This is a genomic window from Rhizobium chutanense (genome assembly GCF_002531935.1).
GTDB lineage: Bacteria > Pseudomonadota > Alphaproteobacteria > Rhizobiales > Rhizobiaceae > Rhizobium > Rhizobium chutanense.
The window spans coordinates 1-56,925 of the sequence record NZ_NWSV01000034.1 but is presented as its reverse complement, the minus strand read 5'-3'; the positions used below and the strand labels follow the sequence as shown (position 1 = coordinate 56,925).

Here is a 56,925-nt window from a genome sequence, read left to right as displayed (position 1 = left end):
TCGGTGCCGGCGCCGACCGCCTCGGTGACGACGTCGCTCGCACTGTCGACCACATAGGTGTCGTTGCCGGCACCGCCTGTCAGCGTGTCGTTGCCGGCGCCGCCGTCCAGCGTGTCGTTGCCGGCACCGCCGGTGATCGTGTTGGCAAGGTCATTGCCTGTGCCCGTAAACGCGGCCATGCCGCTATAGACAAGGTTCTCGACATTGGCGCCAAGCGTATAGCTCGCCAGGGCCGTGCGAACCGTGTCGCTGCCCGCGTCGGTGTTCTCCGCGATGCTGTCGGCGGCGTTGTCGACGATATAGGTGTCGTCGCCCGCACCGCCGATCAAAATATCGGCGCCCGCACCGCCGTTCAGCGTATCGTTGCCGGCACCGCCGGTGATCGCGTTGGCGAGCGCATTGCCGGTGCCGGTGAAGCTGGAGGAACTCGTGTAGGTCAGGTTTTCGACATTATTGCCGAGCGTATAGCTCGCAAGCGCCGTGCGGATTTCGTCGGTGCCGTCGCTGAGACCCTCAGTGATCACGTCGCTCGCACTGTCGACCACATAGGTGTCGTTACCGGCACCGCCGATCAGCGTGTCGTTGCCGGCGCCGCCGTCCAGAAGATCGTTGCCGGTGCCGCCGGTGATCGTGTTGGCGAGCGCATTGCCGGTGCCGGTGAAGCTGGCCGATCCCGTATAGGTCAGCTTCTCGACATTGATGCCGAGCGTATAGCTTGAAAGCACCGTCTTGATCAGATCGGTTCCTGCATTCAGCCCTTCGGTGACCACGTCGGCAACGTCATCGACAATATAGGTGTCGTCGCCTGCTCCGCCGATCAAGCTGTCTGCTCCTGCCTTCCCGTCCAGGGTGTCGGCACCTGCCGCACCCCGGATCGTGTTGGCAAGCTCATTGCCTGTGCCCGCAAACGTTCCCATGCCGATGTAGGTGAGGTTCTCGACGTTGACCCCCAGCGTATAGGCGGCCAGATTCGTCTGCACCGTGTCGGTTCCCGCGGCGGCGTCCTCGGTGACGCTGTCGGCGGCATTGTCGACGATGTAGGTGTCGTCGCCCGCACCGCCGATCAAGCTATCGGCGCCTATCCCGCCATTCAGCACATCGTTGCCGGCGCCGCCGGTGATCGTGTTGGCGAGCGCATTGCCGGTGCCGGTGAAGCTGGCCGATCCCGTATAGGTCAGGTTCTCGACATTGTTGCCGAGCGTATAGCTCGCAAGCGCCGTGCGGACTTCGTCGGTGCCGGCGCTGACCATCTCGGTGATCACGTCGCTCGCACTGTCGACCACATAGGTGTCGTTGCCGGCACCGCCGATCAGCGTGTCGTTGCCGCTGCCGCCGTCAAGCGTGTCGTTGCCGGCTCCCCCGGTGATCGTATTGGCAAGGCTGTTTCCAGTCCCGCTAAAATCGCCGGCGCCGATGAACTTCAGGTTTTCGACGTTGGCAATATTCGTCAAAGCATAGGAAGAAAGTGCCGTATTGATCTGATCGGTGCCTGCGTTCAGCCCTTCGGTGACCACGTCGGCCAGAACATCGACAACATAGGTGTCGTTGCCCGCTCCGCCGATCAGCGTGTCTGATCCCGCCTTTCCGTCCAGGGTGTCAGCACCTGCCCCCCCGGTCAGGATGTTGTTCAACGCATTGCCTGTTCCGATAAAGGTTGCCGTGCCGATGTAGGTGAGGTTCTCGACATTGGCGCCAAGCGTATAGCTTGCCGATGTCGCGCGAACCATGTCGGTTCCCGCATCGGCGTTCTCGGTAATGCTGTCTGCGACACTGTCGACGATATAGGTGTCGCTGCCGGCACCGCCGATCAAGATGTCCGCACCTGCCCCGCCATCCAGCGTGTCGCTGCCGTCGCCGCCGGTGATCATATTAGCAAGCGCATTGCCGGTGCCGGTGAAACTGGAGGACCCCGTGTAGGTCAGGATCTCGACGTTGTTGCGGAGCGTATAGCTTGAAAGGGCCGTCTGGACTGCGTCCGTCCCCTGGTTCGCACTCTCGATCACAAAATCGAAGCTGTCGTCGACAACATAAAGGTCGTTGCCGGCCCCGCCCACCATCCAGTCGGAACCAACGCCTCCGATCAATGTGTCGTCACCGATACCGCCGTAAAGCGAATCATCTCCGGCATTGCCCCAAAGCGTATTGTTCGCCTCGTTGCCGACAATATTGTCGTTGCCGGAACCGGCCTGAACATTCTCGATCAAGGACGCAGTATTGCCTTCATAAAGAAGAGCGTTGAAAATGTTGCCGCGGGCATAGTCACCCCATAGATCGGCCAATTGGCTCTGGGAAAAGACCGAGTACCCCCCTGCTCGCAGGTCGATCTTGAGAGCGGTGGTATAAGCGCTCAAATCATAGGTATCGATGCCGCCGCCGTCCCAGATTGTCGCGAAGATGCGGTTCGCATCGGGCGTAATGGCGGCCACTCCGTCGACATAGGTGACGCCTTCGTTCGGATTCCACTTATAAACGGTATCGCCACTGTTCGTGGTGTAGTCCGCCCCATACATTTGCTGCAGGGCGGCGATGTCGAGCATCATGAAGGTTTGCGGCGCGCCGTCATGCTCATACTTGTACCCACTCAAACTGTCTCCGACATAGGTCCGATAGGTCATGACCGAATATTCGATCGAGTCGTAGGCACGCGGAACAACCGTAGGATTGAAAAAATCCGCTTCGTGGGCATGCTTCAATCCGAGAGCGTGACCCAGCTCATGGATCAAAGTATGGCCCGCATAATTGCCGAACTCCGGAAAGCGAAGGTCATCTTCTGTGCCGGCATATTCCGTCCCGAACCAGACATCGCCGCTGTAGGCGGCACTACCCGGATAATAGGTCCATGCGGTCGGAGGCATGGACGACTGAGCGAACCGCACGGTGGCCGTATCGGCGCTCCCGGCCGTAAAGTTGGCGTTCGTAAATCCCTCAACCGAAAAACCGTCATTTGCCGCGTTTCCATAGGATTGCTCCATAAAAAACAAAGCTTCAGACTGCTGTTGCGAGGAAATCGACGAGAAATCGGAATCTTTCTCGCCGCTATAGATATACGATGACGAGGTCGTGGGGAACGCATAGGTTATCGTGCCGTCCCAGGCAACGCCGCTGAGAAGACCGTCTATTTTCTGATCGCCTGTCAACAACACATTCTTCGTGGCGGTAATAATGCCTGTCATAAAATCCCCGCTTACCTATTCCGCTCTACTCACGCGTATTTCAGTCCGTTTTCCCGTGCCGAAGTCGCCGACCTTCATCTCTCACGAAGTGCTTCCTCCGCGACCTCGACCAAGGGCGAAAAGACATATTCCAGCATTCTGCGCTCACCCGTTCGTACTTCCGCAATTGCTGCCATGCCCGCACTTAACTCGACGTTACGGCCATCTGCTGAAATCTGATGGGTCTCCAGGCTCAATGTGACCGGAAAAACCAGGTTCTGCATTCTTTCGGCGCCGCCGAAGGTCGTCTCCGCCTGCCTTGCCGCAGGGTCGCCCTCACGGCGCACAGCGTCGGGTTCGGGGATCGCATCTGCCGCGATTTTCGTGACGTGAGCTGGGATCGTCCCGTAGCGGGTGAAGGGAAAGGCTTCGAGCTTGACGACAGCCTCCTGCCCGACTTTGATGAAGCCGATGTCCTTGTTCAAAACGTAAACTTCGAGCTCCAACGCGCTCCCCTCAGGCACGACACGCATCACATCCTGGCCGACGGTCACCACTTGACCGACACTGGTAATCGAAGACGCCTGCACCGTGCCGTCTATTGGACTGCGCAAGGTCATCTGCTCTCGAACATTCCTGGCCTTCGCCAGCCGCTGCTCCAGTTCTTCGACCCGGCGCTCCGCATCGCCGAGCCGTCCGAGTTGATCGCTCAAAAACGTTCGTGTCAGCTTGTCCTTCTCCCGCGCGAAGACCTCGATGCCGGCCACGGCGTCTGCGAGGTTGCCCTCCTGCACGGCTAGCTGGGTCGCCTGCTCTTTCAATGTTTGCGTGGCATCGATAACACTCGCCATCGTGCCGGCATCCTTCGAAGCCAGCGCATGACGCATCGCCACGCGATCTTTCAGGGTCTCAACCAGCGAGTTCTGCGCCGCAACCGTCACGACCAGGCGATCGCGCTCCACTTCCTTCTGGTGCTTCTGGGCATCGAGCGACGCAGCCGCGGCCTGGAATTGCTCGAGATCACCCCGCAGGATGCCTTCTTCACGACGACGCAATTCATCGGGCGCATCGACGTCCCAGGAGATCGTCGGCAGCGGCTGGTCGCTCTCCTGAGACCGAACGTAATCCACCGCGGCTTTTCGGCGCCGGACCTCTGATCTCACGGACGCCAGGCCTTTTATTGCGTCCGTCTCATCGGCAATGGCATCCGTCGGATCAAGTTCGAGCAAAATATCGCCGCTCTTGACGGGCGCGCCATTCGGCGGCGGAAGCGCCTTCACCTTGCCTGTCAACAATGGTTGAACAACTTTGACACGGCCGGTCGGCTGAATTTTGCCTTGGGCCGCCGCAATGATGTCGATGCGACCAATGTAAGACCAGATCAATGCCGTCGTGACGAAGGCGCAAATGATCAGGATCAGCGCCAGACGCACCGGCGAGGGCGGCGTCTCCAGAATTTCGAGCGCCGGCGCCAGAAACTCGTGGTCGGATCGTGCCACCGGACGCGGGGGAAGGCCGGCATATCGGACAGCTTTGGCGGCATGACCCTTCATGCGGCGCCTCTGTCGTTCTGCAAGGCCCAAAGCCGCGCATAGAGCCCGCCCGGGCGCTTGAGCAGATCGTCATGGCTGCCGATTTCGACGATACGTCCGTCAGCCATGCCGATGATCCGGTTGCAAGGCCGTACGGCGGCGAGCCGATGCGCGATGATGATAACCGTGCGGCCGGCGGCGATCCGGTGCATGTTGGTTTGCACCACGCGCTCGCTTTCATAGTCGAGAGCGCTTGTCGCTTCGTCGAAGATCAGGATCGGCGGAGCGGTGGCCAGCGCACGGGCAATCGCGATCCTCTGACGCTGGCCGCCGGACAGGTTTGCCCCGCGCTCTTCGATCATCGTGTCGTAGCCGTGCGGCAGCCGCAGAATGAATTCGTCCGCCCCGGCGAGCTGGGCGACCGCAATCACCTGCGCGCGCTGCATCGCCGGGTTCGAGAAGGCGATATTGTCGTGGATTGTCCGGTTGAACAGCAGGTTCTCCTGGAGAACCACGCCGATGTGGCTGCGAAGCCAGGCGGGATCGAGCTGGGAGAGATCCATGCCGTCAAGAAGGACCTGCCCCTCTTCGGGGATATAAAGACGCTGCACCAGTTTCGCGAGCGTCGATTTCCCCGAACCCGAGGTTCCGACGATGCCGATGACCTCTCCCGGTTTTATCTCGAGCGATATGTTTTTCAGGACCTCCGGCGAGCCGGGCCGATACCGGAAGGTAATGTTTCGAAAATCGATTTTTCCCTTCGGTGCAGGCAACGACAACCGCGCGGCTGGCTGACGCTCCATCGGCGTGTTGAGGATATCGCCGAGCCTGTCGACCGAGATCTGCACCTGCTGGAAATCCTGCCAGAGTTGGGAGAGCCTCAAGATCGGCTGGGTGACCTGGCCGGCAATCATGTTGAAGGCGACAAGTGAGCCGACGGAAAGCTCGCCTTCGATGACCGCCCGCGCACCGAAAAGAAGAAGGGCGGCTGTCGAAAGCTTGCTCACATATTGAATGGCATTTTGCCCGCCGACGCCAAGCAGTGTCGTATCGAAGGCCGTTCGCACGTAAGCTGCGAGCTTCTCCTCCCACTGCGCCTGCATGACCGGCTCCACCGCGGCCGACTTTACCGTGTGGATACCGACGATGGCTTCAACCAGGAACTGCTGGCTTGCCGCGCCCCGATTGAACTTCTCCTTGACGAATTCGCGCAGCGTCGGTCGCACCACGCTTCCGATCAGGATGTAGATCGGGATGGCGGCAATGACGATCAGCGTCAAGCTCCAGGAATACGCGAAAAGAACCGCGATGAAGACGAATGTGAAAACGACATCGAGGGCCGAAAACAATCCCTGGCCGGTCAGGAATGCGCGGATGGTTTCCAGTTCGCGGACGCGGGTGACGGTCTGGCCGGCAGAGCGCGTCTCGAAATAATCCAGCGGCAGCCGCAGCAGATGATGGAACAGGCGCTGGCCGAGTTCAACATCGATCCGGTTCGTCGTGTGAGCCAGTGCATAGGCCCGCAGGTATTGAAGCATGACATCGAAGAGGCCGATGATCGCGATGCCGGCAACAAGCACGAACAACGTCGAATAGCCTTTATGCGTCAAGACTTTATCGACTACGACCTGAAAGAACAAAGGCGTGATGAGCGCGAAGATCTGCACAAACAGCGATGCGAGCAAGACATGCGCGAGCGGCTTTCGATACCGCCAGATCGACGGCAGAAACCACTTGAAGCCGAATTCCCGCGGGTCCGACCCTTCCCCCCTGATCCGCCGCCCCACAAGAATGACGCGCGCGTCGATTTCGGCCAATATATCCGACGGAGCAATCTCGCGATCAGCGCGCGTTATTGGATCGACAAGACGGTATTTCCCAGAGGGATTCAACCCGCCGAGCACCTGAAAGACCCCGCTGCGAACCTGGACGATAGCGGGGACGGGCATGGTTCGAAGGCGTTGCTCCGTGACCTTCTCGACCATGCGGGCCTTCAGTCCGATGATTTTGGCTGCGCGCTGAATGTCGATGGGCTGGGACACGCGCCCCTTCAATGCCAAATCGTGCTGCAGCTGAACGGCATCCGCGGCGATCCGATAGAATGCAGCGATACCGCAGAGCGCACGAAGACCGGAGTCCAGCTGCTGCGAAACGACGCCATCCATATGCGGAACTTATCCCTCTAAGCCGCGGATTCTCCGCTTGCAACACCACTCGACCGACCGCATGCGGCGGTTCTCTGCTGACATGTAGCTCACTCAGAAATACCGCGCCACGGGGATATCGGGGCTCACCGCAATTCGGCTCGGTTGTGACGAAGAAGCAACACTGCACCGCCGGTAGCATGTTTAGTTTGACGCTCAGCAAGCGAAGCGAGCCAGATTACCCGTGCAAGAGGTTTTTATATCACTGAACCCTCTTTGCGCGAACAATTCCACAAGGTCATCCTGTTCGTGACGCACGATATCGACGTGGCGCTCCTCCTGGCGGCGCGGCCGACCCGGATTCATGAGGAGATCACAATCCCCTCCCGCGACCACGACCGAGCGACATCGTCGCGTCATCAGAATTTTAGCTGAAGCGTCACTGCCTCACACTGCTCCGCGCCGACACCCTTCCCGCCTGACGCCGCTTGGGTTGGGCAGAGCCGTCTGACCGCCCTGCCGGCGCCGGGGTGAAGGCGTTATTCTCAGGAAGCCAGCGACATTGACGGGCTGGCTGCCCTGCGGCCATCGGCGACGGCAGTCTGGAAGTGCGAGATTCTTTCGTTCAGGACCTCCACCTGGTGGCGGAGCCTGTGAATTTCCGCGGTGTTCTCCTCCACCATGGCGGCGTTGTGCTGGGTGATGTGCTCGACGTCGCGCACGGCGTTGTTCACCTCGTCGATGCCCTTGTACTGCGTCGTCGTCGCCGACGAGATGACCTGCACCAGCCCGTTGATCGAGGTGAAGTGCTCCATGATCGCCGAAAGCGCCTCACCGGTCTCCTCGACGAGTTTGACCCCCGTGCCGACTTGCGATGCGCTGTTGGAGATCAGTTCCTTGATCTCGCGGGCCGCCTTGGCGCAACGCTGCGCAAGCTCGCGAACCTCTTGTGCGACAACGGCAAAACCTCTGCCGGCCTCTCCGGCACGGGCGGCTTCCACGCCGGCATTGAGCGCGAGAAGATTGGTCTGGAAGGCGATCTCGTCGATCACGCCGATGATGCTGCTGACCTTTTCGGACGACCGGTTGATGGCGCCCATGGCGTCGACGGCCTTGGCGACGACGGCTGCGGAATGCTCGGCCTGGCGGTGCGCTTCGGCGACCGAACGCGACGTCTGGCTCGCATTTTCGGCCGTCGTCCGCACGCTGGCTGTGAGTTCGCCGAGCACGCGCGAACTGTCTTCGAGGGCCGCGGCCTGCTGCTCCGTGCGGCGAGCGAGATCGTCGGCGGCACCCGAAAGAGTGGTGCTGCCCTCGGCGATTTCGTAGGTCGTATTGCGAACCTCGGCGAGCGTCAGGCGCAACGCGTCGATGGCATGATTGTAGGTGCGGGCCATGGCGACATATTCAGCGGCCAGATCCTCGCTCATCTCCGCGGCGAGATTGCCGTTGGCAAGCTTGCCCAACATGTCCGACAGAGCGTTCAAAGCCTCGCTCTGTTCGGCTTCGATGCGCGCCTGCTCGGCTGCGCGACGGGCCTGCTCCCGTTCGTCCCGCGCCCTGTTTGCTTCGGCAAGCTCCTCCAGCCTGGTCTTCTCCAGCGCCTGATCGCGGAAGACCGTCACCGATCGGATCATGTCGCCGATCTCGTCGCCGCGCTTGCCGTCGCCGATGGAGATGTCGAGATCGCCGTCGGCAAGCCGCATCATCGTCTGGGTGATCCGCTTCAGCGGTCCGCGCAGGGTTTCGATCAGCATGAGACCGCCGATAATCGCCAGCACTGTGCCCGCAATCATTGCCGCAAGCGACATTGTCGCCGAGCGCTGGCTGATTTCCCTGCCGCTCTCCTGCGCCGTGCTGACGAACTGCTCGAGCGTGTGGCTTGCGTCGGCCACCAGCGCCGTCGCCGCCTCCTTGTTCGCCCGCCACCGGTCGGCGATCGATATCAGAAGCGAACTATCCTTTTCGATCGAGGCAAGCGACGGCTCGATCTTCTTGGCAAGATCCTGCAAGGCGGCGTTTTTCCCGCTCAAGGGTACGAGCTGCGCGGCGCTTTCGCGCAGTGCCTTGAGATCGGCGAGAACGGCATCCCGCGCCTCGGCATCGACCCGCCTGTTCAGCTCGCTTAAGTGCAGGCGCAGATCGTCGATCGATTTGAACGCGGTGTTGACGATCGCCACCATCGAGCGAAGCGTCGATATGCTTGCATCCATGCCGACAAAACGCTCGATCGCAGTATCGGCATTGCCTGAAGCAAGCTTTCCGAACTTCTCCTCGAAGCCCTGCAGCTCCTGGTCGACAGGAGCGTAGCTGTCAAGCGTAAGGTTGGCGCTGTCCTTGGCGATCGCGGCGAGCTTGTCCAACACCGGCTTCAGCGCGGCAAGCTGGCTTTGAGCCTTATCGGAGGCGAGTGCGGCGCTCCCGCCGACTTCCTTGACGAGCGGCGGCAGCAGGCTGCCGAGAGCGGCGGCGATATCGGCGGGGGCCGCTGCCTGCGCGGTCGCCTTGCGCAACTTTGCAATGCGCTGCGCGAGATTCTTGTAGACGGAGGCATCGAGGAGCAGCGCCCGGACGAAGGCTTCTTTTCCGTTCGCCTGATCCTGGAGGACGTCGAGCTGCTTGCGGGCCGTCTGGCTTTCCTTGAACAGCTGGGTCACAGCATCGTCGATCGCCTTTTCGGTATTGGCGCGCTCCTGCGACACGGCCCAAAGCGCATCGGCGCCGCTCTGCATCTTACCCCCGAGTTCGCGCACCACCGCGATCTGCTGCTTTTGGGCGGGTTCGATCAGCATCGCGTCGAGCGTTGCAGCACCCTTCTCCTGATCGGAGATGCTGGCAACCAGCCGATCGCGCGTGGCGGGCGCCGGAAGATCGGTAAAGGCCGTCAGCGAAGATCGCAGTTGCTGGAAACTGGAAAGGGCATCGATCGTCTGCCGCGTCAGCGTCATCTGGCCCTTGAGCGTACCGGCGGTGAAATAGCCGAAAAGGCCGATGCCGGCGATGAGGACGATGAGAGGCACCAAGAAGAACAGGACCTTCGTGACAATCCGCATCCGCTGCAACAGTCGATCAATCAACGCCATAAAAAAGCCCCACCCCAGGAAAATTGCCTGTGTCTCCAGCGCAATCACTCACATCGACATACAGCCACAGCGGCCATGCCGGAGTGACCACAATTGGCAGTCATCGCGCTAGGTTGCCACGATAGCCAGAACCCTTAAAAAAATGGTCAACGGTGTCGAGTTTTTGAGGTCGCTTGATCGAGGGCGCATTTGCGCGCCCTCGTCTTATTTCTCTTAGCCGATCGCCATCAGGCTCGCATTGCCGCCGGCTGCCGCGGTATTGATCGACGTCGACACCTCCTCCAGCAGCCAGTTCAGGCAATAGGCCTCGGGATCATCAGTCAATTCCTCGCTCGTCGCGGCCTGGACCAGCAGAAGCGGACCGGGCAGAGCGGCGATCTTCCGATTGACGAGCAGAACCCTGTCACGATCCCCTTCGACGAGTGCGCCCGAGAACGGCCCGTCCTTTTCCCAATCCGAAGTCCAGGAAACCCGGCTGGCAACAGCCGCCGGCAGATCCGACAAGGTCGATTTCGGCAGGGTGCCGGCGTCCACGACGATGTGGTTGCCCGTGGACAACGCTGCGGCGATCTGGCGATGGAGCCCGCTTTCGGTCTGCGGCACAGCAAGAATGCGGCCGCGGGGATGGAGCGCGTAGAGATTGCGCTCGCCGACCGGACCGGTGAGTTCCCGTTCGAGCCCGAGCGCCGAGCGGCTTGCATATCCGCGCGCCGCTTCCCCTTCGGCCGGCAAGCCCTTCTTGTCGAGCCAGACGATATAGTCGCGAAGGGCGAGGTCCGTATGAACGGAATCCTGCTGCGGCGGCACGGGAGCGCGCTGCACCAGCCGTCCGATATAGAGCGGACCGCCGGCCTTCGGACCGGTTCCCGACAGGCCGCGGCCGCCGAAGGGCTGCACGCCGACAACAGCGCCGATGATGTTGCGGTTGACGTAGAGGTTGCCTGCCTTGATGCGGCTCGTCACATGCGCGATCGTTTCGTCGAGCCGGGTGTGGAGCCCGAATGTCAGCCCGTAGCCCGATGCGTTGATGTCGTCGATCAGCCGGTCGAGCCCGTTTCGCTTGAAGCGGACGACATGCAGGACCGGCCCGAAGATCTCCCGCGTCAAATCCGACAGGGACTTGATCTCGATAATCGTCGGCGGAACGAAGGTTCCCGCCGCGGCACTTTCGGGCAGCGGCAATTGATCGACCTTGCGGCCGAGGCCGCGCATCTGCTCGATATGCTGGTCGATCTCGGCCTTGGCGCCATCGTTGATCACAGGCCCTACATCGATGCTCAGCCGATCGGTACGGCCGATCGTCAGCTCGCGGAAGGCGCCCTTCAGCATATTCAGGGTCCGGTCGGCGACATCGTCCTGAAGGCAGAGAACGCGGAGCGCCGAGCACCGCTGGCCGGCGCTGTCGAAAGCCGAGGCGATGACGTCGGCCACCACCTGCTCGGCCAAGGCCGAGGAGTCGACGATCATACCGTTCTGGCCGCCGGTTTCGGCAATCAGCGGGATCGGCTTGCCGGTCGAAGACAGCCGCTCGGCGAGCTGCGCCTGGATCATGCGGGCAACCTCGGTCGAGCCGGTAAACATGACGCCTGCCGTTTCGGCAGCGCCGACCATGCCGGCGCCGAGGCGACCGCTACCGGGCACGAACTGCAAGGCGCCCACAGGCACACCCGCCTCGTGGAGGATCTTGACGCTCTCCGAGGCGATGATCGGCGTGACGCCAGCCGGTTTGGCAAGCACGGGATTGCCGGCCACCAGTGCAGCGGCAACCTGGCCCGTGAAGATCGCCAGCGGGAAATTCCACGGGCTGATGCAGACGATCGGCCCGAGCGGCAGATGCGACGGTCCGAGCGTCTTGCGGGCCTGATCGGCGTAATAACGCAGAAAGTCGATCGCCTCACGCACTTCGCCGACCGCGTTGGTAGCGGATTTGCCGGCCTCACGCATGATGATGCCCATCAGCACCTTGATGCGGGCCTGCATGATGTCGGCTGCCCGATCGAGGCAGGCGGCGCGCTCAGCCGGCGGCACGGCGGCCCATTGCGGCGCATATTCAGCCGCCATCGCAACGATACGAGCAGCTTCCTCGACCTTGAGTTCGGTGACCGTGCCGACGATGTCGCGGTGGTCGGCGGGATTAAGGACATCACGCGTGACCCCATCCTTGGAACCGTCTGCGAGAAGCGGAAGCGCATGCCACGGGGCTGAGACCGTGGAGGCGAGCGTCTGCGCCAGATCTTCGAGCGTCGCCTCGTTCGAGAGATCGAGGCCGCTCGAATTGGCGCGAGCGCTGCCGTAGAGCGCCTGCGGCGCGGCGATCTGCACATGAGGAGCGCCGACGACGGGCATGGCCGCGACGGTTTCCGCCGGATCGGCGATCAGCGCCTCGACCGAAACATTCGGGTCGGAGATGCGGTGCACGAAGGAGGAATTGGCGCCATTTTCCAGAAGGCGCCGCACCAGATAGGCGAGCAGCGTCTCATGCGTTCCCACAGGCGCATAGATGCGGCAGGGCCGATCGAGCTTTTCCTTGCCGACCACCTCGTCGTAGAGCGGTTCGCCCATGCCGTGCAGGCACTGGAACTCGTATTTGCCGACGGCGAAATCGGGACCGGCGAGATGATAGATCGTGGCGAGCGTCTGCGCATTGTGGCTGGCAAACTGCGGGAAGACCGCGTCGGGCGCGTTGAGAAGCTTGCGCGCGCAGGCGATGTAAGCGACGTCGGTGTAGATCTTGCGGGTATAGACCGGATAGTCGTCGAGGCCGTCGAGCTGGGCGCGCTTGATCTCTGCATCCCAATAGGCGCCCTTGACCAGACGTACCATGAGCCGGCGCCCGGAGCGGCGTGCGAGATCGATGATATAGTCGAGCACGAAGGGGCAGCGCTTGCCATAGGCCTGCACGACGAAGCCAAGCCCGTTCCAGCCTGTCAGTTCCGGGGCAAAGCAGAGTTCCTCGAGCAGATCGAGCGAAAGCTCCAGCCGGTCGGCCTCCTCGGCGTCGATGTTGAGGCCGATATCGTAGTTCTTGGCCAGAATGGCCAACGCCTTGACCTTCGGCAGCAGCTCGCCCATCACCCGGCCGGCCTGAGCCCTGACATAGCGGGGATGCAGGGCCGAAAGCTTGATCGAGATGCCGGGGCCGTCATAGATGCCGCGCCCATCCGAGGCCTTGCCGATGGCGTGGATCGCCTTTTCGTAATCCTTGAAATAACGTTCGGCGTCGGCGGCGGTCGTCGCGGCCTCGCCCAGCATGTCGTAGGAATAGCGGAAGCCGCGCGCTTCAAGCGGCCTGGCGCGCTTCAGCGCCTCCTCGATCGTTTCGCCGGTGACGAACTGCTCGCCCATCATGCGCATCGCCATATCGACGCCGCGACGGATGACCGGTTCGCCGGCACGCGCAATCAGCCGCGTCAGCGCCGCCGACAGGCTGCGGTCGTTGACCGTCGAGGTCAGTTTGCCGGTGACGACGAGGCCCCAGGTGGCGGCGTTGACGAACATGGATTTGCCGCCGCCGATATGCGAGGTCCAGTTGCCCTCGGCGATCTTGTCGCGGATCAGCGCATCGCGGGTGTCGGTATCGGGAATGCGCAGCAGCGCTTCGGCAAGGCACATCAGCGCGACGCCTTCCTGACTGGAAAGCGAATATTCCTGCACCAGCCCCTCGACGCCGGTGCCCTTATGCTTGGCGCGCAGCGCCTCGATCAGGGTGCGGGCGGTGCTGCGGATGTCATAGCGCTTCGCCTCCGAAACGCGCGCGGCCGCAACCAGCGGCGGCAGGCATTCGGTTTCCGGGCGGCGATAGGCGGCCGTGATCGCCTGGCGGAGTTCGGATTGCAGCCGGATCGGCGGCGCGAAGGCGGCGAATGGCGCGCCGTCGGCGGGATCATGGGAGGATGCGGGGTCGATCGCTGCGTTCAACATGGGAGTTCCTATCAATTTATGTGTGTCTAACGGATAAATGGAACACTGGGCTCGTCATCCCAGGGCGCATCATCCGCCGGGCCGGAATATTCCGTCTCGCGAAGCGGGCGCGCATCCGGCTTGCCGCGCTTGAGGGTGAATGCCGCCGCAACCGCTCTTATCGCCACCGGCCGGTAGTGAGCGAGTAGGTCGGGTTTCCGATCGTCATCCGCTTTTTTCTCGTGCATTCATGATCCCCTTTTGTGCGGCGCCCGATACCGATCCCGGGCACGCGCCAAGCGCTCACGCCCTTCCTCCCAGTGCCGAGACATAATCTACCACAGTCGCAAATCGCGATCTCACTTGATTTCAGCGCTTTTCAAGCTGTATGAACTTATAAAGCGATCAGCGGGAGTTAAAATGGCCACAGAAAACGACATCTTTAGTGAATTGGACCAGTTCGATAGAAAGATCCTCGCGGCTCTTGCCGAGGATGGCCGGCTGTCGATCACCGATCTCGCCGCGCGCGTCGGGCTTTCGAAGACGCCCTGCCAGCTGCGCTTCAAGCGGCTGATCAATGACGGCTATATCGAAGGCTTCAAGGCCGTCCTCAATCCGGCGAAAATGCAGCTCGACCATATCGCTTTCGTCGAGGTCAAGCTCTCCGATACCCGCGAGGAAGCGCTGAGAAGCTTCAACGAGGCGATCAAGAAGATCAGGGAAGTCGAAGAGTGCCACATGATCGCCGGCAGGTTCGATTATCTCCTGAAAATCCGCACCCGCGACATCGGCCGCTACCGCCGCGTTCTCGGCGAGCGCATCTCGACGCTGCCCCACGTTGCCAACACCTCGACGAACGTCGCGATGGAGACGATCAAGGAAGGCTGGGACAAGTTCGGCTCCAGCCTTTCGTGATCATGAACGGCTAAGCCATTGAGGCAATTGCCTCACAAGCGTTCAGCCGTCTCTCGATTTCCGTCCGCGCGCGCTCAGCTTCACCGGCACGCTCTTGCCGTACTCGTTCCACCATGCGGTCAAAGCTTCCATCGTGGGGCCGAGGCCGCGGGCCTTTTGCGTAATCGCATATTCGACGCGCGGGGGAACCTCCGCAAAGACGGTGCGGGATACGAGACCGTCCGCTTCGAGCTCGCGCAGCTGCGCCGTCAGCATGTGCTGGGTGATGCCGGGAATGGCCTTTCTCAATTCACCGAACCGGTAGACCCGTTGATTGAGCAGCCACATGATCTCAAGCTTCCATTTGCCGGAAAGCAGCGCGAATGCGCGCCGCATTTCCTCATGCATATTGATTTCGCCATCGGCCATAGTCTGGTTTTCCATACTAGCAGCAAGTAATTCATCCTACTTGCAAAGATAAATCTTAGACGACATTTTCCATGCATGCACCGGGGCGCAGCAAAAAGCGCCCCTGACAGACAAACCGACAAACCCGATGAGAGGAATGTCGCTGCGTGAGGCAGCGGCAGGGATGAACTCATGCTTGAATTTTATGGATATTGGATCAGCACGGCGCTTCTATCCGTGCTCTATCTCGCTTCAGCCGCCATCTATGCCACGAGAAGAGACTGGGTTCGCCAGGCTCTGACGAAGCTTGGATTCACGGCTCCCTTTCTCATTCCGTTCATGATCGTCATCAAGGTGCTCGGCCCGGTCGCGATCCTATCGCGCATCAGCGTGCCGCTCAGCGATCTCGCCTATGCCGGCATCTTCTTTCACCTGCTGCTGTCGGGCCTTGCCCATATCGGCGTTCGAAAACCCGCCGGCGCCCTGCCCGCGGCGATCGGCCTGGCGCTGCTCATCACCTCGTTCATGACGCAGAACGACGCCCGCGACATGCCCTCCCCTTACATCAGGGCCGCGATGCGCTGACGTCCGATACCCCAACCCCAATCAAGGAGATAGAAATGGGTCGCCTCAATGGAAAAGTTGCCATCGTCACCGGCGCAAGCCGCGGCATTGGCCGCGCCACCGCAAAGCTCTTTGCCGCCGAGGGCGCGAAGGTCGCAATTCTCTCACGCACATCAGAAGGCGTCGAGCGTGTCGTCGCTGACATCGTCGAAGCCGGCGGCGCAGCCCTCGGCGCCGTCTGCGACGTCGGAAAAACCGATCAGATCACGGCCGCGGTCGACAAGGTCGTCGCAGCCTACGGCCGCATCGACATTCTCGTGAACAATGCTTTCGATGGTTCGGCGGTCTCGTCTTCGGTCATCGACCTCTCGGTCGAGCAGCTGCAACGGAACTTCGACACCGGGCCGATCGCCTATCTCAGCTTCATGCAGGCCTGCTATCCGCACTTGAGGGAATGCGGAGAAGGCCGGATCATCAACTTCGGCTCGATGGCCGCCACCAGCGGACTGGCTGGTTATGGCCCTTACAACATGGCCAAGGAGGCGGTGCGCGCGCTGACCCGCACGGCGGCACGCGAATGGGGCGCCGACAAGATCACCGTGAACAATGTCCTGCCGATCGCCGACACCTGGGGCGCTGCAGAAAAAGATGTCCCTCCGCCGATCAGCGCGCTGGCGCGGTTCGGCTCGCCGGAAGAGGACATTGCGCCGGTGGTGCTGTTCCTTGCCAGCAAGGATTCGCAGTTCATTACCGGCTACAGCCTCGCTGCCGACGGCGGCGCCATCATCGACAGCGCTCGATAACCGCCGGCGAGCAAGGGGCGCAGCGGATTGCGCCCCTTGGGGCTACCTCTGCCGGTATCGGAAGGTTTCGACGAAGGCCGAGAAAGCAGGGGATAGATGGCGCCGGCTGGGGTAATAGAGATGATAGCCTTGGAACGTCGGCGCCCAGTCCGCCAGCACTTCCGTCAGTTGACCGCTGTCCAAATATCGCCGGACGAGGTCTCTCGGCACATAGGACAGCCCCACCCCATCGAGAGCGGCATTGATCGCCGGTCCGATGTTGCTCATCACCAGCTGGCCCTCCACCCGAACGCTGAACTCGCGGCCGTCCTTTTCGAACTCCCAAGCGTAGAGGGCGCCTGACGTCGGGAGCCGCAGGTTGACGCAATTGTGGTCCGTCAGGTCGTGCGGGGCCGCAGGCACAACGCGGCCCGCAAAATATTCCGGTGACCCGACGACGGTGTAGGCGACATCGGGACCGATGCGGGCGGCCACCATGTCGCGCGCAATCGCTTCGCCGAGCCGCACGCCGGCATCGAACTGGCGCTCGACGATATTGGTGAAACCGTTATCGACGATGAGTTCCACGCTGATATCAGGATAGTCGCGCAAGAATGCCGGCAGCCTTGGACGGAACACGAGGTCGACGGCATCGTCGGGACACACGAGCCGGATATGACCCGAGGGTTTGTCGCGCAGCGCGCTGATGGCGCCGACCTCCGCTGCGATGCCTTCGAAATGCGGTTGAATGCTTTCGACGAGGCGTGCGCCGGCCGCCGTGGGCGCCACATCACGCGTCGTGCGGGAGAGAAGGCGGATGCCGAGCCGTGCTTCGAGCGCGCTGATCGTATGGCTGAGCGCCGAGCGCGTGACCCCCAGCTTCGATGCGGCGCGCGTGAAACTCCGCTCCCGCGCCACTTCCAGAAACGCCCGCATTTCGGTGAACTCGTCGCGCCGCATTGTTGAATCTCCCTCATCACGACATTCAAATTATAGCTTCTATTCGCGCAAAACCAGTCCGGTTATCTCTCAGGTACTAGACAGGAGACCATGCATGAGCATCGAGCTGACATTGAATGAGACCTCGCTGAGAGACGGCGCGGCGACCCGCTGGAGCGCGATCACCTGTCTCTCGCTTCTGACCTTCCTTCTGGTGGGGCTGGAATTTCTCCCGGTGAGCCTCCTGACCCCAATCGCCGGGGATCTCTCGGTATCGGAGGGGCAGGCCGGACTGGCAATCACCGTGTCCGGTATCTTTGCGGTTGCCACCAGCCTTTTCGGCAATGCAATCCTGACGAAGATCGACCGGAAGACGATCGTGTTGCTCTACACCGCGGTTCTCGCTGCTTCGAGCCTGGCGGTCGCGCTGGCGCCCAACTTCTTCGTCTTTCTCGTCGGGCGCTCCCTGGTCGGCATTTCGATCGGCGGCTTCTGGTCTCTGTCGACGGCCATTCTGGCACGCCTGGCGTCGGACCGTGACCTGCCCAAGGCCATTGCCCTGCTTCAGGGCGGCACCGCATTCGCGCTCGTCCTGGCCGCGCCGCTCGGCAGTTTTCTCGGCGGGCTGATCGGATGGCGCGGCACGTTCCTGATTACCGTGCCGATCGGAATGGCCGGGCTTATCTGGCAACTCGTCGTCCTGCCGAGCATGCCCGCGGCATCAACTATGTCGGTCGCCCGAATATTCGGGCTGCTGCGCAACCGCAGATTCGCGATCGGAATGGCGGCCACCGGTTTGGCCTTCATCGGCCAGAACGCATTGTCCATCTACCTCCGCCCCTTCCTCGAAGGCGTGACGGGACTTGAATTGAATGTCCTGTCCGTGGTGCTTCTCGGGCTTGGCGTCGGTGGGCTGGCCGGGACCTCCGTCATCGGCTTCGTCGCCCGCCGTTACCTCCTCCTCGTTCTCGTCGGATTGCCGGCGGCTCTTGCGATCCTTGCCCTGCTGCTGATCGCACTCGGGCCGTTCGCGACCGCGACCGCTTTCCTGCTCGCCATGTGGGGATTCTTCTCCACCCCGATTCCGGTCGCCTGGAACACCTGGATGGCCGCCATCGTTCCCGGCGAACTGGAAGCGGCAGGCGGGCTGCAAGTGGCGCTGATCCAGCTCGCTATCGCCGGCGGCGCTCTGGCCGGCGGCCTGTTGTTCGACACTGCGGGATGGTGGAGCACCTTCCTGCTGGCCGCCTGCCTGCTCGCAGGTTCGGCTGTCCTCGCGGCCTTCGCCGGTCGTCGTCCTGGCTGAACCTTCCAAAGCTCAAAACAGCAGATCGTCGTGCCTCAAAGAATCGAAAGCAACGTCGCACCTCATCGACACGGCCGTCAGCGAAATCGGCCGTATCGACGTGATGCTGCCTGATGCCGCTCGATGACGTCGATATCAAAGACATCCTGTTCCGGCCGACGGCTCAAGCCGTCTGAGGGTCTTGCTTTCCGACGGTTCACGACGTCTGATGCTGCCAAAACACGGATCGCCGGCTTCAGAGAGCTGATCGGCGGTCGAACCGGAGAATGAGGACCAGGATGGATCACGCCAACAGCCCGCAGCCATCGGCGGGCGAAGAAAGCGAAGCGCGCCGGCTTCAATATCTGACCTGGGAACGCATTGTGGCGGACCTCCGTCACCCGGCCCATCTGGCCCGCAAGGCGGACCTCAGGCGATCATCCGATGCAAATCTTGCCGAAACGTCCTACGTCGCCGAGAATGCCGCCATCTTCGCCGAAAGCCTGACGATGGGCGAGCGGTCGTGGATCGCAGGGCACGCGCTCGTGCGCGGCGACGTGATCCTCGGTGACGATTGTTCCATCAATCCTTACGCCTGCGTTTCCGGCAAGGTGACCTGCGGCAATGGCGTGCGCATTGCTTCGCATGCGTCGATCGTCGGCTTCAATCACGGCTTCGACGACCCAGATATTCCCATACATCGCCAGGGTGTCGTCAGCATCGGCATCACGATCGGTGACGATGTGTGGATCGGCGCCAATTGCGTGATCCTCGATGGCGCGACGATAGGAAATGGCGCCGTGATCGCCGCCGGGGCTGTTGTCACCGGGAATATTCCCGCGATGGCGATTGCCGGCGGTGTTCCCGCCCGGGTGTTGCGAAGCCGGGGTTCGGCCGCCGGGAAATCCGGCATGGGCGGCACCGAAGATCAATTGCTCAAGCTCGGGCAGAAGGCACGAGAACAATGGCCGGATATTCTTGCGCGATGGAGAACAGAGGGAAATTATGAATCGCTGGAAGCGGACGGCATCAGCAGGCCGGCGATCCGGCATCTGTGCGACGCGATCGAAATTGCCGCCGGCTTCGGCAGCCTGCCGCCGGACATCGAACCGTCGGAGACCATCGAGCGTCTGCAAAATCTACAGGAACCTGAGACCGGCCTGTTTCCGGAAGAGCATGCGCGCGTGCCGGACAGGGCCCTGAGGGATGATCCCAAGGCGCTCTACAACGTCCTTTCGGTTGGATATGCGCTGGAACTGCTCGGCTCCAGCCCGCGGCAACCTGTCCAGGCCGTTCGGCTCGACGCTGGGGAACTCGACCGGTGGCTGAGCGCCCTGCCTTGGCAAAGCAGGGCCTGGCACGCCGGCAGCGTGGTCGATGCCATCGGAACCGCCACGTACTTCAATGCGAAATATTTCGGCATCCGGCATCCGCGGCAGGCGCTGTTCGAGTGGCTGAGCCGGCATGCCGACAGCGTCTCCGGCCTCTGGGGCGAACCGACCGCTCGGGAAGGATGGCTGCAGCCGGTGAACGGCTTTTATCGCCTGACGCGCGGCACCTATGCCCAATTCGGCGTTGCTCTTCCGTACCCGCACGCCGCGCTCGAAACGGTTCACTTGAACTATCGCAATCACAAGGGTTTCGTTGCCGAGAAATACAATGCCTGCAACCTGCTCGATACGATCCATCCGCTGCTGCTGATTGCCCGCCAGACCGACTCCAGGCGCGCCGATGGGGAGGCGATTGCGCGCAATCTCATCTCAAGGGCGCTGGACAGATGGCGGGACGGCGAAGGATTTCCTTTCGCCGACGGCGGCGAACCCAACCTGCAGGGCACGGAAATGTGGCTTTCCGTCATTCACCTGGCTGCCGATTTCCTCGACCTGGCAGATCGCTTCGCCTTCGTTCCCAAGGGCGTCCATCGCACGGCAACGCCCGGGTTGGGCCTGTAACTTTGGCTCTTTCGATCAACCGTGCAGCGATGCCGTCAACCAGGCGGCGGCGAGGTCGCGGGCGTTGCTTCGCTTGGCTTTGACGGGCACGATCACGTTGTAACGCCCTTCCGCGGCAAGCTCGCTTTCCCCAGCGCGCACCAGGGTTCCGTCCTCGAGAAAGGTGCCGACCAGCATGCGCCATCCGAGCGCAACCCCCTGTCCGGCGCGCGCCGCGGCAACGCTCTCGGTATAATGGTTGAACCGCAGCGACGGCTTGACCTCGATCCTGGAGCCGGTCAGGGCAACCCATTGCGACCAGTTATACCAGGAACGGTCGACAACATCCGTTTCGATGAATTCGTCCGACGAGCCGAGCGGACCATCTCCCCGACGCCTGAGATAATCCGGAGAGCAGACCGGGGAAATGACGTCGCCGCGCGAAGCGATCACCGTCCCGTCGCTGAAGGGAGGCAGGCCGTAGCGGATCGCCACATCGACCTCCCCACCGTCCAGGGCGATCGGGCTGTCCTGGGATATCACCCGCACCAGAATGCCGGGATTGGCCCGGCGGAATTCGGCCAGCCGCGGCAGCAGCCAGAAGGAAGAGAATGCAACGGTTGCCCCGATCGTCACCACGTCCTGGCTGCGCGACTGGATCGCCTCCACGCTCTCGGCAATATCGGCGAAACTCTTTGCCAGCGTCGCGCCGAGGCTGATGCATGCCGCCGTCGGCTCGATCGCCCGGTGCTTGCGCACGAACAGCGGCTGGCCGAGTTCCTCCTCCAGCGAGGCAATTTGCCGGCTGACCGCTGCCTGGGTAACGCCGAGTTCGCTCGCCGCCAGGGTGAAGCTTTTCCTGCGCAGCACCGCCTCCAGAGTCACCAGTGCGGTCAACGACGGAAGCCGTCTTCGAAATTGCATCTCGGATGCCCTTTCACATGAAAAAAGATTATGCGAACGTGATTTTTTATGCCGTTGAAAGCCCCGCGCTGCAAGCGCAATCTAGGGAAACTCTCACATAAGAGGTTCTCATGCTAAACAGGCTTCCATCTTCCATTTCAGCCCTTCTCGAAGCCCGTGCCGATGGTCACTCGCTGCCGGCCGGACTCTACACCAGAGAAGACGTGTTCGAAGCAGACATCGACGTCTTCTTCCACAAGCACTGGATCTGCGTCGGCCTCGACTGTGATGTTGCCGAGCCCGGCGACGCCACGGTGATCGATATCGGCAAGACGAGCCTGATCCTGCTGCGCGACGACGACGGCGAAATCCGCGTGCTGCACAATGTCTGCCGCCATCGCGGCTCCCGCCTTCTCAATCCGGGCAAGACGATCGTTTCGAAGCTCGTCTGTCCCTACCACACCTGGACCTATGAACTGACGGGCGAACTCAGCTACGCCCCTCATATGGGCAAGGATTTCGACAAGGACTGCCACGGCCTGAAGCCGGTCACCTTCAAATCGATCGGCGGTCTGATTTACGTCTGCCTGTCCGATAATCCGCCCGAGGACATTGCCGGCCTCGAGCAGGCGATGGTCGAGCGCCTCGCTCCCTACGACATCCGCAATGCCAAGATCGCGCACCAGACCGACGTCATCGAGGACGGCAACTGGAAGCTGACGATGGAGAACAACCGCGAGTGCTATCACTGCTCCGCCAATCATCCGGAACTCTGCGTCTCCTTCGTCGATCTCGACTTCGGCTTCGATCCCGAAACGCTGAGCCCGGAAGACCGTGAGCAGGCAGAGGAGCATTTCCGGCTTTACGAAGAACGCACGCAGGCATGGGAGGCCGACGGTTTCCCCTCGGCTGCCGTCGAACAGCTCACCGACTGCGCCACGAACTTCCGCACGCAGCGGCTGATCATATCGGGCGCCGGCGAATCCCAGACCCACGACGCCACCGCCGCATCCTCCAAGCTTCTCGGGCAGATGACCCGCAAAGATCTCGGCGACACCCATCTCTGGGGTCATAACAGCTGGAACCACTTCATGGGCGACCATGCGGTCGTGGCAACCGTCATCCCGCTCTCGGCCGGCAAGACGCTGGTCAGGACCAAATGGCTGGTGCACAAGGACGCCGTCGAAGGGGTCGATTACGACCTCGACAAGCTGACGGATGTCTGGGTGGCAACGACGGATCAGGACGCGGACCTCGTCGCCCGCTCCCACGCCGGCGCTCTCGACCCCGCCTATCAGCCGGGTCCCTATTCCCGTTTCTCCGAGACGAACCTCGACAAGTTCGCCACCTGGTACATCGACCGGATGCGCGCCCATGGGTATTGATCTCACATCCATGCGTCTAGGTCAGAGCGCACAGCAGGTCTGGGATCGGGAGACTGACGAGACCCTCGTCTGTCAGGACGTCCATCAGGAGACGCATGACGTGAAAAGCTTCACGTTCGCCTCGTCCGAAGGCAAGCATTTCCACTTCGATGCCGGCCAGTACTTTCTGTTCGACTTCCCGACGGGTTCGGATGGCGAGGCGCGATGCTACAGCATCTCCTCATCGCCCCATCGAAGCAACGCCTTTACGGTGACGGTCAAACGCGTGCCCGGCGGCAGGATATCGAACTGGCTCCACGACCACATGGCGCCAGGCATGACCGTCAAGGGGCAGGGACCGCTTGGTCATTTCATCCGGCCCAAGGGCGAGAAGATCAAACTTCTGCTGCTCTCCGGAGGCTCGGGTATCACGCCCGTCATGTCGATCACACGTGACCTGGCAGACCGCTACGAAGCGTCGGACATCGTCTTCCTGCACGCGGCGAGAACGCCTGCCGATCTGATCTTTCGCCATGACCTTTCGGGGCTCGCAGCGAGGATGAAGGGACTGCGTCTCCAGTTTCTTCCCGAGACGGTCGCCGGCGAATTATCATGGCCAGGGCTGACCGGCCGGATCTCGCCGGAATTCCTCAAGCTTGCCGTTCCCGACATCGCCGAACGCGTCGTCATGTGCTGCGGTCCCGCGCCGTTCATGGCGGCGGCGCGTTCGATCACGGCGGCTCTCGGCGTCCCGGCAGAAAACTATATCGAAGAGAGCTTCGACGCCGCGGTCATCGACGAGCCAGGCCTCGACGTCGAAGCGCAGCCGACGACGAGGACTTTCCAGGTCGAATTCTCGAAACAGAACAAGACATTGGCAGTCCCGTCAGACCAGACCGTGCTTTCAGCGGCAAAGAAAGGCAGCGTCCGCCTGCCCTCCTCCTGCTCGAACGGGGTCTGTGGGACCTGCAAGTCGAAGCTTGTCTCCGGCTCGGTGGAGATGAACCATAATGGAGGTATCCGGCAACGCGAGATCGACGCCGGCATGTTCCTTCCCTGCTGCTCGAAACCGCTCAGCGATCTCGTCATCGAACGCTGAGCAACGCTGCATCACTCACCGACAACAGGGGATCACTCGGATGTTGCGCGACGAAAACGATTCCGTCGAGCTGAGCGGCTCGACAGTCTTCAAGGACGAGCGAAAGCAGGCTTATCTCAATCCCGATGGAGCCGACCGGCCTCTCATCAGCCCTGTGCCGGCGGCGACGCTCGACCGGGCGCGCCGCTACCGGCTCGAGCGGCTGCGCCTGAAAATGCGCGAATGGGATTGCGGCGCCCTGCTGCTCTACGATCCCGTCAACATCCGCTATGCCTTCGACTCGTCGAATATGAGCATCTGGACGATGCACAATCCGTCGCGCTACGCATTGATCCTGGCCGACGGCCCGGCCATCATTTTCGAATTCGAAGGCGCCGAACACGTCAATGACGGGCTCCCCGGTATCGACGAGGTCCGGCCGGCAAAATCCTGGATCTTCTTCACCGCCGGCAACCTCATAGAACCCCGCCTGAAAGCCTGGGCGGACGAGATCGCCGACCTGGTGACGGGGAATGGCGGCAACAGGCGTATCGCCGTCGACAGGCTCGAACCATCAGGGGCGTTCGAACTCACCGAACGCGGATTTACCCTCCTCGACGGCCAGGAACTGGCAGAACGGGCGCGGTCGATCAAGAGCGCCGAGGAAATCGAGCTGATGCGCTGGACCATCCGCGTCTGCGAAGCAGGCATGGCGCGGATGTATGAAGTGTCCGAGCGGGGCCGCACCGAACGGGAAATCTGGGCGGAACTGCATTTCGAAAATGCGCGCAGCGGCGGTGAGTGGCTGGAGACCAAGCTGTTGACCGCAGGCCCCCGAACCAATCCCTGGTATCAGGAATGTTCGGACTACGTCATCAAGCGCGGCGAGATGATATCCTTCGACACCGATATGATCGGCCCCTACGGTTATTGCGCCGACCTCTCGCGCTCATGGACAGCAGGCCATGTGGCGATGAACGCCAAGCAGAAGGAGCTTTACGCGGCGGCCAGGGACCAGATCGAGCACAATCTTTCGGTCATCAGGCCCGGCATGACGTTCCGGGAGTTCAACGAATTGTCCTGGCGGATTCCGGAGAAATACCAGCCTTATCGCTACACGCTGGCCCTGCACGGCACCGGCATGGCCGACGAATGGCCGGGGGTGTTGCTGCATCCGGATTTCGATCCCGATTTCAGCGGCATCATCGAGGAAAGCATGGTGCTCAACGTCGAAAGTCTGATCGCCGAAGCCGGATCCGAAAGCATCAAGCTGGAAACCCAGGTCCTGATCACGGCAAGGGGAGCCGAACGGCTCGACAGCTTTCCGTGGGAAGAGATCTGACCTCTTCGTGCGATAGATGTTCCTGCTTCAGTGCGCTCTCGAAGCCGCCGCGCGATGCTGCGACGGCGTCTGCCCGAATGTGCGCTTGAAGGTTCTCGTGAACTGCGAGGCGTTTTCGAAGCCGACGTCGAGCGCGATCTCGATCAGCGGTGCCTTCGACTGCACAAGGATCGACTTCGCCCGCTCCATGCGAACGCGATTATAGGCCTTGGCCGGAGACATTCCCGTCTTTTCGATGAAGATTCTCTCCAGCTGCCGCCTGGAAAGCCCCACCATGGCGGCAAGCTTCTCAATCGGCATGCTGCCGTCGACGAACTGTTCCATCGTGATCATCGCCGCCTTGACGCGGGCGTCGCCATAATCGTCGTACAGCGGGCGTCGGGGCTGGATATCCGCCGGGGTTCGGGCCTTCTCGATCTGAAGCACTTCAAGCGCGTTCCGTTCGGCATCGCGGCTGATATATTTCCTGACCAGCAGCGCCGCCATGTCGGCCGAACTGCTGCCGCCCGCGCAGGATCCGCGCTGACGATCGAGATTGAAAAGCCGATCGGACCGGACACTGAGATCGGGAAACCGTTCGCGAAACTCCTTGTAATGCAGCCAGCTCACGCAGGAATCGTGCCGTTTCATCAGGCCTGCCTCGGCAAGAATGAACGAACCGGTGCAGACGCCGATCAGAGGCACCTTCTTGGCGTCCGCCTGCTTGAGAAAGGTGATGGTCTGCTGGTCGACAGGCTCTGCCACCGTCAGCAGCCCGCCGACGACCACGATGTAGTCGAATTTCAACGGATCGACGAAATCGGACGTCGGAGCAACCTGGACGCCGCAGCTCGAGGTGATCAGGTGGCGCGTGCTGCCGATCACCTGCCAGTCGGCAAGTACCCTTCCGGAGCGATCCTGTTGATCGCTCGCAAGCCGCAGCGTGTCCACGAAGAGCGCGAAGGCCGATAGCGTAAACGATCGCGACAGCACGAATCCCACTTTGAGCCGCGCACCGGATTTCGCGACGCCGTCTCCCTGTCGATGCTGCTCCGGTCGCATAGTCATCTCCTCGCCGCCTCTGAAACCTCGGAAAACGCGCTCATCGAATTTGAAAACCGTGTGCCAGCGGATCACGGTCGTCGACAAAAATGGTGTTGTGGCCGATGACGCGCGCCCAGCCGCCGATGCTTGGAAGGATCCCGCGATAGGGTCCAATCCTTGCCTCGGCTTCGACCCGCCCCTCGAAAATGGTTCCGATCAGGCTTTCATGACGATATCTCGACCCGACGGCCAGCCGTCCCTTTCCATGGAGCTGGGCCATGCGCGCGGAGGTGCCGGTGCCGCCCGGCGACCGATCGATGGCCTTGTCCCCGTAGAAGACCGCACAGCGTCCGTCCGAGACGTCGTTCACCGGGCGATCGCACCAGATCGCATGATGCACGCCTGATATCCTCTCGTCGTCGGGATGAACGGGATGGCAGGCACCGGCAAGTGCCGATCTCAGCTTCTGACTGCAGCCGACGATGTCGGAGGCGCTCATGCCGTCCAGTCCGCTCCAATTCTCTTGCGGCTCGACGACCGCGTAATAGTTGCCGCCGTAGGAAATATCGACGCGCAGACGGCCCATTCCGGGAACATCGACCTCGACATCCGCCTCATGGAGATAGCTCGCCACATTGTGGAGACGAACGGAATCGACATATCCGTCCTTCTCCTCATAGGTGACGTCGACCCTGCCGGCCGGTGTTTCGATGGCGACCCTTCCGGCTTCGCGCGGCTTGACCAATCCCTCTTCGATCGCGGCGGTCACGGTGCCGATCGTGCCGGCGCCGCACATCGGCAGGCAGCCGCTCACCTCGATGAAAAGGACGGCGAAATCGCAATCCTCCCGATAAGGGGGATAGATGATCGAGCCCGACATGATGTCATGCCCCCTCGGCTCGAACATCAGCGCCTTGCGGACCCAGTCGTGGTCGCGGACGAAGATTTCCCGGCGCTCGCCCATCGGCAGATGCGGAAGCAACGGGCCGCCACCGGCGACGAGACGGACGGGGTTGCCGCAAGTATGCGCATCGATGCAGAAGAAGCTGTTTCTCATTCGGTCAAGTCCTTGCTCATCTCGCCTTCGGCAGCCTGTCGCGGTCGAGCAGACCGCGGGACAACCGGTCGAGCAGAAGGGCGACCGCGACGATCGCCAGGCCTGCCCTGAGGCCGAGCCCCATCTCCATGCGCGTCAGGCCACGCGTGACTTCCGCGCCGAGCCCGCCTGCACCGACGAGGCCGGCCAGCACCACCATCGCCAGCGACAGAAGAATGCACTGGTTGAGGCCGACGAGCAGCGTCTGCTTGGCAAGGGGGATTTCGATCTTCCAGAGGATCGAGCGCGGTGGGGCGCCGATGGCGCTGCCGAGCTCGATGAAGACCTTCGGCACCTGATTGAAGGCCAGCGTCGTCAGGCGCAGCATCGGCGGAATGCCGTAGACGATGGTGGCGATAATGGCCGGCACGCGTCCGAGGCTGAAGATCATCACCGCGGGAATGAGGTACACCCATGGCGGCACGGTCTGCATCACGTCGAGAATCGGGCGAACCACCGCCTCCAGCGTCTTGTGCCGCGAGCACAGGACACCGATCGGAAAGGCGATGAACACGGAGATCATGACGGCGACGCTGACCAGCGCAAGCGTCTGCATCGATGCCGTCCACAGCCCGACAAGCAGGCAGAAGCCGAGGCAAAGACCAGCAAGGATTGCGGCCCGCAGGCTGACGGCAAAAAATGCCAGGACGACGACGATCGCGATCAGCGCATAGGGCGGCACGAAGAGCAGTGCCGCCTCGATTGCCGAAAGCACGGTTTCGACCAGATAGCTGATCGCCGCAAACAGGGGATGAAGATTGGTGTTCAGCCAATCGACAACAGGGGCCAGGAAGGCGCCGGGCGAAAACTGCAAGATCGAAAGATTCATGACTTCCTCCCTGTTCCCAAGCGAGCGGCACTCTGTGTTATCCGGTCAATCACCATGGTCAGTACCACGATCGCGATCGCTCCATTGATTGACGTGGCGATGTCGAGTGTCCTGATCGCGCCGTAGATCGTCTCTCCGAGCCCGCCGGAACCGACAATGCCGGCGATGACGACCATGCCGAAGGCCATCATCAGGCTCTGGTTTATGCCCGCCATGATGCTCGGCAGCGCAAAGGGAAGGCGAATCTTGAAGAACATCTTTGCCGGCGTCATCCCGAGCGCCTCTCCAAGTTCGATGAATTCCTTGGGTGTCATGCGGATGCCGAGCGAGGTCAGGCGGATCGCCGGCGGCACGGCAACGATCACGGTCGCGATCAAAGCCGTCGCCGGCCCATAACCGAGCAAGGCGATCGCCGGCAGCAGGTAGATATAGGGCGGCATTGTCTGGATCAGATCGAGGCCCGGCTCCATGAAACGATCGAGCGCGGTGAAGAAGCCGGCGGCGATCCCGATCGGGATGCCGATCGCCAGGGCGATCGCGGTCGCCGTCAGCACCAGAGCCAGCGTGCTCATCGTCTCCGGCCAGAGCCCCATGGAAAAACACAGCGCCAGCGCGACGCCGCTCAGCAGGGCAAACCAGACATTGACCAGCCGCCAGCCGATCAGCGCCACGATCAGAGCGATGACGTAAAAGGGCGGAAGCTCCAGGAGCCAGAGGATCCCGTCATAAAGACCTTCCAGAACCTGTCTGATATGCTCGAAAAGGAACTCGCCGTTGTCGCTCACCCATTCGAGCGCGGAGTCCGTCCATTCGTCGAAAACATCGGTGAAAGCTGAACTATCCATGTCCATCAGCTCCAGTTGGGCTCACGCCGTGGTGAGATCGTGGGCGGAGGTTCCCTTGACGCCCATCAGCAGGCTGCGCGGCGTGACGACGCCGACGACCTGATCGTTGTCGACGACGGCGATGGCGTCGCGCTCCGACTGCATCGTCAAGGAGATGAGCTCGTCGATATCGGCGTCCGGCGTCGTACGCGCCAGCGAGGCAATGTCGAAGGTCGGCGAGTCCTGCTGGAATTCGGCAACGCTGCGCATGACGGAATGCGCCTTGATCAGGTGAAGACGGGATATGCCCGCGACGAATTCGGCGACGTAAGCGTCCGCCGGGTTGAGGATGATTTCCTCGGCCGTGCCGGTCTGGATGATGACGCCGTCCTTCATGATCGCGATGCGGTCGCCGATGCGGATCGCTTCGTCGAGGTCATGGGTGATGAAGACGGCGGACTTGCCGAGAGCTTTGGTCAGCTGGCGGAATTCATCCTGAAGCTGGCGCCGGATCAACGGGTCGAGCGCGCTGAACGGCTCGTCCATCAGAATGATCTCGGGGTCGGAGGCGAGCGCGCGGGCAAGTCCGACGCGTTGCTGCATGCCGCCGGAAAGCTCATTGGGATAGCGGCTCACCCAGTCGGCGAGGCCGACTTTTTCGAGGGCAGCGGCGGCGGTCTTGTTTCGCTCAGTCTTGGCAATTCCCTGGACTTCGAGGCCGAAGGCCGCATTTTCCAGGACCGTACGGTGCGGCAGCAGAGCAACGCTCTGAAACACCATGCCGATGTTCTTGGCGCGCATCTGCCTGAGATCGACGGGCGACAGGCTGGCAAGGTCGCGTCCTTTGACCAGAACCTTGCCGGAGCTCGGCGTGATCAGCTTGTTAAGGAGGCGGATGAGCGTCGATTTCCCGCTTCCCGACAGGCCCATGATGCAGAAGATTTCGCCGCGCCGGACCTGGAGGCTCGCCTCGGAGACGCCGACGACGCAGTTGAATTCCTGCAGAACCTCTTTCTTGCCGAGGCCGCGCTCCTTGATCGATTTCATCGCGGCGGCGGACTTGCCGCCGAAAACCTTCCAGAGGGACTGACAGTCGATCAGGACATCATTGATATCGGCATTGACGCTTTTCATAGCGATCCCCTTGAGCCACTCAGCGCTCGCTTCTCTCATTGAAGCTCGGAGTGGCCGCCCGACGGATCGGACGGCCACGACGCATTTAGTTCTTCTTGATGTTTTCCCAGCGCTTGATCAGGTCGGCATGGCTGCCGATCCAACCCTGGACGGCCTGGTCCATCGTCTTGCCATCCTTGACTTCACCGTTGATGGTGGTGATGTCGGCGATCGGCACGTAGACGCTGGCCATGACTTCGCGGGCATGCGGATATTCTTCGGAGAAGCCCTTGTGGCCGATCCAGTAGTAGGTCTGCGGCGGCGGGAAGACGCCCTTCGGATCCTTCAGGTACTTGACCTCGTACTTCTGGACCATCCATGACGGTTCCCAGATCGTCACCGCGATCCACTCCTTGCGATCGTAGGCGGATTTCAGCGCCGCCGTCATCGCGGCCGTGCTGCCCTCGACGAGCTGGAGCTTGAGGCCGTAATCCTTGACCGCATTCGCCGTATCGCGCATCAGGCCGGCGCCCGGCTCGATGCCGATGATCTTGCCGCCGAACTTGTCGGCATTTTCATTGAGCTGTTCCAGCGAGTCGATCGGAACATATTTCGGAACGGCGACGCCCTGATAGAGGCCGTGCGACACGGGCGAAATCTTTTCGAGACGGTTCTTGTTCTTGTCCCAATAGTCCGAGGCCACATAGTCGGTCTGCGAGGTAAGGGCCTGGATGTCGCCCTTGGCGAGAGCGGCATAGGCGATGCCCCATTCGGAGAACTCGGTCACCTTGACAGTGTAGCCGGCGTCTTCGAGAACCTTCTTGGTGATGCCGGTGATGGGCGTCAGGTCTTCCCACGCCATCGTGCCCAGATTGATGGTCTTTTCTTCCGCGCGCGCAGGAAGGATGCTGATTCCGATCACCGCAGCGGCGCAAAGCGCCCTCCACAAAGTCTTCATTGTTCTTACTCCTGGTTTTGTTCCCATTCTCATTGAAGTCTGCGGGCGGCAGTCTTCATATTGCGCGGCCGAGGGATCATCCCTCGCGGCCTGCACGCAATTCCTGCAAACGGATCACCGCATTGATGCCCAGCCATGCGAAAGGCTCCGGGGGGATCCTCGACGGTTCGGGGTGATCCATAAATTCTTCGAGATGCCGGGAGGTGGTCCCGGTCGCCAGCTCGGCCGCCATCATGCCGGCGAGCGTGCTCTTGACGGTTCCCAGTCCATTCTCGCAGCACGCGGAGTAAAGTCCTTCTTCGACTTCGCCGAAGGCGGGCACATGGTTCAGGCTGAGGCATATGCGCCCGGCCCAGCTGTGTTCGAACGGGATGCCCTTCAGGCCGGGGAAGCGTGCGTCGAGCGAGCGCCGATGTTCCCAGGCCATTGCCCGCAGACGGCGTTCGGTCAACGCTATGGTCGTGTCATAGGTCCATCGCGTTCTGAGCACGATGCGCGACAGGCCTCCGGACGTGATCTTACGAACTGTCGCCCCCATGGCGTCCGCAGGGAGCAGTGCCCACCTGTCCTGGCCGCTGACCTTGCGTCCGAGATCTTCCGCGGCGAAGGGCGCCGTCATCGAGGCATAGCCGTAGAAATGCATCAGGCGGCGGCGGTAGTAACCGAAGTCGTCTATATGACCATTGACGCCGACAATCACCTTGGGTGCGCTGACCGTGCCCCGTGGAGAAGCCGCCGTCCAGGTTCCGTTCTCCCGCTTCAGTGAAGTCACCGGCGAGTGTTCGAAAATGTCGACCTTGCCCGAGAGCCCGCCAGCAATCGCGCGGATATAATCGGCAGGCTGGATCAGAACGGCACCCGGCGTATAGACGCCGCCGAGATAATAATCCGATCCCGTGATCTCGCGCATTGCGGCAGCATCGAGAAAGCTGTGCTTCTCGCCGGCGCCCTTCAGCGACTGGCCGAAGCTGAGGTTCAGCTTCATGCCCCGTTCCGTCGCCGCCGCATTGATCTTCCCCGCAGGGTCGAATGTTTCGCGCGGCATGCCGTATTCCTGCGCGGATTGTGCGGCGAAAGCGATCGCGGAGCGATTTTGTGCCATCTCCGAGCGGGTCGTGTCCACCTCTCCGCTCGAATACTCGCCGCCCGCCAGATTATGCGGGACGTCGATCATGAAGCCGGAGTTCCGGCCGGAGGTGCCTTTGCCGACCTCGCTCGCATCGAGGACGACGATCTTGTCGTCCGGTCGAAGCTGGAGGAGACGGCGGGCCGCGGAGAGGCCCGCAAATCCGGCGCCGATGATCAGCCAGTCTGCGGTAACGTTGCCTTCCAGGCTCCGGACCGGGAACGAACGCTTGCTGATCGCCTCCCAGCCCGAGATGCCGTTCTCAACCGGCAGACGTTTGACCGGTTTCGTGATCATCGGATCGTCTCGTCCACCGAACGTTCCGAGACGTCGATCCAGATGGTCTTGAGCTCGCAGTAATTGTCGTGGGCAAAGATCGACTTGTCGCGGCCGCCGAAACCGGACTCCTTGTAGCCGCCGAAGGGCGTGCTCGCATCGCCTTCACCGAAGCAGTTGACGGTGACCAGACCCGCACGGATGTCCCGCGACACCCGGATCGCGTTGCGCAGGCTGCCCGTGTAGACCGACGCCGTCAGGCCGTAATTGGTATCGTTGGCCAGAGCGACGGCTTCGGAGAGGGTCTCGAATGTCGTTACCGACAGGATCGGCCCGAAAATCTCCTCCTTGAAGAGGCGGCTGGCAGGTGTGACACCGTCAACGACCGTGGGTTCGATAAAGACGCCGTCCTGGGTTTGCCCGCCGAAGGCCACCGAAAGCTTCTCGCTCTTCACGTCGTCGAGGAACGACCTCACCTTTTCGAAATGGCTCTTGCTGACGAGCGCACCGATACGGTTTTCCGGATCGAGCGGATCGCCGGTCTTCCACTCGCGCATATAGGCGCCGATCCGCTTGAGGAGTTCGTCCTTGATGCTGGCGTGAACGATAAGGCGCGAGGATGCGCTGCAATTCTCGCCCATATTCCAGAAGGCGCCGTTGACCACCTGTTCGGCGACGAGATCGAGGTCTTCAGCGTCGTCAAGCACCACGGCCGGGTTCTTGCCGCCACATTCGAGCACCACCTTCTTGAGGTTGGAATCGGCAGAATAGTGGAGAAAGCGACGGCCGGTGGGGGTCGATCCGGTAAATGCGACCATGTCGACGTCCATATGCAGGCCGAGCGGTTCGCCGACTTCCCTGCCGCTACCGGTGACGACGTTGAAAACGCCTGCCGGGATACCGGCCTCGAGCGCCAATTCGGCGACACGCAATGTCGTCAGAGTGGCTTCCTGGGCGGGCTTGACGATCACCGAGCAGCCCGCAGCGAGTGCCGGCGCGATTTTCCAGGCAAGCATCAGCAGCGGGAAGTTCCACGGCAGAACGCAAGCGACCACACCGATAGGCTCACGAACGACCATCGCCAGCGCATTGGGACCAACGGAATTCGTGTTGTCGTACAGCTTGTCGATCAGCTCGGCATGCCAACGGATCGTGTGGATCGTGTCGGGGACATCCACGGTCTGGCACTCGCGGACCGGCTTGCCGCTGTCGAGGCTTTCCATAACGGCAAGTTCGTGGCGGTTGCGCTCCAGCAATTTTGCGAACTTGAGCAGCGTTTCCTTGCGTGCGCCAGGCGTCAGTTGACGCCAGCGGCCATCGTCGAAGGCTTCACGGGCCTTGGCGACGGCGTAGTCAACGTCGCCTGCATCACAGGCAGCGATCTCGGCGAGGAGCTCGCCGGTTGCCGGATTGGTGGATTTGAAGGTCTTGCCCGACTTCGCCGGACGGTACGCACCGTCGATGAAGGCGTTGGTGGGCAGATGGAGGTCTTTGGCGAGTGCCTTGTATTCGGCGGCGGTCAAAGGTTCATGCATGGTTGGCTCCCGACGTGATCTGGGCGACCGTGCGCTTCAAAGTGGCGACGACAGTCTCAAGGGTTCTCTTCTCTTCGGAGGTCATGCCGCGCAGCGGCGCGCGCACCGGACCTGCCTTCAGGCCGATGATCTCGCAGCCGTGCTTGATCGACTGGACGAACTTGCCGCATTCCAGGAAGTCCATCAGCGGCAGCATTGCCGTCATGATCGCCCGGCCCTTGTCGAAGTTCTTTTCGAGGACGCAGGCCTCATAGAGGGCGACATGTTCGCGCGGCAGGAAGTTGGAGCCGGCGCAGACCCAGCTCTTGGCACCCCAGGCGAAGAATTCGAGCGCTTGGTCGTCCCAGCCGCAGGACAGCGAAATGTGCGGAAATTTCCGGGCGAGCAGGTGAAGATTGCCCATGTCGCCGGAGCTTTCCTTGATGGCGACGACGTTCTTCGACTTGCCGACGCGGGAGAAATACTCCTCGCCCATCACCACGCCCATGCGGGCGGGATAGTTGTAGAGCATGATCGGCAGGTTGGCGGCACGATCGACGGTCAGCGCATGGACCGCGTTCTCGCGTTCGGTCGGCAATGCGTAGGGCGGCGACGACACCAGGATCACATCCGCACCGATTTCCTTCGCCGCCTTGGCGTATTCGACCGAATCTTCGGTCCGCGTGGCGCCGGTGCCGATAATCAGCGGCAGCCGCGTCCCGATGACCTCCTTCGCATAGGCCCCGAGCTCGAAACGTTCCTGGCTGCTCTGAGCGTAGTATTCGCCCGTCGAACCGCCGACGATGATACCGTGGACGCCCGCCTCGATCAGCGACTCGAGCACGGCGGCAAATCCGGCCTTGTCGATCTGACCATCCCTGTCGAGCGGCGTTACCGCCGGTGTATAGATCCCCTCAAATTTCACGATGACTTCTCCAATATTTGCGTGGCTGGACCGCCCACGAAGGCGTCCGCCTTGAGGCCCTGCGGAGCGATGAACATCTCCATGTTCTCGCGAGACAATTCCCAATGTTCGAAAACGAGATCGACGACGGCATCCTCGTCGTGAGCGGCGAGCGCTGCGATAAAGCCGTCATGATGGTCGACGGCCAGTTGAAGCCGCCGCCTCATATCCTCGTTTCTCGGCCGAAAAAACGTGTGACCGATGCGCGCGTGGTCGATGAGCAGCCGGCCGAGGCTCGGCTGCATGTAGACGTTGCCCGACATCTCGCCGAAGATTTCGTGAAAGCGATTGTTCTCGAGAACCATCGCAAGGGCGTCCATGCTCTGGCTGGCGGTACGAAACCGCTCCTGCGTCTGCTTCAGGTCCGACAGCTGGGCGGGCTTGAAGTTCTGCACCGCGAGACGGCCGATCGCCGCATAGATCATCGGGGCGACAAGAAAGAAATTCCGCAGCGTGGAGTGGTTCATCGGGATGACCCGCGCACCCCTGTTCTCACGGATGTCGATATAACCCTCGCCGGCAAGGCGGCGGAATATGTCGCGCACCGGCGTCCGTGAAAGCCCGTATCTTTCACTCAGACTGGCCTCGTCCAGATCGGCGTCCGGATCCAGCTCCATCGTCAGAATCTGGCGTTTCAGGTCTTCGTAGAGATTGCTCTTCGGTGTCTTCGCCATCGTCGATCTCCCGCCATGTGTTGCTCTACACCGTGAAGATGGCATGTCTTTCGTGAGGAGTCAATTATTGTGTACATTACGTACACAATAATTATTTGAAGGATACACAATTTCTTTGGGCGCACGTGATTGGGGGTGATGTCCCGTTGTCGTTGGCTTAATGGTTGGCGGATTATGCGGTGGGAATGAGCGACCCCGCCATCAGCTAGCCTGCGGCTGGTCGAGGAGATGCTCCTTGAGCGGGGGAGCGGCTCTGTTCTCGATGAGATCGTCCGGACCCGCCGCGATACCATTGCTGGTCAGGCTGCCAAAGAGGCAAGGTCTGGGGCCAAAGCCCTGCGCCGGACACATCATCGCCAGCGACGACATAATTGTGATGGCATTGTATGAGGTGCGTCGCCGTTGTACCATCTAGCCTGACGGTTGCGCAAAGTGCTCGGTCTATAGCTGGAGCCATAGTCCGGTCGCGCGCTTCAACCCGATGAATAAGTGGCCGCGGATCATGGAACTTATCGTCGCCCTTGGCCTGATTGCCTTCAAGGTCGCGTTTCTGATTGCGATCCTGCTGCTGCTGCCGTTGCCGCTAACCTGGCTGGAGCGCAAGGTCGCCGGGCATATCCAGCAGCGGATGGGGCCGATGCGTGTCGGGTGGCACGGGCTGTTGCAGCCGATGGCGGACGGAATAAAGCTCTTAACCAAAGAGGACCACATCCCGGCCGAGGCCGATCGCTTCCTGTTCAAACTGGCGCCCATCCTGGCGCTCGCCCCGCCCTTTGTGGTGTTCGTCGCGATCCCCTTCGGCGAGAGCATCTCGGTCCTCGGCGCCGAGATCACCCTCTACGCCTCCAACATGAATGTGGCGTTACTCTTCGTCTTTGCGGTGATCGGGATCGAGGTCTACGGCGTCATCTTCGGTGGCTGGGCCGCCAACAGCAAATACGCGGTCCTCGGCAGCCTCCGAACCTGTGCGCAGATGATCAGCTACGAGATCCCGATGGGATTCGCGGTGATCGGGGTGGTCATGTTGGCGCAATCCATGAGCCTGCTCGACATCGTGCGGGCTCAATCCGATGTCTGGAACATCGTCTACCAACCGGTCGGCTTCTTCGTGTTCTTCGTCGCCGGATTGGCCGAAGCGCAGCGTATTCCCTTCGATCTTTCGGAGGCGGAAGGCGACCTGGGGGCTGGCTTCCATACCGAATACAGCGGTATCCGCTTTGCGTTTTTCATGGTCAGCGAATATGCCATCGTGTTGCTGGTGTCGGTCCTGGTGGTAATCCTGTTTTTCGGCGGCTGGAACGGTGTCCTGATCCCCTTGCCACCACTCCTCTGGTTCGTGCTCAAGGTCGCATTCTTCGTCTATGTGTTTATCTGGTTCCGCTTCACTTTCCCCCGCTACCGCTACGACCAACTGATGGCGATCGGATGGAAAGTCTTGCTTCCTCTGTCGATGGCGAACATAATTATAACCGGTGTACTTTTAGGGGCCGCAGCGGCTCCGTAGCGAGGCGGCAATGTCGCGCGCGCAGGACAGAGTAGGAACATGGATTGGCTGGACATTCTTCGCCGATCTGGTGAATGCGTTGGCTCTGACCTTCGGCTACCTGTTCTCCAAAACCGTCACCATGCAGTATCCGGACAAGGAAAAGTGGCTGCCCTACTCACGCTATCGCGGGCATCACTTCCTCAAGCGCGATGAAGAGGGCGAGATCAAGTGCGTGGCCTGCGAACTCTGCGCGCGGATCTGTCCCTGCGACTGCATCGAAGTCGTCCCCTACGAGGACGCGAAAGGCAACCGGCACCCGGCCAAATTCGAGATCGACACGGCTCGCTGCCTGTTCTGCGGGCTGTGCGAGGACGCCTGCCCAGCGGATGCAATCGCGCTTGGCCAGCAGTACGAATTTTCGAGCTTTTCCTCGCGTGACCTGGTGATCGGGCGCGACGACCTGCTCGCCAAGCCGGGCAAGGCGGCAACCGGCGGCGGCGTGGTTGCCGCGCGCCTGAATACAATGAAGGACGTGCTCGTCGAGACGAAAGAGACGAAGGGCTACAACTGGTGGCGGAATATCCGGCGAACGTGAACGCGCGCCATCCGTGAAGCCGGAGCGTGCAGACAGGAGGCTCAGATGCTTGTCGGCGAAATCATGAAGAACAAGGGTGCAGGTGTCATCACGGTCGCTCCCGATCAGACGATGGTGGAAGTCTTGAGGCTGTTTCGCGACAACAATATCGGCTTCGTCGTCGTCAGCCAATCGAACGATGAATACCTGGGCTCGCTATCGGAGCGGGATTGCTGCAATGCGGTGGCGGAATACGGGGCCGAGGCGGCGATGATGCGGGTGGCGGATGTCATGAACCGCAATGTGGCGACCTGTTCGACACGGGATTTGCTACCCGTCGCGATGGGGATCATGACCCAGCGGCGTACGCGTCATGTGCTGGTCATGGATGGAGGCGACGTTGTCGGCGTGGTCAGTATCGGTGACGTGGTTAAACACAGGCTCGACGAAGCGCAGCGCACAGAGCAGGATCTGCAGGATTACATCTGCGGGACCAGGTATCACTGACATAAGGACGCTGGTTGGGATAGCGTGCCGGGGCCTGCGGCGCCCCGGCCCCAAATCTTCAGACCCCACGCCAGATCCGGCTCGTGCGGTCGACCTCAGGAGTGGCATGCACCTTCTGGACCTCCACCGGGCATGGGTATTCGCCCCGCCGCATCAGGCCGTTGAGACGCAAGGCTCTATAGTTTTCCGGAACGAAGACGAGGCCCTTGGGAAACCGCCTGTCGACCTTGAGCTGCGCCGTCAGTTCGCCCTGGGCGGAACGCACAATGACCTGATCGCCATCCGAAAGGCCGAGCAGCGCGGTATCCCTTGCGCTCATCGCGACATAGGGATCATTGGCGACCGTGTTCAGGATGTCCGACCGTTCGGAAAGATATCCGTTGTGGAACAGGCAGTCGCCGATGATCAGCATGAGCCGGTCGGCGGCTGCCGGGACCGGCGGCGGCGCAAAGAACCTAGCTAGAGGCGGCGTCGATACCGCCTTGGTAAATGCGCCGTCGGCGCCAAGTCCGCCCTGCGTCAATCCCTGATAGGCCGGAACCAGCCGGGCAATCTCGTCGAAAATTTCGCCTTGCGTCGACGGCCGCAGTGCCTGGTTGCGAAGCGCCGCAACGAAGTCGAAGATCGCCAGATTGCCTCGCGCCTCGAAGGCGGGTTCGTGGAATTTGCGGACCTTCTGGGTCCGGCCCTCGTTGTTGGTGAACGTGCCGGTTTCCTCGCCGTAACCTGCCGCGGGCAGGACGACCTCGGCAAGGCCCGCCGTATCCGTGAGGAAGGCGTCCTGCACGATCAGGAGATCGACGGCGCCAAGCGCCCGCGTCACGAAATCTCGATCGGGATAGGCGATCAGGGGGTCGGTTCCGACGATGTAGAGAGCACCCATCCGCCCGCCGACGCAGAGTTCCAGAATGGCGTCGAGATCCGCGCCGGGTTCGGACGGGATTTCGGCGCCCCAGGCCCGCGCAAGAGTTATGCGCGCTACATCGTCGGCGACCGCCCGCATCCCCGGCAGAGCCGCCGGCAGAACTCCCATGTCCCAAGCGCCCATCTGGTTGGCACGGTCGAAGAGGAACTGCATCGCCAGGTCCTTGCCGAGCAAGCGCAGAACCTGCAGCAGGTTGTTGATCTGCTGCAGCGTTGCGCGCGCTTCGGGGGATCTCAGCAGGTCGACGCTGACAAGCACGGTGATGCTGCGGCCTTCCTTGAGCGCCGCGGCCAGACGATCCGGCCCGTCAATGCCGGTTTCCACCGCCGGCTTTCCGATTGTCGCGTCGATGCCCGCAAGAACGTCGCCCGGCAAGGCCTGACCGACTGCCGCTACCAGACCGGCCACCACCGCCGCAAGGCTTGCCGCTTCTCCGCCCGGCAGCACGCGAACCACCACCCGGGCCTCGGCATCCAGACGGGATGGCCGCGCCGAGAGCATGAGCAATCCGGTCTGCCGCCGCCGCACGCTGTCCCGCAGCAGGTATTCGGTAACCGGGTTCTCCTCGGTGACGTTGCCGCCGATGACGAGCACGCAGTCGTTGCCGATCACTTCGTCCAGCGGTGCGCGGCTGTGGAAGCCTGCCAGTAGCGGGCCGAGCGTATCGAAGGGCGTGGACCAGCGTGACGAGCAATCAATGTTGTTGGTCCGGAATGCCGTCCGCATCAGCTTCTGAAACTGATAGAGCACCTCGTTGGGGAGGCGAGGCGAGGCCAGCCCGGCGGCAGCCTTGCCCTCGACGGCCGATAGCCGCTGGCGCAGATAGTCCCCGGCCTCATCCCAGGAAACTGGAACCAGGGCGCCATCACGACGGATCATCGGTCGCTTGATCCGGTCCCGGCTCGCGACGAAATCGAGGCCGAAGCGTCCCCGAACGCAGAGCGTTTCGCGGTTGACCCCCTCGTCCCATTTCGAGCGCACCCGCATGAACTCGCCCTTGCGTGTGCCCACCGTCAGCTGGCAACCGGTGCCACAATGCGGACAGACCGTGTCGGTCTCGGTGAGATCCCAGGGCCGCGCCTTGTAGCGATAGGGGAAGCTCATCAGCGCGCCGACCGGGCAGACCTCGACGCAATTGCCGCACTGGTCACAACTCGCGAGACTGCCCTCGAAGCCGGTGACGGCGGTATCCATGCCTTTTTCGATAGTGCCGAGGGCGACCGCGCCGACGACCTCCTCACACATCCGGACACAGCGCTGGCACTGGATGCAGCGGTTGACGTTCATGATGATGACCGGGCTCAGACGGATGTCCTCGGAGTGGAACACACGCTTGTCATCACGGAATCGGCTTTCGCGAGGCCCATAGGCCATCACCATGTTCTGAAGCTCGCATTCGCCGCCCTTGTCGCAGATCGGACAGTCGAGGGGGTGGTTGGCGAGCAGCATATCGAGCATGGAAGAGCGCGTTTCCTCGATCAGAGCCGTGTTCGCGCGCACCACCATTCCCTCGGTGACGGCGGTGGCGCAGGACGGCTGCAGCCGCCGCTGCCCCTCGATCTCCACCAGGCACATGCGGCAGGAGGCCAGCGGCGGCAGACGCTTCAGATAGCAGAAGGTCGGGATATCGATGCCCAAACGCCGGGCGGCCTGCAGCACTGTCGAGCCAGCTTCAACTTCCAGCGTTTGTCCATCGATCGTAATGCTAACCATGCTTCCTCGCAGTCCAGTTGCGGCGCTCGCCTTCAGTGAAAGGGGCACCTGCGGTCCTCGATATGGGCAACGAACTCATCGCGAAAATGCGCGAGTGCCGCCCGCAACCCCATCGCCGCCCCGTCACCCAAGGCACAAAACGTATTGCCGAAAATGCCTTTGCAGAGCATCTCCAGCTGCTCCAGATCGCCGGCAGCACCTTCGCCGGCCTCGATCCGGCGCAGGACCTTCACGACCCAGTTCAATCCTTCCCGGCATGGCGTGCACTTGCCGCAGGACTCATGGTGGAAGAACTCGATGATCCGGGTGGCGACCTTGACCATGCAGGTCGAGTCGTCGATCACGATCACGCCGGCCGAACCGAGCATCGAGCCGGCGGCAGCCAGCGAGTCGAAATCCATCCCCACCTCAAGCCCTTGCTCCGGTATTACAGGCGCCGAGACCCCGCCCGGGATCACTGCCTTGATTCTGCGTCCCGGCAGCGCGCCGCCGGCGTGGTTCTCGACCAGTTCGCGCAGCGGTATGCCCATCGGCAGCTCATAGAGGCCGGGTTTGCGCACCTGCCCGCTGAGGCAGTAGAGCTTCGGGCCGGGGCTCTTGTCCGGGCCGATACCCCGAAACCAGTCCGACCCCCGCACAATGATATGCGGCACGCAAGAGAGCGTCTCGACATTGTTGATCACTGTAGGGCTGGCGTAGAGCCCGGCCACGGCCGGAAATGGTGGCTTCAATCGCGGCTGCGCCCGCTTGCCCTCGAGCGACTCGAGCATCGCAGTCTCCTCGCCGCAGATATAGGCGCCGGCGCCGCAGTGAATGTGTACGGCGAAATTGAAATCGGAGCCCAGAATGCGCTTTCCGAGATAGCCCTTTGCGTGGGCCTCGGCGATCGCCTGCTGCAGACGACGGATCGCCGTCACATATTCTCCGCGAATATAGACATAGGCGGTTTCGGCCCCGATCGCGTAGGCACTGACCGCCAGCCCCTCGATCAGTTGATGCGGGTCGCGCTCCATGACGATCCGGTCCTTGAACGTGCCCGGCTCGCCCTCATCGGCGTTGCAGCAGAGATATGTCGGCTTGCCGGTGCGCTTCGGCACGAAACCCCATTTCATGCCCGTAGGGAATCCGGCACCGCCGCGACCGCGCAGGTTGGACCGTTTGACGAGGTCGATAACCTCGTCAGGTGTGTACTCGCGCAGCGCCTTCGCCAGCGCCTGGTAACCGCCGCCAGCCTCGTAGGTCGACACCAAATGACCGTCCGCCACATCGACATTTTTGAGAAGAACCGGCTCGAACATGGCCCTACTCCCCCGGCAGCCGCGCAGCGGCGTGCTCGACGCTTGGCGCTCCCACCGTCGCCCGCAGTCTGTCCAACAGCGCGTTTATCCGCGCCACATCAAGGTTGGCGTGGTAGTGGTCGCCGACCTGCATCACCGGAGCCATCTCGCAGGCGCCGAGGCATTCGACGGTCGAAAGCGTGAACAGCCCGTCAGGGGTGGTGTCGCCTTTCCTGATCCCCAGCACCGTTTCCAGATGGTTTAGCAGGTCCTCTGCTCCGCACAGCATGCAGGAAACATTGTCACAGAGCTGCAGGTGGAACATCCCCACCGGTTCGGTATGGAAGAGAGTGTAGAAGGTCGCCAACTCGTAGACCCAGATCCGCTCGACGCCGAGAATGTCGGCGACCTCTTCCAACACTGGCCCCGGCAGATGGCCATGTTCTTCCTGCGCGATCAGCAGCGCGGGCATGATCGCAGAGCGCTGGTCGGGATAGCGCGCCGCCGCCTCTTCGATCTTTTCGCGCATGGTCATCGCATTCAAATCCTTGCTACTTGTCCACCTCCGCCATCACAGGGTCGAGGCTGCCGAGCACGGCGATCATGTCCGCCAGATAGCGGGCGTTGGTGACCCCGAAGAGGGCCTGAAGATTGACGAACGAGGGTGCCCGCACCTTCATGCGGAACGGTTTTGGCGACCCGTCGCTGATGATGTAGAAGCCAAGCTCGCCCTTTGGCGCTTCGATCGCCGAATAGACCTCGCCCTTCGGCACCTTGAAGCCGTAAGCCGACAGGTCGAAATGCTGGATCAGCGCCTCCATCGAGCAGTGCACCCGATCCTTGTCCAGCGGGAAGGCGATTGTCGGCATGTCGATCTGGAACGGCCCTTCGGGCATCTGGTCGATGCATTGTTCGATAATCCTCATGCTTTCGCGCATCTCGTCGACGCGGCATCGCCAGCGTGCATAGCAATCGCCCTCGTTGCGGGTGATGACGTTGAAATCGAGCCGGTCGTAGATCTCGTAGGGCTCATCGCGCCGGATGTCCCAGTCGACACCTGATGCACGCAGGTTCGGGCCGCTGAGGCCGAGATCGACAGCATCCTCGGCGGAGATCACGCCGATCCCCTTCGTGCGATTGAGAAACACCCGGTTATCTTCGAGCAGTCGCTCATAATCGCGGATCCGGTTCGGGAAGATGTCGCAAAACTCCCGGATCTTGGGGAAGAACCCGTCAGGCAGGTCCTCGCGCACCCCGCCGACCCGGCAGAAGGACGTGTGCATGCGCGCACCGGTGATCATTTCCAGGAGGTCCATGATCATTTCGCGCTCGCGCATGACGTAAAGCAGCGCGGTCATGGCGCCGAGATCCATCGGCAGCGCGCCGGTGATGAGGAGGTGACCGGAGATCCGTGCCAGCTCGGCCATCATCACGCGGATATATTGCGCCCGGATCGGTGCTTCTATGCCGAGGAGTTTCTCCACCGCCAGCGCGAAGGCGAGATTGTTCGAAGGCGGACAGAGATAGTCGAGCCGGTCCGTCAGCGGGAAAATCTGGGTGTAGGTGAAGCTCTCCGCCAGTTTTTCGGTGCCGCGATGGAGATAGCCGATATGCGGATCGACGCGCTCGACGAACTCGCCGTCCAGTTCGAGGACGAGCCGAAGAACCCCATGGGTGCTGGGGTGCTGCGGACCGAGGTTGAGAAGCACTTCCCTGGTATTGAGCGCTTCACCCTCAGGCCTGCTGAGCTCGGTGACTTCGGTCATCTCAACGTTCCGGCGTAGAACGGCCTCCCTTACGGAATGTCCCTGGTGGCAAGGTCGGGCTGCGTTGGCGGCGGACCTTCGGCACCAAAGGGGTTCAACTTGTCCTTATAGCCCCTTAAGGGGAAATCCTTGCGCTGGGGAAAGCCCTCGAAGCCTTCCCACATGTAGATCCGGCGCAGATCGGGATGTCCCTCGAACCGGATGCCATACATGTCCCAGGCCTCGCGCTCATGCCAATTGGCGGTGCGCCAGACTCCCGTGACCGAAGGCACTTCAGGAGGATCGCCAAGCCGGCACTTGATGCGGACCCGCCACCTGTTGGGCAGCGAATAAAGATGGTAGACCGCCTCGAACCGCGGCGTTTCGGGATAATGATCGACCCCGCAAATGTCCGAGAGGAAATTGAATTGCAGCGCCGGATGCGCTTTCAGGAACCGACAGAACTCGACAATCCTTGCGGGCGGAACGGCAAAGGCGTCGATACCGTGCGCAGTGCCGAGGTCCTCGATTGTTTCTCCGAAGCGCTCCATGATCAAAGCGCGATTGAGGGACGGCCCCGCACTCATGACGCTATAACCCGATCCAGAGGTGTGCCGGCGAGCGCCCGGGACCTCTTGATCTTTTCTTGTAGCAGCAGGAAGCCGTGCATCAGCGCCTCGGGACGGGGCGGACAGCCGGGCACATGCACATCGACGGGCACGAAGGTTTCTGATCCCTGCACCACGGCATAGGTGTTGTAGACGCCGCCTGAAATAGCGCAGGTGCCCATTGCGATCACCCAGCGCGGTTCCGGCATCTGGTCATAGAGCCGCCGCACGACGGGCGCGAATTTCCGGGTCACGGTGCCGGCGATGATCATGACGTCGGATTGTCTCGGCGAAGGGCGGAACACCACGCCGAACCGGTCGAGATCGTAGCGGGCGCAGCCGGCCGAGATCATCTCGATGGCGCAGCAGGCAATGCCGAAGGTCTCCGGCCACAGCGCTGACCTCCGGCTCCAACTGATGATGCTGTCGGCCGTGGTGAACAGCACGCTGTCGCGGATCGCGTTGTTTACGCCTCCCATTCCAGCGCTCCTTTCAGCCAGGCGTAGGCGAAGCCCACGATAAGCAGCACCATGAAGATGAACATCTCGACATAGCCGACCAGCCCGATCTCTTTCAGGACGACGGCCCAGGGAAAGAGGAACATCGCTTCGACATCGAAAACGACCAGGAGGATCGCGAGGATGAAGAACGGCACCCTGAAGCGGCCCGCCGCCGCCTCGCCCGCGGCGTCCATGCCGCATTCATAGGGCATGTTCTTGGCGGGGTAGGGATTGGATGGGCGCAGCAGCGAGGAAACGAACAACGTCACCCCCACCACCAGAACGACTCCGGCGACCATGAAAAGAACGGGCAAGAATTCCATTGCAGTCATATCACTGCACCGGTTGCCCACTGACCTCGTTGCGAACCGGTAGATCGGTCACGCCACGGGGCGACTTGGGCAATCCTTCCTCCATCTTCAAGTCTATTCCGTCGGTGTGATCATTGCAAATCCAATCGCTCACCCGCCAAAGACCGAATCTTGGGCAAGCTTCAGAAACCACGACGGAAATAGGCCGATGCCGATGGTGCCGGCGGCGGTGACAGCCAGCGTTACGCGCACCAGGGGCGTCAGCGCCGGGGCGAACGCCCTCTTCGGCTCGCGCATGTAGATCACCATGACGATGCGGATGTAGAAATAGGCAGCGACGGCGCTGAGCAACACTGCGATGACCGCCAGCATGACGAAACCACGCTCGACGAGGGCGACCAGCACGTAAAACTTGGCGAAGAACCCGGCCGTCGGCGGAATGCCGGCCAGCGAGAAGAGATAGAGCAGCATCAGAAGCGCCAGCCCCGGATGTGACTTGGCGAAACCCGCATAGTCTTCGATGACCTCGCCCGAGACATCGTCGTTCCGCATTATGATGACGGCGGCGAAAATGCCGAGATTCGTGAAAGCGTAGATCAGTAGGTAAAGCATCACGCTGGCGATCCCATCGGCACCGCCGGCCGCCACGCCGAAAATGGCGAAGCCGGCATGGGCGATGCTGGAATAGGCCAGGAGGCGCTTGAAATTATCCTGGACCAGCGCCACGAAGCTGCCGAGCGCCATCGTCACCACGGCAATGACGGCGACGATGATCCAGACGTTCGAGGCTGCGACCAGAGGGTTGAGGAACACCCGCAGGATCACCGCGAACCCCGCCGCCTTGGGGCCAACCGACATGAAGGCGGTGATCGTCGTCGGCGCGCCCTCATAGACGTCCGGCAGCCACATATGGAAGGGAACCGCGCCGACCTTGAAGACCAGCCCCGCGACGATGAAGACCACCGCCAGCAGCAATCCGGGATCGAGCGGATCGCCGGTCACCGCCGCAGCCATCCCGTCCAGTTGCGTCGTGCCGGTAAGCCCGTAGATCAGCGAAACGCCGTAAAGGAAAATCCCGGTCGAGACCGCGCCAAGGATCACGTATTTCAGTGCTGCTTCGTTCGACCGCCGCTCGCGCCGCAGGAAGCCGGTCAGCACATAGGTGCAAATTACCATCAGTTCGAGGCCCACATAGATCGACAGGAGATCGGTCGCCGAGGCCATGATCATCATGCCCGAAAGCGCTAGGAGCAGCAGGACATAGTATTCGCTGCTCCCGATCCTTTCGATATCGGCATATTTTCGCGAAAGGAGGAATGTCAGAACGGTGGCAAGATAGAAAACAAACTTGAAGAAGACCGCAAAGCGGTCGGCGATGAACATGCCCGTGTAGGCAGGCCGCACCTCGCTCGCCAGCATGAGTGTCGCCAAGGCGGCAATCAACACGACCGCGACCGACGCCCAGACAAGGAAATGTTCCTGTCCCTTTCGCACAAACTGTCCCAGGATCAGCAGGATGCAGGCGCCGGTGATCACCACGATCTCGGGCAGGCTCGCTAGGGCCGACTGGAAAAGCATGGCGGCGGTCATTGGCCGCTCCCCCTGCTGAGCACGTTCGTCAGCAGATGCTTCACCGAGGCATCGATGATGTTGAGAAAGGGTTTCGGATAGAACCCAACCCAGAGTACGAAGACGGCCAGCGGCAGGATCGCAGCCATCTCACGGGCGTTCACGTCGCGTATCTTCAGCCGGGCGCCGACGCTGGCCGGGCCGAGCGCGACTTTCCCATACATGCCAAGCAGATAGGCAGCCCCGAGTAACGCGCCCAAAACGGCGGCCGCACCTGCGACCAGGTTGGCCGCAAACCCGCCTGACAGCACCAGCAACTCGCCCACGAACGAATTCGTTCCCGGCAGCGCCATCGACGACAGGGTAAAGAGTGCCAGAAACGTGGTGTAGACCGGCGCCACCTTCATCAACCCGCCATAGTCGGCGATGCTGCGGGTATGGGTCCGCTCGTAAATCAGCCCGACGAACAGGAACAGGGCGCCTGTCGTCACGCCATGATTGAACATCTGCAGGATACCGCCCTCGAGCCCGCGGAGGTTCAGTGCAAAAATCCCCAGCGTGACGAAGCCCATGTGGCTGATGCTGGAATAGGCCACCAGCTTCTTCAGATCGTCCTGCGCCAGCGCGAGCAACCCGCCATAGACGATCGCAAGCACCGAAAGCGCCAGCATCAGCGTCGAATAATACATCGATGCCTCCGGCAGCATCGGCAGCGAGAACCGCAGGAATCCGTAGGCGCCCATCTTTAGGAGCACGCCGGCGAGGATAATGCTGCCCGCCGTCGGCGCCTGCACATGGGCGTCCGGCAGCCAGGTATGGACCGGCACCATCGGCACCTTGACCGCAAAAGCGATCAGGAAGGCGAAGAACAGCCAGGACTGGACCCGGAACGGTAACTCCTGTTCCGTCAAAGCGAGAATATCGAAGGTCCTGCCACCGTAGAAATAGAGCACGATGACACCGATCAGGAACAGCAGGCTGCCCGCCAGCGTGTAGAGGAAAAACTTGATCGCCGCATAGACCCGACCCTCGCCGCCCCAGACGCCGATGATGAGGTACATCGGGATCAGCATCGCCTCCCAAAAGACGTAGAAAAGGAACAGATCGAGCGCGCAGAAGACCCCGAGCATCAGCGCCTGCATGGAGAGCAGGCAGATCATGAATTCCTTCACCTTTCGGTCGATCGCGACCCAGGAGGCGAGCACGCAGATCGACCCCAACAGTGCGGTCAGGAACACGAAGAGCGCGCTTACTCCGTCGATGCCAAGCGCATAATTGATCCCGAGCGCGGGCACCCACGGGCGCGTCTCGGTGAACTGCATGGCATGGGTCGTAATGTCGAAGCCGACCAGCATGGCGATGCAGAGAGCAAGGTCGAGGACGGTGAAAGAGAGCGCAGTCCACCGCGCCGCATCGTCACCGCGCAGGAACATCAGAACCGCGGCCCCGGCGACGGGTGTGAATATGATGAAGCTGAGGAGCGGGAAGCCCATGGCACGCCCTACCGCCACGCCACGACGAAGACGGCGGTGGCTGCGATCAGACCGACGACCATCGCCAGCACGTAATGGGTCACGACACCCGTCTGGAGCCGCCTGAGCCGCCCGCCGCCGTGCAGGATCGAGTGGGCAATGCCATTCACGACGGCATCGACGCCGGCGAGATCGAGCCGGAGTCCTGCCCGCGCCGCGCCATGCAGCAAGGGTAGCGCCGCGGTCTCGGAGACGTTGCTCACCGACTGCTCATAGCGCGCCAGCGGCCTTTCGGCGAGCCACATGAAGGCCTGCGCACCCTTGCGATAAAACCAGTCGGTATCGAGGCTGATCGTCTTCTCGGGATCGAGCGCCCAGAGGAACAGCACGAACCCCAGGGCGGTGAACATCAGCAGCCCGAGGCTCTCCATGACATGCAGGCCCGTATAGGGTTCGAAATCCACCGGATAGGGCAGAAGCGCATAAAGCGGCTGGGGGAATACCCCGATCGCAATACAGAGCACCGCCGCCATGCCCATGGCAATCAGCATGTTGCGCGGCGGCTCCCGTGCCTCCAATTTCCGGTCCGTCCCGAAGAACATGTAATAGGGAAGCTTGAGGCCGGTGTGCAGGAACGTCCCGGACGATGCCATCGTCAGCGCCAGCACCACCAGCGCGCGGTGATCCGCTCCTGCGGCCGCTATCACCATCGATTTGGTGACGAAACCCGAGAAGAACGGGAACGCAGAGATCGCGAAGGCGCCGACCATGTAAAGCGCCACGGTCAATGGCATCGTCTTGTAAAGCCCGCCGAGTTCGGTGAGCTTGCGCCGGCCGGTGACGTAGATGACGGCCCCGGCACCCATGAACAGCAGCGCCTTGTAGAGGATATGCGCGAAAGCGTGGCTGGCCGCTCCGTTCACCGCCATCTCGGTCCCGATGCCGATACCCGCGATCATGTAGCCCACCTGGCTGACGATGTGATAGGCGAGAAGCCGTCGGCAATCATTCTCCAGCACCGCGTAGATGACGCCGTAGAGCGCCATGATGGTGCCGAGCCAGACGAGGAGCTCGGTCCCCGGAAACGCCCGCGCCAGCACATAGACGGCGGTCTTGGTGGTAAACGCGCTCATGAACACCGCCCCGGTGACGGTCGCCTCCGGATAGGCATCGGTCAGCCAGGCATTGAGCGGCGGCACGGCCGCGTTGAGGATGAAGCCGGAAAGGATCAGGTAGTCGCCGACCTCCATTCCCCCATTGGTGAGCCCCCCCGCGATCGGGCCGAAAAGCAGTGATCCGGTGGCGAGCCCGTGGGAAATGATGCCACCGAGCAGGACGACGCCGCCGGCGATATGGACCATGAGATAGCGGAAGCCGGCCCGGATCGCCGGCCCATCACGCTGCGCGAAGACCAGATAGGCGGAGGCGAATGCCATGCCCTCCCAGAACAGGTAGAGGGTCAGGTAGTCACCGGCAAACACCACGCCAAGCGCGCTGCCGACATAGACGAATGCAGCCACGTGCTGGCCGGCATCCGTCAGGTGCAGCGCGTAGACCATGCCGATCAGCGCCATGATGGTGAAAACGGTGGCGAAGACGATGCTGAGCTTATCCACCTTCGCGATCAGGATCTCCTGCCCGATGAACCGCGCTTCGCCATAGCTGCCCGGCTCCATCGCAAGCACGGCAAGGATCGCCAGCGCAGGGATCAGAAGCAGATAGGCCTTGCGGACCGACCCGCTGAGGAACGGGATCGGCAGGGCGCCGGGAATAAAGAGCAGAGCCGGATGGATGAAGTCAGTCATAATAGTCCTCGCGCCGCATCAGCCCGACCCGATGGCCGAGAAACTTGGAAACGAAGATCAGCAGGACGCAGGAGACGAAGCCGTAGACGGCCGACCAGCCCGGTAGGCTGTCCCACAGATATTCGGCGTGTTCGCGCAAGACCAGAAAGTCGGCGACGACGATCAGAACGAGCACAAGGTAGAACAGTCGGCGGCGAGGTCTCGCATATTGCTCGTCACCAAAGAAGTCGACGACACGCTTGATCATTGGATCACTCCGTCTGCCAGGGTGAGAAAATAGCCCGGGAAAATGCCCATCAGCACCGACAGGATTGCCGTCGCGACCAGCGGAATCGTGACCAACGGAATTTCACGGACCGTGGTCCGGCTCTCCTGTCTCTCAGCCTGGAAGAAGGCGGCATAGCTGATCGGCAGGAAATAGGCGGCGTTCAGGATCGAGCTCACCAGGAGCACGACCAGGAACACGGTCTCTCTCGCCGCCACGGCGCCCTCCGCCAGATACCACTTGCTGACGAAGCCCGCGGTCGGCGGTATCCCGATCATACTGAGCGAAGCGACGAAAAATGCCCCCATCGTCCAGGGCAGCCTGCGGCCGATACCGGCCATGTCGCTGATGTTACGCTTGCCGGACGCGCAATAGATCGACCCGGCGCAGAAAAAGAGCGTGATCTTGGAGAATGCGTGCGCCGCGATGTGGATGATCCCGCCAACCATCGCGACCGGCGACAACAGAGCCGCGCCCAGCACGATGTAGGAAAGCTGGCTGACCGTCGAATAGGCGAGCCTGGCCTTCAGGTCGTCCCGCGTCAAGGCGTAAACCGACGCCATCAGGATCGTGAACGAAGCCAGATAGGCCGTGGCGATGCCGAGGCCCAGCCCGCCTACCAGCCCGGTGCCGAAGACATGGAACACCACCCGCAGCACGCAGAACACGCCCATCTTGACCACTGCCACTGCGTGTAAAAGTGCGCTAACCGGTGTCGGCGCGACCATCGCGGCGGGCAGCCAGGCGTGCATCGGCATCACAGCGGCCTTGGCAAAGCCGAAAAGATAGCAGAAATAGACGACCGTCAGCAGCGCCGCCGGGGCATCGCTCCCGGCCAGCAGTCCCCCCGCGACAAAGTCGAGCGACCCCGCAATATGGTAGGTCAGCGCCAGTGCGGCGAGCAGCGCGCTTTTCGAGGCGCCCATCAGATAGACGAGGTACTTGTGGCTGCCCCTCCATCCCTCTTCGTCCTCGTGGTGGTAGACGAGCGGATAGGTAACGAGGCTGAGCACTTCGTAGAAGATCACCAGTGTAAATAGATTGGCGGCGAAGGCGCCACCGGCGGCGGCCGCAAGACTGCTGGCGAAGCAGGCGAAGAACCGGGTTTGGGCATGCTCGTTCAAATGCCGCATGTAGCCGATGGAATAGATCGCCGCCACGATCCACAGCAGCGACGAGACGGTGGCAAACACCATGCCGAGCGCATCGACCCGGAAAGCAAAGTCAATCCCCGGCAGAATCTCGAACAGGCGCAATTCGACCGTCCCGCCCGCCAGCACCGTGGGCGCCATCGACACGACAATCGCGAACATGGCGATCGCGGCCAACGGCGAGACCAGATCGCGAAGTTTTTCGCGGTTGTTCAAAAGGAGAACTGCAAGGGCCGCCAGACCGGCGACGGTGATGGCAAGCAACGGCCGGATCGATACAACCGGGTCCAAAGCCGCTATCCTTTCATCACCGTGACGTCGTCGACCCTGAGGGTGGATTTGTTCCTCACGAGGGCGACCAGGATACCGAGGGCAACGGCAACCTCTGCCGCGGTGATTGCGATGACGAAGATCGCGAAGATCTGCCCGCGGAGATCGGCGTGGTAACGCCCGAAAGCGATGAAATTGATGTTGACCGAGTTGAGCAGCAGCTCCAGCGACATCAGGACGACGAGAATATTCCGCCTGAGCAGCACGCCCGCCGCTCCGATCACGAACAGGACCACGCCGAGCACAATATACCACCAGAGCGGAACCATCACCCCTGCTCCTTCCGCGCCAGCATGATGGCGCCGACCAAGGCCGCCAGCAGGATTACGGAGGCGGTTTCAAACGGCAGGAGATAGTCGGCGAAAAGTGCTGTGCCAAGCTGCCTGACGTCGTCGCCGCCGCTGATAGTGACGGGCTGCATGACCGAAAAGCGATCGCTCCAGAGCACCAGCACGAGTATCTCGACCCCGAGCAGGACGAGCAGTACCAGAGCCGGGAGGTTTCCGCCCGGCAAGAACCGCTGCAACACGGCTTCGCGCACATCGATCATCATGATCACGAACAGGAACAGGACCATGATCGCGCCGACATAAACGAAGATCTGGATGACCGCGAGCAACGGTGCCTCGAGCAAGACGAAGATGGCCGAGACCTGCAGGAAACACGCCATCAGCGCCAATGCGCTGTGAACCGGATTGCGCGCCAGAACCATCGTCAGGGCCGTGATCACGGATACCGTAGCGAACAGAAGAAAGAACCCCTGATCCATCGACGCCGACCCTCCGGCGCGAACTGTCACTCGGCGTGAGATGGCCGGATTTGAGATTGCGCCGCAACTTCAGATGCCTTCGCAAATTGTGCCCTACTATCGGATTTTTCACAAGATTTTTGTCATCGGCGGAGCAAAACCAGGCCAGTCCGGATGTGGCGACATGCGTGTTGGGATCGCCGTGGCTGGTGAAGAAACTTCTGCCTTATCTTTTGGCAAATCCAGCCTATATTAGAGTACATGAATATTGATCGGGTGACCATGCGGCCCCGGAGGTTTTGCCGAGAGGCAATCCGTATTTTCGCTTTGGCATTGATCTGGGGTTCGGCATTCCTGTTTTCCGTCGCCTCGACAGCGGGCTCGGAACGCGTCGCTTTACTGCTGCAATTGAATGGCGCCGTCAGCCCGGCGTCCGCCGACTATGTGATCCGCGGCATCCAGCTTGCCAACGATCGTAAAGTGGCGTTGATCGTCCTGCAAATGGATACGCCCGGCGGTCTCGATACCTCGATGCGGGACATCGTTCGCGCAATCCTCGCCTCGTCTGTGCCGGTCGCGAGCTACGTGGCTCCGAGCGGCGCCCGCGCGGCCAGTGCCGGCACCTACATCCTCTATGCCAGTCATATCGCCGCCATGGCGCCGGGTACCAATCTGGGCGCCGCAACGCCCATTGCTCTCGGTGGGAGCGGACAAGACAACGGCCAGAACGGCGACAGCAAGGAGCAACAGTCACGCAACGCTGCAGAGGCAAAGGCCGTGAACGACGCTGCTGCCTATCTTCGGGGGCTGGCCGAGTTGCGCAATCGCAACGCCGACTGGGCGGAAAAGGCGGTACGCGACGCGGCCAGCCTCTCATCGACTGCGGCCGAACGCGAAAAAGTCATCGATTTCGTCGCACTCACCGTCGACGAGCTGATGGCGAAAGCCAACGGTCGCACGGTACGGGCAGGAGGAGCGGACATCCGGCTTGATACGACTGATCTCGCTGTCCAGAGCATCGAGCCTGACTGGAGAACACGCCTGCTTTCGGTGATCGCCGACCCGAATGTCGCACTCATCCTGATGGTCATCGGCATTTACGGCCTGATATTCGAGTTTCTTACGCCCGGAGCGGTTATCCCGGGAATGGTCGGCGGCATCTGCCTGCTGCTCGGTCTCTACGCCCTGGCAATGCTGCCGGTCAGCTATGCCGGCGTCGGCCTCATCGTGCTTGCGGTTGCTCTCTTGGTCGCGGAGGCGCATGCACCGACATTCGGCGTCCTCGGCCTCGGCGGTGCGGTCGCCCTCGTCCTGGGCGCAACCATCCTCTTCGATACGGATGTGCCCGATCTGAAAGTGAGCCGTCAGGTCCTGGTTGGTATCGGTGTTTCAGCCCTTGCCTTCAGCCTCATCGTCGTTCGCCTTGCCTTCGGCGCGCGCCGGCGTGCCGTGGTGACCGGTGCGGAGCAGATGATCGGCATCTCAGGGAAAGTCTCCAGTTGGACGGGCACGACCGGCTACATTGTCACGCATGGAGAGCGCTGGAGCGCCGCCTCCGCCGAACCGCTCACGGACGGAGACGAGGTGACGGTCATTGCCAGAAATGGGTTAACCCTCGAGGTCACCCGTGATCCCCGCAAGAATCGGGGACCTGAAGAAAGCAAGGAGAAGCTGAGATGACCATGATTGGAGGTTTCATCTTCTATATCGTCGCAGTTGTCCTGTTGCTGATCACCCTGGCGAGCGCGATCAAGATCTTGCGCGAGTATCAGCGGGCGGTCGTCTTTACACTCGGCCGATTTACCGGCGTGAAAGGCCCTGGATTGATCCTGCTTGTCCCTTACGTACAGCAAATGGTGCGGGTCGACCTGCGCACGCGCGTGCTCGACGTCCCCAGCCAGGACGTCATCTCCCATGACAACGTTTCGGTTCGCGTGAGCGCGGTGATTTACTTCAGGGTCATCGATCCGGAGAAGTCGGTGATTCAGGTCGAGGATTTCATGGCAGCCACGAGCCAGCTTGCCCAAACGACGTTGCGCTCGGTGCTCGGCAAGCACGATCTCGACGAGATGCTCGCGGAACGCGACAGGCTCAACGAAGATATCCAGAGAATGCTCGACGCCCAAACGGATGCGTGGGGCATCAAAGTGGCCAATGTTGAGATCAAGCATGTCGACATTAACGAGTCGATGATCCGTGCGATTGCCCGGCAAGCCGAGGCAGAACGCGAGCGGCGTGCAAAAATCATCAACGCCGAGGGCGAGCAGCAGGCCGCGGCAAAGCTGGTGGAAGCGGCGGAAATGCTGGCCAGACAACCGATGTCAATGCAACTGCGCTACTTGAGCACGCTGAACGTTATTGCCGGGGAAAACAATTCGACGATCGTATTTCCGTTCCCCATGGAACTCATTCATCTCCTGGACGGCAAGGCCGACAAGCCAACGGAATGAGCAACGGCACCCCCTCTTCGTTCAGTGATGAAACAACGTGACATCGCCGTGGGGAAAGCTCCGCGGCGGCAGCCATCGCGAACGTTCTTCCCAAGCGGGTTCTGAGGGCAGGTCGTGAGAGTTGTTTGCAGCCAGGCACGGAAGCCTGAGCGCCGGCAAACTGGCGGCGCGGCCATCATCTCGATCGGGATACCGGCGATGGTCGGGGAGCGCCTGTTCGGCGCTCCCCGGAGAATTACGCGGCCAGCGCGCCGCTTTTCTTGGCGGTCCAGGTCGCGATGTAGTCCATCAGGCCGGGCGAGAGGCAATCATAAGGCTCCAGGCCCGATGCCTTCAGCTGCGCTCTGACGGCGTCCATCTTGGCCGGATCGAAGCCGCTTTCGATGATCGACGATACGAAGGCCGCAAAGCCCGGCTTTGCCCAGCCGCTTTCCTGGAAGCGCTCCGGATGGACGAAGGACAATCCCTGGAAGGGATGTTCGCGCTCGACGGGGCCGTACATATGCACGCCGCATTCCTTGCAGGCGTGCCGCTGGATCAAGGCCGCGGCATCGACGACCGCGAGCTTGTTGCCGTTTTCGAGGACTTCGACGCTTTCGGTCGGCGCCACCGCCACCACCGAAAAGACGGCGCCCTCGGGCTTCCAGCACTTAGTGCAGCCGCAGGCGTGGTTGTGGGCGATATCGCCCTTGATCCTGACCTTGACGGGATTGCTCGTGCATTTGCACACGAGCGTCCCGCCTGCAAAGGCAGCGTCAGTCGCTCGAAAGCCTGAATCCACCGCCGGATGAATGGCTATGCTGCTCATTGATTTTCTCCTTCCCTCCCTGGCCGTTTGCGTTATGCCCGGCCGAGCTCTGCAAACTAATTTCCCAACCTCTGCGCATGCCAGTGCAGATGGTCTTCCATGAATGTCGAAATGAAGAAGTAGGAATGGCCGTAGCCTTCCTGCATGCGAAGCGTGAGGTCGATGCCGGCAGCGTCGCAGGCTTGCCTGAGTTCGTCGGGACGCAACCCATCTTCCAGGAAGCTATCCGCCGTTCCCTGGTCGACGAACAGTTCGGGCAGGCGATGCCCGTCTTCGATCAGCGAGCAGGCGTCATAGGCCCGCCAGGTTTTTTCGTCGGCGCCGAGATATTTCCGGAAGGCCGGTTTCGACCAGCCGGAGACCGAGGGATGGCTGATCGGCGCGAAGGCCGAGCAGCTCCGGAAGCGGCCGGGGTTCTTGAGCGCGATGGTGATCGCGCCATGGCCGCCCATCGAATGGCCGAAGATTGCCTGGCGCTCCATGTCGACGGGAAATTCCGCGGCAAGCAGGCGCGGCAGCTCGTCGGTGATGTAGCTGGACATGCGATAATTCGCTGCATAGGGCGGCTCGGTGGCGTCGACGTAGAAGCCCGCCCCCTTGCCGAACTGCCAGTTGTCGGCCTCGTCGGGAACATGGTCCCCGCGGGGGCTGGTGTCCGGGCAGACGATGATCAGCCCGAGCTCGGCGGCAAGCCGCCGATACTCGCCCTTGTCCATGACATTGGCATGTGTGCACGTCAGGCCGGACAGATACCACAGCACCGGCAGCTTGCGCTCGGCGGCCTGCGGCGGCACGAACACCGCGAAGGTCATGTCGCAGTCGCAGGCCTCGGAGCGCTCGACGTAGATGCCCTGAGTGCCGCCGTAAGACTTATCGGTCGAGATCGTCTTCATCGCTTAATACACGACCACGCCGCGGATGCTTTCGCCCTTATGCATCAGCTCGAAGCCCTTGTTGATGTCTTCGAGCGGCATGGTGTGGGT

48 protein-coding genes are annotated in these 56,925 nt (G+C 61.6%); 13 read left to right on the top strand and 35 right to left on the bottom strand.

Annotation, left to right across the window (positions count from 1 at the left end):
• From CO666_RS29935 to CO666_RS29910, 6 genes are all read right to left on the bottom strand, one after another.
• The coding region (locus tag CO666_RS29935; protein WP_179869785.1) for a M10 family metallopeptidase C-terminal domain-containing protein at positions 1 to 3,173 on the bottom strand (3,173 nt) is incomplete at its 3' end.
• 74 nt (positions 3,174 to 3,247) lie between these two features.
• Positions 3,248 to 4,705 carry an HlyD family type I secretion periplasmic adaptor subunit gene (locus CO666_RS29930; RefSeq protein ID WP_097615643.1) on the bottom strand — a complete coding sequence of 486 codons (1,458 nt, stop codon included), beginning with the start codon at positions 4,703 to 4,705 and terminating at the stop codon, positions 3,248 to 3,250.
• Entirely contained in the window at positions 4,702 to 6,849 is a 2,148-nt protein-coding gene (locus CO666_RS29925; protein ID WP_097615642.1) for a type I secretion system permease/ATPase, read from the bottom strand. Before CO666_RS29925 ends, CO666_RS29930 begins: the two co-directional genes overlap by 4 nt.
• Before the next feature lie 524 nt (positions 6,850 to 7,373).
• Positions 7,374 to 9,911, bottom strand: a complete 2,538-nt coding sequence (locus tag CO666_RS29920; RefSeq protein ID WP_097615641.1) for a methyl-accepting chemotaxis protein — start codon at positions 9,909 to 9,911, stop codon at positions 7,374 to 7,376.
• A 213-nt stretch (positions 9,912 to 10,124) separates the two neighbouring features.
• Positions 10,125 to 13,832 carry a trifunctional transcriptional regulator/proline dehydrogenase/L-glutamate gamma-semialdehyde dehydrogenase gene (gene putA / locus CO666_RS29915; protein WP_097615640.1) on the bottom strand — a complete coding sequence of 1,236 codons (3,708 nt, stop codon included), beginning with the start codon at positions 13,830 to 13,832 and terminating at the stop codon, positions 10,125 to 10,127.
• Positions 13,833 to 13,858: 26 nt separating this feature from the next.
• Positions 13,859 to 14,059 carry a hypothetical protein gene (locus CO666_RS29910; RefSeq protein ID WP_097615639.1) on the bottom strand — a complete coding sequence of 67 codons (201 nt, stop codon included), beginning with the start codon at positions 14,057 to 14,059 and terminating at the stop codon, positions 13,859 to 13,861.
• 172 nt (positions 14,060 to 14,231) lie between these two features.
• On the opposite strand from CO666_RS29910, the gene CO666_RS29905 reads away from it, so the two are divergent.
• Complete coding sequence (locus tag CO666_RS29905) at positions 14,232 to 14,726, top strand: Lrp/AsnC family transcriptional regulator (RefSeq protein WP_097615638.1); 495 nt, start codon at positions 14,232 to 14,234, stop codon at positions 14,724 to 14,726.
• A 42-nt stretch (positions 14,727 to 14,768) separates the two neighbouring features.
• Here the strand turns inward: CO666_RS29905 and CO666_RS29900 are convergent, their stop codons facing one another.
• A complete protein-coding gene (locus CO666_RS29900) occupies positions 14,769 to 15,149 on the bottom strand; it encodes a winged helix-turn-helix transcriptional regulator (protein ID WP_097615637.1) in 381 nt (126 codons plus the stop codon).
• Between the two features lie 156 nt (positions 15,150 to 15,305).
• Between CO666_RS29900 and CO666_RS29895 the strand changes: the two genes are divergently transcribed.
• Both CO666_RS29895 and CO666_RS29890 read left to right on the top strand, forming a co-directional pair.
• The gene (locus tag CO666_RS29895) at positions 15,306 to 15,698 is read left to right on the top strand and encodes a DoxX family protein (RefSeq protein ID WP_097615636.1); all 393 of its coding nucleotides are present in this window, start codon (positions 15,306 to 15,308) and stop codon (positions 15,696 to 15,698) included.
• A gap of 35 nt (positions 15,699 to 15,733) precedes the next feature.
• Entirely contained in the window at positions 15,734 to 16,480 is a 747-nt protein-coding gene (locus tag CO666_RS29890) for an SDR family NAD(P)-dependent oxidoreductase (RefSeq protein ID WP_097615635.1), read from the top strand.
• 42 nt (positions 16,481 to 16,522) lie between these two features.
• Here the strand turns inward: CO666_RS29890 and CO666_RS29885 are convergent, their stop codons facing one another.
• Positions 16,523 to 17,419, bottom strand: coding sequence for a LysR family transcriptional regulator (locus CO666_RS29885; RefSeq protein ID WP_097615634.1), 897 nt, complete (start codon positions 17,417 to 17,419; stop codon positions 16,523 to 16,525).
• A gap of 94 nt (positions 17,420 to 17,513) precedes the next feature.
• Between CO666_RS29885 and CO666_RS29880 the strand changes: the two genes are divergently transcribed.
• Entirely contained in the window at positions 17,514 to 18,704 is a 1,191-nt protein-coding gene (locus tag CO666_RS29880) for an MFS transporter (RefSeq protein ID WP_097615633.1), read from the top strand.
• 278 nt (positions 18,705 to 18,982) lie between these two features.
• On the top strand, positions 18,983 to 20,635 hold the full coding sequence (locus tag CO666_RS29875; protein ID WP_097615632.1) for an acyltransferase: 1,653 nt from the start codon (positions 18,983 to 18,985) through the stop codon (positions 20,633 to 20,635).
• Positions 20,636 to 20,650: 15 nt separating this feature from the next.
• Here CO666_RS29875 and CO666_RS29870 read toward each other — a convergent pair whose 3' ends face one another.
• Complete coding sequence (locus tag CO666_RS29870) at positions 20,651 to 21,538, bottom strand: LysR substrate-binding domain-containing protein (protein ID WP_097615631.1); 888 nt, start codon at positions 21,536 to 21,538, stop codon at positions 20,651 to 20,653.
• Between the two features lie 110 nt (positions 21,539 to 21,648).
• On the opposite strand from CO666_RS29870, the gene CO666_RS29865 reads away from it, so the two are divergent.
• Genes CO666_RS29865 through CO666_RS29855 form a run of 3 tightly spaced genes read left to right on the top strand, consistent with a single transcriptional unit; the run spans position 21,649 to position 25,301 of the window.
• Positions 21,649 to 22,902, top strand: a complete 1,254-nt coding sequence (locus CO666_RS29865) for an aromatic ring-hydroxylating oxygenase subunit alpha (RefSeq protein ID WP_097615630.1) — start codon at positions 21,649 to 21,651, stop codon at positions 22,900 to 22,902.
• The gene (locus tag CO666_RS29860; protein ID WP_097615629.1) at positions 22,892 to 23,980 is read left to right on the top strand and encodes an FAD-binding oxidoreductase; all 1,089 of its coding nucleotides are present in this window, start codon (positions 22,892 to 22,894) and stop codon (positions 23,978 to 23,980) included. The genes CO666_RS29865 and CO666_RS29860 overlap by 11 nt, the downstream gene beginning before the upstream one ends.
• A gap of 40 nt (positions 23,981 to 24,020) precedes the next feature.
• The gene (locus CO666_RS29855; RefSeq protein WP_097615628.1) at positions 24,021 to 25,301 is read left to right on the top strand and encodes a M24 family metallopeptidase; all 1,281 of its coding nucleotides are present in this window, start codon (positions 24,021 to 24,023) and stop codon (positions 25,299 to 25,301) included.
• 27 nt (positions 25,302 to 25,328) lie between these two features.
• On the opposite strand, the gene CO666_RS29850 is transcribed toward CO666_RS29855, so the two are convergent.
• The 10 genes from CO666_RS29850 to CO666_RS29805 all read right to left on the bottom strand — a co-directional run bounded on the left by CO666_RS29850 (position 25,329) and on the right by CO666_RS29805 (position 35,698).
• Positions 25,329 to 26,342 (bottom strand): GlxA family transcriptional regulator, encoded by a 1,014-nt coding sequence (locus CO666_RS29850; RefSeq protein WP_097615627.1) that lies wholly within the window; start codon positions 26,340 to 26,342, stop codon positions 25,329 to 25,331.
• A 40-nt stretch (positions 26,343 to 26,382) separates the two neighbouring features.
• Positions 26,383 to 27,381, bottom strand: coding sequence for a 4-hydroxyproline epimerase (locus tag CO666_RS29845; RefSeq protein WP_097615626.1), 999 nt, complete (start codon positions 27,379 to 27,381; stop codon positions 26,383 to 26,385).
• A 16-nt stretch (positions 27,382 to 27,397) separates the two neighbouring features.
• Positions 27,398 to 28,249: an ABC transporter permease gene (locus CO666_RS29840; protein WP_097615625.1), complete on the bottom strand. Its 852-nt coding sequence runs from the start codon at positions 28,247 to 28,249 to the stop codon at positions 27,398 to 27,400.
• Positions 28,246 to 29,094, bottom strand: coding sequence for an ABC transporter permease (locus tag CO666_RS29835; RefSeq protein ID WP_097615624.1), 849 nt, complete (start codon positions 29,092 to 29,094; stop codon positions 28,246 to 28,248). Before CO666_RS29835 ends, CO666_RS29840 begins: the two co-directional genes overlap by 4 nt.
• Positions 29,095 to 29,115: 21 nt before the next feature.
• Positions 29,116 to 30,207, bottom strand: a complete 1,092-nt coding sequence (locus tag CO666_RS29830) for a quaternary amine ABC transporter ATP-binding protein (RefSeq protein WP_097615623.1) — start codon at positions 30,205 to 30,207, stop codon at positions 29,116 to 29,118.
• A gap of 85 nt (positions 30,208 to 30,292) precedes the next feature.
• Positions 30,293 to 31,144, bottom strand: coding sequence for a glycine betaine ABC transporter substrate-binding protein (locus CO666_RS29825; RefSeq protein WP_164740550.1), 852 nt, complete (start codon positions 31,142 to 31,144; stop codon positions 30,293 to 30,295).
• Between the two features lie 76 nt (positions 31,145 to 31,220).
• Positions 31,221 to 32,567: an NAD(P)/FAD-dependent oxidoreductase gene (locus tag CO666_RS29820; protein ID WP_097615621.1), complete on the bottom strand. Its 1,347-nt coding sequence runs from the start codon at positions 32,565 to 32,567 to the stop codon at positions 31,221 to 31,223.
• Entirely contained in the window at positions 32,564 to 34,081 is a 1,518-nt protein-coding gene (locus CO666_RS29815; RefSeq protein WP_097615620.1) for an aldehyde dehydrogenase, read from the bottom strand. The genes CO666_RS29820 and CO666_RS29815 overlap by 4 nt, the downstream gene beginning before the upstream one ends.
• Positions 34,074 to 34,985, bottom strand: a complete 912-nt coding sequence (locus CO666_RS29810) for a dihydrodipicolinate synthase family protein (RefSeq protein ID WP_097615619.1) — start codon at positions 34,983 to 34,985, stop codon at positions 34,074 to 34,076. Before CO666_RS29810 ends, CO666_RS29815 begins: the two co-directional genes overlap by 8 nt.
• Positions 34,982 to 35,698, bottom strand: a complete 717-nt coding sequence (locus tag CO666_RS29805; RefSeq protein WP_097615618.1) for a GntR family transcriptional regulator — start codon at positions 35,696 to 35,698, stop codon at positions 34,982 to 34,984. The genes CO666_RS29810 and CO666_RS29805 overlap by 4 nt, the downstream gene beginning before the upstream one ends.
• Positions 35,699 to 36,200: 502 nt before the next feature.
• On the opposite strand from CO666_RS29805, the gene nuoH reads away from it, so the two are divergent.
• The 3 genes from nuoH to CO666_RS29790 are packed head-to-tail and all read left to right on the top strand — an operon-like array spanning position 36,201 to position 38,265.
• A complete protein-coding gene (gene nuoH / locus CO666_RS29800; RefSeq protein ID WP_097615645.1) occupies positions 36,201 to 37,202 on the top strand; it encodes an NADH-quinone oxidoreductase subunit NuoH in 1,002 nt (333 codons plus the stop codon).
• A 10-nt stretch (positions 37,203 to 37,212) separates the two neighbouring features.
• Entirely contained in the window at positions 37,213 to 37,779 is a 567-nt protein-coding gene (locus CO666_RS29795; RefSeq protein WP_097615617.1) for an NADH-quinone oxidoreductase subunit I, read from the top strand.
• A 45-nt stretch (positions 37,780 to 37,824) separates the two neighbouring features.
• A complete protein-coding gene (locus CO666_RS29790) occupies positions 37,825 to 38,265 on the top strand; it encodes a CBS domain-containing protein (protein ID WP_097615616.1) in 441 nt (146 codons plus the stop codon).
• Between the two features lie 58 nt (positions 38,266 to 38,323).
• Here the strand turns inward: CO666_RS29790 and nuoG are convergent, their stop codons facing one another.
• The 14 genes from nuoG to CO666_RS29720 all read right to left on the bottom strand — a co-directional run bounded on the left by nuoG (position 38,324) and on the right by CO666_RS29720 (position 52,705).
• Positions 38,324 to 40,903, bottom strand: a complete 2,580-nt coding sequence (nuoG, locus tag CO666_RS29785) for an NADH-quinone oxidoreductase subunit NuoG (RefSeq protein WP_097615615.1) — start codon at positions 40,901 to 40,903, stop codon at positions 38,324 to 38,326.
• A 32-nt stretch (positions 40,904 to 40,935) separates the two neighbouring features.
• On the bottom strand, positions 40,936 to 42,201 hold the full coding sequence (gene nuoF / locus CO666_RS29780; RefSeq protein ID WP_097615614.1) for an NADH-quinone oxidoreductase subunit NuoF: 1,266 nt from the start codon (positions 42,199 to 42,201) through the stop codon (positions 40,936 to 40,938).
• 4 nt (positions 42,202 to 42,205) lie between these two features.
• Complete coding sequence (nuoE, locus tag CO666_RS29775; RefSeq protein ID WP_097615644.1) at positions 42,206 to 42,715, bottom strand: NADH-quinone oxidoreductase subunit NuoE; 510 nt, start codon at positions 42,713 to 42,715, stop codon at positions 42,206 to 42,208.
• Between the two features lie 16 nt (positions 42,716 to 42,731).
• Complete coding sequence (gene nuoD / locus CO666_RS29770; protein ID WP_097615613.1) at positions 42,732 to 43,946, bottom strand: NADH dehydrogenase (quinone) subunit D; 1,215 nt, start codon at positions 43,944 to 43,946, stop codon at positions 42,732 to 42,734.
• A gap of 29 nt (positions 43,947 to 43,975) precedes the next feature.
• Positions 43,976 to 44,512, bottom strand: a complete 537-nt coding sequence (locus CO666_RS29765) for an NADH-quinone oxidoreductase subunit C (RefSeq protein ID WP_097615612.1) — start codon at positions 44,510 to 44,512, stop codon at positions 43,976 to 43,978.
• Positions 44,509 to 45,012, bottom strand: a complete 504-nt coding sequence (locus tag CO666_RS29760) for a NuoB/complex I 20 kDa subunit family protein (RefSeq protein ID WP_003582024.1) — start codon at positions 45,010 to 45,012, stop codon at positions 44,509 to 44,511. The genes CO666_RS29765 and CO666_RS29760 overlap by 4 nt, the downstream gene beginning before the upstream one ends.
• Complete coding sequence (locus CO666_RS29755; RefSeq protein ID WP_097615611.1) at positions 45,000 to 45,365, bottom strand: NADH-quinone oxidoreductase subunit A; 366 nt, start codon at positions 45,363 to 45,365, stop codon at positions 45,000 to 45,002. Before CO666_RS29755 ends, CO666_RS29760 begins: the two co-directional genes overlap by 13 nt.
• A 129-nt stretch (positions 45,366 to 45,494) precedes the next feature.
• Entirely contained in the window at positions 45,495 to 46,934 is a 1,440-nt protein-coding gene (locus CO666_RS29750; protein ID WP_097615610.1) for an NADH-quinone oxidoreductase subunit N, read from the bottom strand.
• Entirely contained in the window at positions 46,931 to 48,406 is a 1,476-nt protein-coding gene (locus CO666_RS29745) for an NADH-quinone oxidoreductase subunit M (protein ID WP_097615609.1), read from the bottom strand. Before CO666_RS29745 ends, CO666_RS29750 begins: the two co-directional genes overlap by 4 nt.
• 8 nt (positions 48,407 to 48,414) lie before the next feature.
• Complete coding sequence (locus tag CO666_RS29740; protein ID WP_097615608.1) at positions 48,415 to 50,190, bottom strand: Na(+)/H(+) antiporter subunit D; 1,776 nt, start codon at positions 50,188 to 50,190, stop codon at positions 48,415 to 48,417.
• Positions 50,183 to 50,437: a hypothetical protein gene (locus CO666_RS29735; RefSeq protein WP_097615607.1), complete on the bottom strand. Its 255-nt coding sequence runs from the start codon at positions 50,435 to 50,437 to the stop codon at positions 50,183 to 50,185. Before CO666_RS29735 ends, CO666_RS29740 begins: the two co-directional genes overlap by 8 nt.
• A complete protein-coding gene (locus CO666_RS29730) occupies positions 50,434 to 51,897 on the bottom strand; it encodes a monovalent cation/H+ antiporter subunit D family protein (RefSeq protein WP_097615606.1) in 1,464 nt (487 codons plus the stop codon). The genes CO666_RS29735 and CO666_RS29730 overlap by 4 nt, the downstream gene beginning before the upstream one ends.
• Positions 51,898 to 51,902: 5 nt before the next feature.
• A complete protein-coding gene (nuoK, locus tag CO666_RS29725) occupies positions 51,903 to 52,205 on the bottom strand; it encodes an NADH-quinone oxidoreductase subunit NuoK (protein ID WP_097615605.1) in 303 nt (100 codons plus the stop codon).
• Complete coding sequence (locus CO666_RS29720) at positions 52,205 to 52,705, bottom strand: NADH-quinone oxidoreductase subunit J (RefSeq protein ID WP_097615604.1); 501 nt, start codon at positions 52,703 to 52,705, stop codon at positions 52,205 to 52,207. The genes nuoK and CO666_RS29720 overlap by 1 nt, the downstream gene beginning before the upstream one ends.
• A gap of 240 nt (positions 52,706 to 52,945) precedes the next feature.
• On the opposite strand from CO666_RS29720, the gene CO666_RS29715 reads away from it, so the two are divergent.
• Positions 52,946 to 54,364: an NfeD family protein gene (locus CO666_RS29715; RefSeq protein ID WP_245436889.1), complete on the top strand. Its 1,419-nt coding sequence runs from the start codon at positions 52,946 to 52,948 to the stop codon at positions 54,362 to 54,364.
• On the top strand, positions 54,361 to 55,134 hold the full coding sequence (locus CO666_RS29710; RefSeq protein WP_097615602.1) for a slipin family protein: 774 nt from the start codon (positions 54,361 to 54,363) through the stop codon (positions 55,132 to 55,134). The genes CO666_RS29715 and CO666_RS29710 overlap by 4 nt, the downstream gene beginning before the upstream one ends.
• Before the next feature lie 235 nt (positions 55,135 to 55,369).
• On the opposite strand, the gene gfa is transcribed toward CO666_RS29710, so the two are convergent.
• Together gfa and fghA are read right to left on the bottom strand one after the other, a co-directional pair.
• Positions 55,370 to 55,942, bottom strand: a complete 573-nt coding sequence (gene gfa, locus CO666_RS29705; protein ID WP_097615601.1) for an S-(hydroxymethyl)glutathione synthase — start codon at positions 55,940 to 55,942, stop codon at positions 55,370 to 55,372.
• A 56-nt stretch (positions 55,943 to 55,998) separates the two neighbouring features.
• Entirely contained in the window at positions 55,999 to 56,835 is an 837-nt protein-coding gene (fghA, locus tag CO666_RS29700; RefSeq protein WP_097615600.1) for an S-formylglutathione hydrolase, read from the bottom strand.
• Positions 56,836 to 56,925: the final 90 nt, after the last annotated feature.

Coding starts and splice junctions, on each gene's coding strand:
- CO666_RS29750 (WP_097615610.1), bottom strand. CDS start 46,934: ATGACCGCCGCCATGCTTTTCCAGTCGGCCCTAGCGAGCCTGCCCGAG.
- CO666_RS29870 (WP_097615631.1), bottom strand. CDS start 21,538: ATGCAATTTCGAAGACGGCTTCCGTCGTTGACCGCACTGGTGACTCTG.
- CO666_RS29895 (WP_097615636.1), top strand. CDS start 15,306: ATGCTTGAATTTTATGGATATTGGATCAGCACGGCGCTTCTATCCGTG.
- CO666_RS29890 (WP_097615635.1), top strand. CDS start 15,734: ATGGGTCGCCTCAATGGAAAAGTTGCCATCGTCACCGGCGCAAGCCGC.
- CO666_RS29865 (WP_097615630.1), top strand. CDS start 21,649: ATGCTAAACAGGCTTCCATCTTCCATTTCAGCCCTTCTCGAAGCCCGT.
- nuoG (WP_097615615.1), bottom strand. CDS start 40,903: ATGGTTAGCATTACGATCGATGGACAAACGCTGGAAGTTGAAGCTGGC.
- CO666_RS29925 (WP_097615642.1), bottom strand. CDS start 6,849: ATGGATGGCGTCGTTTCGCAGCAGCTGGACTCCGGTCTTCGTGCGCTC.
- CO666_RS29875 (WP_097615632.1), top strand. CDS start 18,983: ATGGATCACGCCAACAGCCCGCAGCCATCGGCGGGCGAAGAAAGCGAA.
- nuoK (WP_097615605.1), bottom strand. CDS start 52,205: ATGGTTCCGCTCTGGTGGTATATTGTGCTCGGCGTGGTCCTGTTCGTG.
- CO666_RS29735 (WP_097615607.1), bottom strand. CDS start 50,437: ATGATCAAGCGTGTCGTCGACTTCTTTGGTGACGAGCAATATGCGAGA.
- CO666_RS29855 (WP_097615628.1), top strand. CDS start 24,021: ATGTTGCGCGACGAAAACGATTCCGTCGAGCTGAGCGGCTCGACAGTC.
- CO666_RS29840 (WP_097615625.1), bottom strand. CDS start 28,249: ATGAATCTTTCGATCTTGCAGTTTTCGCCCGGCGCCTTCCTGGCCCCT.
- CO666_RS29760 (WP_003582024.1), bottom strand. CDS start 45,012: ATGGGAGGCGTAAACAACGCGATCCGCGACAGCGTGCTGTTCACCACG.
- nuoE (WP_097615644.1), bottom strand. CDS start 42,715: ATGACCATGCGCGAAAAGATCGAAGAGGCGGCGGCGCGCTATCCCGAC.
- CO666_RS29845 (WP_097615626.1), bottom strand. CDS start 27,381: ATGAGAAACAGCTTCTTCTGCATCGATGCGCATACTTGCGGCAACCCC.
- CO666_RS29860 (WP_097615629.1), top strand. CDS start 22,892: ATGGGTATTGATCTCACATCCATGCGTCTAGGTCAGAGCGCACAGCAG.
- CO666_RS29920 (WP_097615641.1), bottom strand. CDS start 9,911: ATGGCGTTGATTGATCGACTGTTGCAGCGGATGCGGATTGTCACGAAG.
- CO666_RS29830 (WP_097615623.1), bottom strand. CDS start 30,207: ATGAAAAGCGTCAATGCCGATATCAATGATGTCCTGATCGACTGTCAG.
- CO666_RS29755 (WP_097615611.1), bottom strand. CDS start 45,365: ATGACTGCAATGGAATTCTTGCCCGTTCTTTTCATGGTCGCCGGAGTC.
- CO666_RS29835 (WP_097615624.1), bottom strand. CDS start 29,094: ATGGATAGTTCAGCTTTCACCGATGTTTTCGACGAATGGACGGACTCC.
- CO666_RS29790 (WP_097615616.1), top strand. CDS start 37,825: ATGCTTGTCGGCGAAATCATGAAGAACAAGGGTGCAGGTGTCATCACG.
- CO666_RS29795 (WP_097615617.1), top strand. CDS start 37,213: ATGTCGCGCGCGCAGGACAGAGTAGGAACATGGATTGGCTGGACATTC.
- CO666_RS29745 (WP_097615609.1), bottom strand. CDS start 48,406: ATGGGCTTCCCGCTCCTCAGCTTCATCATATTCACACCCGTCGCCGGG.
- CO666_RS29910 (WP_097615639.1), bottom strand. CDS start 14,059: ATGCACGAGAAAAAAGCGGATGACGATCGGAAACCCGACCTACTCGCT.
- CO666_RS29905 (WP_097615638.1), top strand. CDS start 14,232: ATGGCCACAGAAAACGACATCTTTAGTGAATTGGACCAGTTCGATAGA.
- CO666_RS29825 (WP_164740550.1), bottom strand. CDS start 31,144: ATGAAGACTTTGTGGAGGGCGCTTTGCGCCGCTGCGGTGATCGGAATC.
- CO666_RS29850 (WP_097615627.1), bottom strand. CDS start 26,342: ATGCGACCGGAGCAGCATCGACAGGGAGACGGCGTCGCGAAATCCGGT.
- CO666_RS29805 (WP_097615618.1), bottom strand. CDS start 35,698: ATGGCGAAGACACCGAAGAGCAATCTCTACGAAGACCTGAAACGCCAG.
- CO666_RS29720 (WP_097615604.1), bottom strand. CDS start 52,705: ATGGATCAGGGGTTCTTTCTTCTGTTCGCTACGGTATCCGTGATCACG.
- fghA (WP_097615600.1), bottom strand. CDS start 56,835: ATGAAGACGATCTCGACCGATAAGTCTTACGGCGGCACTCAGGGCATC.
- CO666_RS29815 (WP_097615620.1), bottom strand. CDS start 34,081: ATGCATGAACCTTTGACCGCCGCCGAATACAAGGCACTCGCCAAAGAC.
- CO666_RS29885 (WP_097615634.1), bottom strand. CDS start 17,419: ATGCGGCGCGACGAGTTCACCGAAATGCGGGCGTTTCTGGAAGTGGCG.
- CO666_RS29710 (WP_097615602.1), top strand. CDS start 54,361: ATGACCATGATTGGAGGTTTCATCTTCTATATCGTCGCAGTTGTCCTG.
- CO666_RS29880 (WP_097615633.1), top strand. CDS start 17,514: ATGAGCATCGAGCTGACATTGAATGAGACCTCGCTGAGAGACGGCGCG.
- gfa (WP_097615601.1), bottom strand. CDS start 55,942: ATGAGCAGCATAGCCATTCATCCGGCGGTGGATTCAGGCTTTCGAGCG.
- CO666_RS29900 (WP_097615637.1), bottom strand. CDS start 15,149: ATGGAAAACCAGACTATGGCCGATGGCGAAATCAATATGCATGAGGAA.
- CO666_RS29930 (WP_097615643.1), bottom strand. CDS start 4,705: ATGAAGGGTCATGCCGCCAAAGCTGTCCGATATGCCGGCCTTCCCCCG.
- CO666_RS29740 (WP_097615608.1), bottom strand. CDS start 50,190: ATGACTGACTTCATCCATCCGGCTCTGCTCTTTATTCCCGGCGCCCTG.
- nuoF (WP_097615614.1), bottom strand. CDS start 42,201: ATGTTCGAGCCGGTTCTTCTCAAAAATGTCGATGTGGCGGACGGTCAT.
- nuoH (WP_097615645.1), top strand. CDS start 36,201: ATGGAACTTATCGTCGCCCTTGGCCTGATTGCCTTCAAGGTCGCGTTT.
- CO666_RS29715 (WP_245436889.1), top strand. CDS start 52,946: ATGAATATTGATCGGGTGACCATGCGGCCCCGGAGGTTTTGCCGAGAG.
- CO666_RS29820 (WP_097615621.1), bottom strand. CDS start 32,567: ATGATCACGAAACCGGTCAAACGTCTGCCGGTTGAGAACGGCATCTCG.
- putA (WP_097615640.1), bottom strand. CDS start 13,832: ATGTTGAACGCAGCGATCGACCCCGCATCCTCCCATGATCCCGCCGAC.
- CO666_RS29765 (WP_097615612.1), bottom strand. CDS start 44,512: ATGAGTGCGGGGCCGTCCCTCAATCGCGCTTTGATCATGGAGCGCTTC.
- nuoD (WP_097615613.1), bottom strand. CDS start 43,946: ATGACCGAAGTCACCGAGCTCAGCAGGCCTGAGGGTGAAGCGCTCAAT.